The sequence below is a fragment of the Rhodopirellula halodulae genome (genome assembly GCF_020966775.1).
In the GTDB taxonomy this organism is placed as follows: domain Bacteria; phylum Planctomycetota; class Planctomycetia; order Pirellulales; family Pirellulaceae; genus Rhodopirellula; species Rhodopirellula halodulae.
Map to the genome: position 1 here is coordinate 115344 of NZ_JAJKFV010000012.1, position 57671 is coordinate 173014.

Genomic DNA, 57671 nt, shown 5'->3' on the forward strand with positions numbered 1-57671 from the left:
CCTCAGTTGGTTTGCGAGGAGATGTCCAATGTCCTGGTTCGCGACAACATCCTGACGCCTTACCAAGCCCAACAAATTCGTGCCGGTCGCACGAAACTGTCGCTTGGCAACTACGTGATCACGGAGTTCCTGGGCCAAGGCGGTATGGGCCAAGTGTTCGGCGGTGTCCACAAAATCATGGGACGCCGATGCGCGATCAAAGTCTTGCCTTTGCAAAAGTCGGATCCGCTCAGCTTGGAAAGCTTCGCTCGCGAGATCCGGCTGCAATCCAACTTGGACAGTCCTTACCTCGTGCGTGCCTTCGACGCCGGAAAGGATGGCAAGGTGCATTACCTGGTGACGGAGTATGTGCCAGGAACCGATTTGCGACGTCTGATTCGCGAACACGGGCGTCTGTCGATGCAGCAAGCGGCGTCGATCATTGCGCAGGCTGCCGCCGGATTGGCTTACGCCCATGATTCCGGCATCGTCCACCGAGACGTCAAACCCGCCAATATCATGGTGACACCCGATGGTCATGCGAAGGTTTCAGATGTCGGTTTGGCCGCTCTATCATTCGGCCCCGACGACGATCCTCGCGCAGGAATGGTGGTTGGGACTGCAGACTATCTTTCACCCGAGCAAATTCGAACGCCCGATCACGTCGGTCCGCCCACCGACATCTACTCGCTTGGCTGCACACTTTATTACGCGTGTACGGGATCCGTTCCGTTCCCCGGCGGTGATTCCAAATCCAAGTGCCGTCGACATTTGAACGAGATGCCGCTGAAACCAACTCAACATGCACCTGAGCTCAGCGAAGCATTTGTCGACACCATCGCTGACATGATGGAAAAAGAAGTTTCGCGGCGCATCACCACCGCGGCGGAAGTCGTGATGCGGCTCAGCCCCTGGGCCACGATGGACTCCGAAATCACGGACGGCAGTGCGGTACCGGTCGGCGAAGGCATGCGTCCCATCGCGATTCCAGCAGCAGGCATTCCACGCTTGGAAGACTCTAACGCCGAATCCATGTTGGACGACATGAGCTGGGACCAAATCAGCTCGGCGGGTGATGAAGCGGTCAATGTTTCCGAAGAATCGCCTTCGTCGATCACTCCGCCTCCCCCACCCCCTCCGGCGGTTGACTCACACGCGAGTGAACTAGCGGCCATGTCAACGCACGCTGACGAGGACGCGACAAGCATCTCAACGATTGTTTTTGTGTTCAGCATTTTGCTTTTCACGACGATCGGGTTCATCGTTGGTTTCTTCACAGCCAACGGATGGAGTTTGCCGTCCAACCTGCGATGAGACAGACCACAAACGACAAAAGCCGGCGAGGTGCATTTACCTCGCCGGCTTTCGTTAATGGATCTGCTAACAGTGACGGTCGGTTTGGATCAGCGATTCAGCTCGATCCCGAAGGTTCCACCCACGGCCAAGAAGTTTTGGTCGTTCGAACCCAAGATCGGATCTCCATCCGCCTCGTGGCCGGCTCGCCCAAGGCCCTTGGCCAAGTCGAAAATCTGGAACCCACCTCGCACATGAATCATGTTGGTCAATTGGTAGCCCAGTTCAGCCCGAACGTCGTAGCCGATGAAGAACTCGTCCGTGCGATAATGCTCGATTTTGTTCTCGGTGCGGTAGAAGGACGTCACATCGGCTCCGACGTCAAAGCCGTCGTAGAACGTCGAGTCGACCCGTGTGTATCGCATTGCGTGCTGCAAGTTGAGACCGCTGAAGGCACGGAACTCGGCTGAGTATCGGAAGCGGTTGACGAACTTGAAGTAGCGGAATCCAAGCTGAAGCGTGTAGGCCTCGTTCTCAACTTCAGCAAAGTCTTGCGTCAGTTGTTCGAACGAATCGTCGTTGATCCCAAGATCGGTGAAGTATGGATTCTGCGAGAGCACCTGAGGTGGCACAACGTTCTCGCCATCTTCACGAGTGCGTGCATAGCGTCTGGTGATTGCCATGTCATCGAGCGTCACGAAACGGACACCAATCATCGGCTCCAGGATGCCTCCGTAGTGATACGGCTCCATACGCCAAGTCTTGTTGATTTCGTAGCTGTCGTATTCGACGTTGTTGGTGCTTCGACCGACATCATAGAAACGAGTTGAATAGCCGAAGTTGTTGTCGTCCTCCGTCAGGGCGTTCTGACCGAACGGTGGTGCTGGGAATTCCGGTCCGCCATCATCAAATTGCTCATCGTTGAGCCTGTTGATTCGTTCCATTCGGGTGTATTCACCCGCATTCACGTCCAGGTCCGACCAGCCGAACAACCAACCCGTGTCGTCACCCGGCTTCATGTAGCCAAACTCGTAACGGTGACCATCACCGAAATCGAGCTGGTATTCCGAGCTATCGGCACCGATCGTGGTTGGTTCCGACTCGGGACGTTTGCCCCACAAGTGCAACTTGTCGTAGGTTCCGAACCAACCTGTGTGAGCTCGTTTCTTGGGCTTGGCGTCCAGGATGTCCGCATCGTAGATCGGTTCGAACCATTGAAAGTCTGGGTCAAACGCGAAAGGATCCGCCAATGCATGCTCCTGGGCGGACACCGAAGCGCCACCAGCAAAAACCGCCAGGGCTGCCAATAGTTTTGCAGTCAGCTTCCGTACCGACATCGTTGTTCCACCGTCATGCTAGGAGTTGCCGTCACGTTCGATTGAGTTTGGCTCAAACAACGTCACTGCTGATCACTGTTAAGTCCCGCCGCCGCCCCACTTTTTGAGCAAACCGCATTGGGTTGTGCCGGTAGTATCGGTTCGCTCGATCGAAAAGGCTTAGCCAGATTCCAGGAGGAAACCGTAAATCCTTCAAAAACTGATCCACCGAATCTTTCGGTTTGAAGCAAACAAACCTCCTAATCTGTCCATTTTGCCACTAACGGTTATTGCTTTTCAGTCGCAAACCGATCCCTTTCGCGGCGTCATTGCATCGCGCAGTCCCAAAAGGAACTGATCTTGCTGCGGCGACGCGGAGATCGGCACAATCCCCCACATGTCGATGCTCGCTTCCAATCCGTCCTCGCCCGCTGACGTGCCCAATCCGTTTGCAATTGCTTTGCCTGCAAAAACAGGAACCAAGCAACGGTTCCTGCATGCTTTGCAATTTCTCGCGATCGCGGCGTTGATCACAGCGATCTGGATGGCAGCAACTGTTTACGGGAAGCAGTATTTGTTGTCGCGTTTGACCGATGGGTTTGACGCTCTCGACACAACGCAAAAGAACGAACGCCTGTTACAGATCGCGGGCTTCGGCAGCTCAGCCATTCCCCACCTCACCGAATGCCTTCTCGACGAAGACGACGCGGTCTCAGAAGTCGCGTTTGGACTGCTCACACAACTGCAAAATGACTGGACCACTTACGCTCCAGTTAGCTCAGCCGAATCGCACGCGTTTTTCTTGGAGGCGATGCAAGACAACGTTGCTTCAACGCCTCTGGAGCAATGGACCGATCGCCAAATCGCACGCAGCCGTGCCCTGATCCGCCAATCCATGTTGGAGTTTGCCGACACGAAGTCGTTTGGCGTGAGCGAGCTCGGCGAAGAAACGCAGACGCTAATCGCGAGTGTGTCCAAACGTTCCCGTGACCTGTTGAACGATTTGGCCCCAGCACCGCGAACGCTCACCAAGACGGCGGTGGCCAAAGTCGCGGCAACTGCTGCCCCGTCAAAAAGCACTCAAACGGAGTCGATGTGGACCGATTGGCCCCCATCGCGTCCGGTGGAAATCGTGCGATCAGGAACGCGCCAACAACACGAAGCCATCCAGGTTCGTGAGACGGCCACGCGTTTGGAAGCGGACAAAGAAGACGGGAGCCCGGTCTCTCAGCTAGAAACGGCCAACCAATTAGAAACGGTTCCCCAAGGCGTCACGGTGCCTCTCAGCCAGGTCCCGCCCAGCACGCCCTCCGTCCATCGAGTGCCAGGATTACCGCAGATCGCTGAAACTGGCCCCCATCGAGTTGTTCGAGTCAACGCGGAACTGAGCCCTTCGCCATTCCGAGCAATGAATGACGAGACTGTGATTCGTCACCTCGGCAACCCCGATGCGATGCTCGCAAACCAAGCCCGCGTGGAGTTGACGCAACGAGGATTCAGTAACGCCCAGCTTGAATTCGGATCCGCACTGGCCAGCGCGAAGCCGGCAGATCGCATCGAACTGATTGATTCCATGCGGAGATCAGGCGGCTTGAATGCTTGGCCATGGCTGTCGATGTCCTTGGACGACGCCGACCGTCAAGTCCGGCTCCACGTCGTTTCCATTCTCGCTTCTTCACCAACGAAAACGACGCAAAAGCGACTCCAAGAACGCCTCGAAGTCGAAACCGACCCCCAAGTAGCAACCCGAATTCGTCGGGTCCTTCGACTCAGGTAGACTTAGATTGACGCCCGACCGCCTGCTTCGCCTCCCCTGCCGACACAAAAAAACGGCTCTGACCACGCGGGTAGAGCCGTTCGTTTTCGAAGTCAATCGAACAAGTGATTAGAAAGCTTCAGCATCCAGGACATACTCTGGGAACGGCACGTTGCTGGATTTGCCGCGAGGAGTCAGGAGAGCCTGATAGACTCGATAATCAATGCTATCTGGAATGAAGCGTGTTCCGCCATCAGCCATGGCAGCATTCACACCATCGGTGTGCGCCGAAGATGGCCGTGCGATGGCGGCCGCATTGCTTGCGTTCATTTGAAGGTTGAAGATCTCATCCGACACCGTGGCTCCACCACCATTGATTCGGTAGAAGCTTTCGACAGCCAACGGCACGACAGCCGCGCCGGTCCCGTTCTGATTCCAAAACGAAGCCAGCGAAGCCTCAGAATACTTTGGGTCCGCGTAATGCCAAACCATTCCATGAACGTATCGAGCGGTCTCGACGGAGAACACAACATCGGTGTGAGCGGGATCAGCCAAAGTAACGTTGCTAGCATTGATCAACCCGGCACGGCTCCACGGTAATGCCTGAACGCTTTCCGAGAACAGGAGTGTGTTGCCCGCACCATCTTTGAAATCGTCCAAGCGAACCTTCGGTCCTTCGAATTCATGGTTGCCAGCTCCACGTGAGGTCAAACCGGTCACGTTGTATTTGCAATTGAATACGCCGTTGGCACGATCCTGTGACTCGGCAAAAATGTTGCTCCCCGAAGGCGCGTTCAAGAAGTTGGAAGGACCAGTTGAATGACACAAGCCGTTGTTAGCGATGTAGCTGTTGCGAGCAAAATCCCCATCCGACACAGGATTACTTGGGCACTGCATGATCGCAAGATTAGGAGCCGCGAGCGAGTGAAACCCATCGCCTGCAGCACCGCTTGTCGCTTCATGCTCGGCTCCAGATGCATTGCTGTGAAGAATGGGATACCGATCCTCGCTCCAATGCTCGTAGGTAGGTTGTGCGTCAAGCCAAGGCATCAAGGCAACTGCCCACGTACCAATTTTCATGTGAGGTGCCAGCGCGGCGCCTGAGTTCGCAGGGTCTGAAGGATCGCTATAGCTGGTGTGACGACCGTAGCTTTGAACGTAACCTGGTAACTCGCCCTTCGTGTTCTCGTACTGAATCGCGGCCAGGGAAAGGTTCTTGATTTGAGTACTGCACTGGTTGCGTCGCGCCGTTTCACGAGCGGCGTTCACGGCCGGGATGAGCAATCCCATGAGAATGCCGATGATCGTGATGACCACGAGCAGTTCGACGAGGGTGAAACCGGAGGATTTGGTTTTCATAGCGGTGTCCAAGGGCGAAAAGATGAGAGTCGGCGCGATCCGGCAGTCGCCGGTCTGTTCGATCGCTTGCTACACCATTATTCCCAGCTTGCGCGGCATTTGCAACTCTCGCGCCCTTTCAAGGCCCCCAGCGGGGGATTAATGCACCGTCTTGTGCGTGTGAGCGAATCTATGCCGCTCCAAACTCGCTCCCACCTGCCGAATTGGCATCCTCGACGAAAACCGACTGCGTGAAAACCGTCATTTCGAAGCGAAGCAAATGCAAACCGTTCTCAAAACGACACCGAGCGTTTCGAGCGCCGAACTCCCGCTTTCCTCCAATCCAAACCGATGGAACCCCGCGAATTTAGCGAGGTTTCACAAAATCCAAACGAGCGAACGAGGTGGACAGTTTCGAGCGTTCAGATCAAGCGATTCGCTGAGGCAACAACCGCAGAGGCCGACTGCCTGAGAAGGCACACAGCAGCTGCCTGCACAACGAGCGGAGTCAAACTGCCCGCCATCAATACTCGCCCGACTCCCGAGCCGCGGCGAGTTCCTTTTCCAAGATCTCGTCGATAGGCTTGCGAGGAAAGACTTGATCTGCCAAGGCTTCTCGATCACCGATCAGCTTCGCACGTTGAACGACACTCCGAACGTCCTCGGCTGACAACGGCTGCTTCAGCACTCTTCCCAGCGGATGCGCCGGGTCCTCCTTGGTCGCAGGCAACAAGACATCGTTCACGTCGATCACGGTGGCTTGACCAAGCTCAATCGCTCGACGCAATCGAGACAACTGCTTCTCGGCCTCTAAATGCTCATCTTCGCCGAAGGAATCGCCCGCAAACGACTCGATCGCATCCAACTCGCCGTACTGTGGCATTGGCAGACGGACGAGCCGCTGCATGACCGCAGACGCGAGTTCCTGCGGGTAGTCGTCGGCACGCATCTGCTTGATGGTCTCTTCCAACTGCTCAACGACGGACTTCTTCTCATCGGGCGGAAGCAAACTTTGCTCGATGACAGGAACGTAACCCTCCAACGTGCGCACCGCGACCTCGGTACGCTTTTGAAACAGCACCCAAGTCGTCACGCCGCAGAAGATGAACGAAACGATGCCCATCAGCAACGTGCACGCAACCACGATTGGCATGCAGCCCGGCTCTTGGTGCTCAGCGTCACCGCCGGCCGCCTCGCCTTGCGATTCGGCACCGGCCTCAGCCGCAGCGGACTCCGCTTCATCAGCCGGCGACGGCTGCTCTCTATCCGAGTCCGCGCTCACAGGTTGAATTCAATCTTCAAGATTTTGAACTTCAACTTGCCCGCGGGCACTTCGACTTCCGCGACCTCACCCACCTTCTTGCCAATCAAGCCTTGGCCGAAGGGGCTGGTCACCAAAATCTTGCCGGCGTCATAGTCTTCGTCACCCGCGCCAACCAACGTGAACTGCTCTTCGTCACCGTAAGCAACATCTTCGACCGTGACGGTGCAACCAAAGACGACTTCATCCTTTGGCAGCGACGACACGTCGATGATGGACGCGCGAGCGATCTTGTCGCGAAGCTCGTTGATCTTGGCCATCAACATGCCCTGGTTCTCACGCTGGGCGTGATACTCAGCGTTCTCTTTCAAGTCGCCTTCTTCGCGTGCCTCCGCGATCTTTTGCACAATCACAGGCATCTCTTCGTTTTCCATGCGACTGATCTCGGCCTTGATCTTGTTGTAGCCCTCACGGGTCATTGGCACCGATTCGACCATTTTCGCGATCCTACCTAGGGTTGGCTGAAGACATAAAAAAAGAAACCTTCCCCGAGGGAAAGGTTCGTTGGCAAACCGCAATTGTCGGATAGTCGGCCACAAAAGTCCAGTCCCAAGAGGGGCGGACACTGCAACCGATTTGCAATTGCATGCACCGGACGGAGCGATCGGATCAATCCAAACCGACCGAGACGAACGAAATCAATCCGCCGCCGAATCCGACCGTCGCGAAGTCACGTTGGGATCATCCACGTACTCAACGGGCGTGTCGCCTGGATTGCCCTCGTGAGGCAAACCGATTTCCTCGTTCATCCACCGGCCCAAGTCGATCAACTGGCAACGCTTGGAACAAAACGGCATCGCAGGCGTCTCATCGGAGAGGAAACGGCGGTTGCAAGTTGGACAAGTGATCTGGGTTGGCGGTTCCATTTTCTCAAGCCTCGCTGTCCGGATTTAACCTCTCTTCTCGAGAGGGGTGTTACAATCGTCCCCAGGCGACTCACGGATGCTCCCGTCTCAATCGATTGACCGGAATCAAATCGCAATCCAGACGACGTCGCCTCGACGCTCAAACAAACTGGCTTTCCAACGCTTTGCCGTCAAGTTCGCATGATGCCAAACACGACCTGCCAATTCGCCACTCGACGTGCTTTGCTCGCGACTTCGTTCGCCCTGGCGATCGCGTTTGGCAATCGCGCGTTGCTAGCTGACGAAGGTGATGCAGACGCGTCATCAAGCAACCAGCCCGCCCCAACGCGGTACTCACCCGCTGTCGAAGCCAAGGCCGAAGCGATACTCAAAGAAGCTGGACTGCGACGCAGCGGAAAAACATTGATCGCGGATGCCGCAGCCGAACTGGCCCGCGAAATGTCAGGCTTGAGCAAGCAGCGTCGTGAACTGGTGCTTCAGCAAAAGGAGTACGCCACCGCCCAGTCTCAGATCGACCAAATGGAGGAACAACTCCGGTTGGCAGAGACCAAAGACGGTGAACTGAATCTGCAACTGGCCCGCGTGGCTGGCACCGATGTCCTGACCAACAACCGCATCGTCGCTTTGATCAACGCGAATCGAACGCGGATGAAACAATTGCGTTCTCAGCGAACCCAAGCAGAAGAAACGACGGCGGACCTGCAGGCCAAACTGAACTCAAAAGAAGCGGAGTACGCCGAAACCGTGTTCCAACTTCGCAAGTCGCTGGACAACCTCCGTGAAGAAGTCGCTCTATCGACCAAGGACGAGAAAGTCCAAATCGCGATTCGCGTGATGAACGCAAATCACGGCGTCCCGATGTCAATCTCGCCCGATGACATTTTGCAAACTATCGAGCTCCGCCTAGCAAAGATCGAACAAGAAGTTTTCTCCGAGTCGATCCCGCTGGAGAAAGAACGGAGCGGTTCGATGCACGTGACCGTCAGCGTGAATAACCAAACGGTGCGCATGATGGTCGACAGCGGAGCCACCCTGGTCACGCTGCCAGCGTCGGTCGCGAGAGAGCTGGATATCTCGATCCCAGCCGATGCGAAACGGCTGCGATTGGTGCTCGCGAATGGTGACGAGCTGTCGGCTCAACGCGTGACGCTGGAATCCGTCCGAGTGGGGCAGTTTGAAGCGAAAGATGTCGAGTGCGCGATCCTCGAACCAATCGAAGCCAAAGTCGAACCTCTTCTGGGCATGAGCTACCTGGGCGAGTTCAAGTTCGAGATCGACGCGGTTCAAAAGACGTTGCGAATGCTGCGAGTTGAGACCTCGCAGTGAACCGCTGACGTTGCGAACAAGACAGTCGCCAGCGTCTTCGACTGGCGCCACAGGCTAGCTTCACGGCCTCGCAAGAGCACGCGAGCCAACGCCCCGGCGATCAAAACGTTTCCGGATAGACCACCAATTCGACTCGGCGATTGGCAGCTCGCCCCGCGGGAGTCGTGTTGTCTTGGCGAGGATTGTTCGAACCTTGCGCGACCGTGAACAGTTGCTGGGCGGGCATGCCGCTTCGCCGCGTCAACCAATCCAGCACCGCCGCGGCTTGTGCCGATGTCAACTGGTGAGCACTGCCAGCCGCGCCGCCGTACATCGGAGCGTTGTCCGTGTACCCTTCGATACCGATTCGCTGTCGCGGAAACACCGATCGCAATTGAGCCGCCGCTGGGTCCAATACACTGCCCGCCGCAGGTTGCAACTGAGCCGTCCCCGGTGCAAACAATTGGTCACTCGGCAAGACAACGCGAAGCACCTCGCCGTCTTGTTCGACTTTCAATCCGCCCAAATTCAAACGACCGGCCAACTGGTTCAAGTTAGTGTTCGCGCGAATCGTTGCACCGCCTCGCATTTGAGCCGATGCCTGAAAGCTTCTTGCCTGGTTCTGTGCGTCTTGTGCGGCAATCCGCGCCGCATCGTATTGCTGTGTCGTGTCGGACAACTGTTTGCGAACAAGATTCAACTCGTCGCGATAAACCTGGGCCTGTTGTTCGCTTTGTGCAAGCTGAGTCGTCAACTGTCGATTGTTGTCGTCGAGCAATTGCACACGCCGATTCAGCTCAGCCACCTGAGCTTGAATGCCGTTGACCGCAGCGGTGTTGGACGGAGGCTGCCAAACCGTGGTCCCGCCGCCAGCCAGGTATGGATTTTGTGAGCACCCCAACCCGACGCAGGCCCACCCGAAGGCGACCGCGAAAAAGGCGAGTTCGATGCGTTGACGGAAAGCGTTCATGTGCGCGACGGTACGAAACGGATCCAGACGATCACAACACCGACTTTCACAAACTTCGAGAAAATTCGCAGAATGGCTCAAGCGAGCCGCAGCCGCGATCTCAACCGCGCATCAGAAACTCGATCACTCGGTCGGTTTCCGACAAATCATCCAGCATCAACGTCGGTTCGGCGTGCCCGAGCTGCTCCTTGGTGAACCCGCCCGTGCAAACAGCCAACGTCTGAGCACCAATCGCTCGGCCGCAAAGCACATCGGCGGGAGTGTCCCCGATCACGATGGTCTGCTGATGCAAACTGCCATGTCGCCGAGACACCATCGTCGCGGCACGCCGGGCCATGTCGTCGCGGTGAACGTCCATGTCTCCTCCGACGATCCAACGCACCCACTGTCGAAGCCGGAAAAACTCTAGTTTCTGAGTTGCCGTTTCAGGGAAATTGCCGGTCATGACAGCAACGTCCAATTCTGAAAAAGCCTGCAACGACTGAAGCAAGACTTCGACTCCGGGCATCACCGTGCCACCCGTTCGACGCAGCTCGGCCCCGAACAGCCCGCCATAGCGACGCCGCAAACGCCCGCAATTGGCTTCGGAAGGCGACACCTTGTTTCGCTGCAACAATTCCACCATCAGACTCCGGTCCGTACGACCAGAAAATGAAATGTCGGTGTCGGGATCGGCAACGGAAAATTCCTCCGCAATCGCCTGCTTCAATGCTCGATTCCCGCCACCGGCGGTCGTCAAAAGCGTCCCGTCGATGTCAAATAGCAACACTCGCACGAAACCACTCGCCTCTTCCGTCTCGTTGTCCATTCAAGTTGTCGCATGAGTGTCCCAAACGCTGATCCTTCCTGCCAGTCCAATGCGTCGGCCGAATCCAATTCGCCGGCGGCAAAATCCAGTGGCACCGGCGTGGACAAAAGCGGCGACCGCGTGCGTGAAATGTTTCGACAAATCGCGCCTCGTTACGACGCGATGAACCATCTGCTTTCGCTGAACGTCGACAAATGGTGGCGACGCAAAGCGGTTCAAACCCTGAACATGGATGGCGATGCTCCGATCTTGGATCTTTGCTGCGGCACCGGCGATTTGGCCATCGCGATCGCGGACGCGGCTGGCCCAGACATCCAAGTCATCGGCAGCGATTTTTGTCACGCGATGTTGGAGATTGCTCGCGGCAAAGAAGACAAACGCACGCGTGATGCCTCGGGCGGGTCCGGTCGCCACACGATTCCGTTTCTGGAAGCGGACTCGATGGCGTTGCCATTCGACAACGATTCGTTCCAGTGCGTCACGGTCGCATTTGGTTTGCGAAACATCGCGGACACAGACCAGGGGCTGTCGGAAATGACGCGAGTCTGCCAACCCGGCGGCCAAGTCATGGTGCTCGAATTCTCGCAACCGACGTTGCCGGTACTGAAACAGGCATACAACTTTTACTTCCGCCATGTTTTGCCACGCATCGGCCAGTGGATGGCTCGCAACGACAAATCGGCTTACGAATACCTTCCTGAATCCGTCGGCCAATTTCCCTGTGGCGAGGCCTTGGCCGAACGCATGCGAGGTGTGGGACTCGAAAACGTGACCTTCCGACCGCTGACCCTGGGCGTGGCAACGATTTACCTGGGCGAAAAACCAGGCGAAAAGTCGTCGGCTCAACCATCCTCGGCGTCGAGTGAACAAGAAGCGTTGGTGACCGCATGAACTCGGGTTCCGAACGTCGCCGACGCGTGGTCCTGGCGATCACCGGAGCCAGCGGGGCACCGATCGCGGTCCGGTTGCTGCAAGTCATGCGGTTGGATCCCAACGTCGAAGTGCATCTGACGATCAGCCAAAGTGGTGCTGCGGTGCTGCATCAAGAAATGGGACTGCAACTCAACCTGCGGACTCCCGACTTGAACGCTTTGCTGAACTGCGTGGCCGAATGGTCGCAGGTTCCGGCACCGGAGATGTCGCCTTGCCCCGATGGAGGCGACGACCGATTGCGGTATCACCAACACGATGACTTCATGACGCCAATCGCCAGCGGTTCGTTCTTGACCGATGCGATGGTGGTTTGTCCGTGCAGCGGCAGCACGCTGTCGGGCATCGCTCGCTCCGCCGCTTCGAACCTGGTTCAACGCGCCGCCGAGGTTCACTTGAAAGAACAACGCAAACTCGTTCTGGTACCTCGCGAAACACCGATGAGCGTGCTGCAGATCGAGAACATGCATCGACTGGCGACCGCCGGCGCGGTGATGCTGCCCGCCATGCCGGGTTGGTACCACGACGTGCAACGAATCGAGGACCTGGTCGACTTCGTTGTGGCTCGGATCTTGGATCAAATCGGATTGGACAACGGGTTGATCCAACGATGGAAGGACGGGTGACCAGACGCATCATGGCAAGACTCAACGACTGGCTCGGCCTGATCCGATTTTCGCACACCATTTTCGCATTGCCCTTTGCGATCCTGGCGGCGTTCCTAGCCTGGACGACGCCACTTCCCACAGCCATTCAATCGTCACCCGCGGTGGATGGCGAAGCGACCGCGGCGGCGATCTACCCGCAAGTCCGCTTGCAGGACATCGCCGGAATTCTGTTGTGCATGGTCCTCGCTCGAAGCGCCGCGATGGCATTCAATCGTTGGGTCGATCGGCGAATCGATGCCGCCAACCCTCGCACCGCCAATCGACACATTCCCGCCGGCGTGCTGTCCGCGCCCAAGGTTCTCGTGTTCACCATCGCCTGCGGAGTTGGGTTCGTCGCCGCGACGTTGCTCTTCTTGCCAAACCGATTGCCACTTTTCGCGTCAGTTCCTGTCCTGCTGTTTCTGTGCGGTTATTCGCTGGCGAAACGGTTCACGCAATCAGCCCACCTCTGGCTCGGCGTCGCGCTTAGCCTTTCGCCGTTGTGCGTGTGGGCGGCCATTCGCGGCGAAGTCGTGCTGCAGAACATTGGCGATTTCTGGGTTCCCGCATGGCTCGCCGTGGCGGTCGCTTTGTGGGTCGCCGGATTCGACATCATCTACGCCTGCCAAGACGCGAAATTCGACGAGGCGGAAGGACTGCACAGCGTCCCGTCAAAGCAAGGGATTTCCGGTGCCCTGCGGGTTGCAGCGCTGGCCCATGTTGCGATGATCATGGCCTTGGTTGTCCTGGCGTGGACTGGCGGATCGTCAGGTCTCGGAGCCCTTTTCGCGGTGGGTGTCGGATTGACCGCCGCGTTGGTCGTTTATCAGCATCGCCTGGTCTCGCCCAACGATTTGTCTCGCGTCAATCTGGCGTTTTTTCATACCAATGCGATCGTCAGCGTGATTCTGATGACGGCGGGCGTGATCGACTGCTTCGTTTGACGGTTTGAAAGTCAGGCAGCTCCCGCTATTTCTCGTTTCCCCCTTCGAATCAACACCATGCAAGCCAACGAACGAGACGCACGTTTTCGCGAAATTCGAGATAAGGTCGAATCCGAGGTGCGACTCTCGATGGAAGACGGCCTGTTTCTCTACGAACCGGAAGTCTCGATCCAACAAATTGGCGAACTGGCCAACTTCGTTCGCGAACGCAAAAACGGAAACGTCGGCTACTACAACATCAACACGCACCTGAATCCGACCAATGTGTGCGTCTATCGATGTCGTTTCTGCGCTTTCCGAAAGGATTTGCGAGACGAAAATGGCTACGCGATGACCGACGAACAGATCCTGCACCGCGGCGCCGAAGCCACCGCCAACGGCTGCACGGAAATGCACATCGTCGGCGGTTTGCACCACCAACGAAAATACGAGTGGTACCGCGATATCATCTCGTTGCTAAAAGAGAACTACCCGAAGATTCACCTGAAAGCGTGGACCGCGGTTGAGATCGATTGGTTCCGTTTCCAAACCAAAAAATCGTTTGAGTGGGTGTTGGACGACATGCGTTCCGCAGGACTCGGCAGCATGCCCGGAGGCGGAGCCGAGATCTTTCACCCCGAAGTTCGCGACCAACTTTGTGAGCACAAAGCCAACACGCCGGCATGGCTGGAGATCCATCGGACGGCCCACCAAATCGGTTTGAAGACCAACTGCACGATGCTCTACGGCCACGTTGAGAAGGCTTACCACCGCATCGATCACCTGATGCGTCTGCGTGAACTTCAAGACAAAACGAATGGCTTCCAAGTCTTCATTCCGCTCGCGTTTCACCCGGACAACACGAAGTTATCCGACTTGAAGAAGCCGTCGGGCTTGATGGACCTCCGTACGATGGCGGTCAGTCGATTGATGCTGGACAACATCCAGCACATCAAGGCCTACTGGATCATGCTGGGTATCGAGACGGCTCAAACGGCGTTGGCCTACGGAGCCAATGACATTGATGGCACGGTTCGACACGAATTGATCTACCACGATGCGGGCGCTCAAACGCCCGAGTTCATGTCGGTCGAGCAGATCCAGGATCTGATTCGCGAAGCCGGCAGAGAACCCATCGAACGCGACACGACTTACAACCGAGTGATTCGCGACGAAAACGATTTCAGGAATTGGCATTCCGGCGAAAGCGTCGACGCCAAAACGGAACTGGCCAGCGCGTAGTCACTGGCCAACGCCTAGTCGATCACGATGCAATGCGTCGGCCAAGAGTGGCCAACCTACGGAGCGCGACCCCACAGCAGAACAGTTGTCCCCAACTGTTCCATGTGTGCGGGTCGCTCCTTAAACAATCTCGAAGCGAATGTTGGAGCGGCCGATAGAGAGACTGCCAGCCGGAACTCCGCTGCGCTGCGGTCCGCCCTACGCCAGGAAAAGAACCTTGCGAATGTCGCGGATCACTCCGTGGTCCAGCGTCCGGCATCCAAGACCAGCCCTCAACTATTGGTCCAGAAACGTCAACGGTTCCGCCCGACGCTCCCAAAACCACCTGGGCCCTAAGCCCCAGAAGCCTGAAGTTGGCCGCTGATAGCGGATTCCAAACCGAACTTCATCAACGTCTCTTGCAAGATCGCTTTCTCGGAGTCGTTCAACGGCACCATTGGCAATCGCATTTCGCCGGTGTCGCGACCGACCATTTGCATCGCGGCTTTCACGGGAATCGGGTTGGTCGCCAATCCCAACATTTTGCTGCACAACGAGTACAGACGATGGTGCAACGTTGCGGCTTTGGTGTAATCACCACCCGCCGCCGTTTGCACCATTTCCAACATCGCGGATGGCACCAAGTTGGCGGCCACGGAAATCACACCTTCGGCACCGACGCTCATCATCGGCAAAGTCAGCGAGTCATCGCCGGACAAAACCGTCAAGTCGGTGGCTCCCAAGATCGCGGAGCATTGATCCAACGATCCAGTGGCTTCCTTCACCATCGTGATGCCCGGCAGTTCCGCCAAACGCACGATCGTTTCGACTTCGATGTTCTTCGCCGATCGCCCGGGAATGTTGTAGACACAAACAGGGATGTCCACGGCTTCCGCGACCGCGCGGAAGTGTTGATACATGCCCTCTTGAGTCGGCTTGTTGTAGTAAGGAGCGACTTGCAACGTGGCGTCGGCACCTTCATCGGCAGCACGACGGGTCAAACGCAGGGCTTCGGCAGTGCTATTGCTGCCGGTCCCAGCCATCACCTTCACACGTCCCGCGACGTGCTGGATGGTGAACGAGATCACTCGTTCGTGTTCGTCGTGAGTCAACGTGGGTGATTCGCCGGTGGTTCCGCAAGGAACAATGCAGGTCACGCCGGCATCGATTTGAAAATCGATCTGTTCGGCCAAACGTTTCTCGTCGACTTGTCCATCGCGAAAGGGGGTCACAATGGCGGTGGACAAACCAGCGAAATCGCTGCCTTTTCTGAGAGACATCAAGCACGTCCGGAACAAAAGTCAAAAAACAGAGTCATCTTCACGAGCGAACAGTTTAACGATTTCTCGAAACATTTCACGGGCCAAAATGCTTCCCGTTCACACGAACTGAAGCTCACATCCGCAGACCTGCAAACAGGGCCCTGTAAACAATGTCCACCGAACAGCAACCAACGGATAGCGTCCAGCGAACAACTCTCGCGTGTGTCACGACAGGACGAAAATGCACGCCCCAAAGTTCGCGTGGAACGAACGCGCATAAAAAAAAAGACGCGGTGTGGAATTCGCGAATCGATCGCCAATTCCACACCGCGTCCAAAACATCACTGGCCGGGCCATTCATCGCCCGAGCCCATCCGACTCAATTCCCCGTGAGGCTCGAGGACTCCACTCGAACCTGAATCAACGAGTCTCGGCTCAAACCAAGTTCTTGCGAACGGCCCAAACAGCAGCCTGAGTCCGGTCCGAAACGCCGAGCTTACGCAGAATGTGCTGCACGTGCTCTTTGACGGTTTCGTAGCTGATGCCGAGCATCTTCGCGATTTCTTTGTTGGTCAAACCGAGGGCCATTTGACGAAGCACTTCGCTTTCGCGTTGCGTCAGCGGCACGTCAATGTCTTGGTTCATACGAGGCGTCGCCAAGGCACCAGTCACTCGACGCAGTTCTTCGCGAGTCCAAGATTGCTGGCCGTCGAATGCCAAGTTCAAGGCTTCGATCAAACGCTCGACAGGAGCCGTTTTCAGGATGTAGCCACACGCACCCAGCGCCACAGCGCGAGCGACGTAAGTGGGGTTGTCGTAACCCGAGAACAACAGGATCGGCAGATCAGGGTGATCCAACTTGATCCGGCCGAGGGTGTTCAGACCATCACCACCTTCCATGCGGATATCCAGCAACACAGCATCCAAAGGCGTGTTGCTCACGATTTCCAAAGCATCGGCGGCTTTGTCGGCTTGCGCGACGACTTCGATGCCCGTCCCCTCGAGGGCAGCTAAAGTCCCCAACCGGGAGACTTCGTGATCGTCAACGATCAAAAGGCGTTTCGACATCAATTTTTCCGTTCTGATTGAATGAGGTTTGAGTGGGAGCCAAGTTGGGGCTGCTTAGCAGTCAAAGGTGTGAAAACGGGTTGTAACGCAATCAACCAAACCGGAGAACCGGATAGTTGACATGTGACGCATTTATCCAACGGCATCGCACTGCACGACCCTTTGCATACAAATCTTAGCTTATTAATACCTTAAGGCCAGGGACGATCCAGCCACCAGGGCGATGTCAAACATGCACCAGGCGGCCATCAAACGGCCCAAACCTTGCGAAATGCAAGCAAAACGGGGATTTTCGCGTTTCTTTTGAGGAGAGGGGCAGTTCAACTCAAATCAAAAACGCTCAATTTTCTCCCCCATCAGCGTGGACACTGTTCTCTCTAGCAGGGTGTTTTTAAACGTCGTATGTCACACAATCGAATAGCTAACAATCTTAAAACTTGTCTCCAGAATTTTTAAAAAACAATTGCCGCCTTCAATGAAAGTGCAATTGCGTTCAGTTTGAAACGTCCGCCACGGACGGGAGACAAACCCCGCCATCCGTCCGGAACAACGCTGGTTGAATTACGCCTGCGGGGGGAAATCGGATCGCTTCCAGTTGCGAATTGATAGCATTCACGCAGGTACAGTACTACCGGACGTACCGAACACTCTGCCAGCACATCCCTTCAAATGATCAGCCAGTCTGCAGCCGGGATCAGATTCGTTCTCTTTCCATGGAGCACTCCCCGCGGTTTCATTGAGTCAATTCCTTTCGGCGGGCAACCTCACTGTCACAAAATTTCAGTCACGTGGGTTCAGTCACCTCATTTCATTGGTTGGCCTCATTTCACCGGGTGGATTGAGCTCACCAAATGAACGTGCCAGCGAAACACCGGGTGGGACTCAGGCTGTCGTCAATTCCTCGCCGCGCTCCTGCTCAAGCCTGAACGGCAACACCGCCAACCAGACCAACGCAATTCCTTCGCGACGGGCGGGGGTCGTGAGACCGAAGCAATGTCGGTAAACTCCGCCGGTTTGGAGCGTACCGGACATCGGAGAATTGGATTGATGGCGAAAGGATTGTTCACCCAGGGCATGTGCGTGCTACTGCGCCGTCCGCTCGAGATGGACGAGATCCAATCCCGCCTGAAGCAGTTCCAGTTGGTTGGACGTCAGGAATCGCTTGACGACGAAGATTCCCCGGAAACGCTGATCTACGATTTCCGCCCGGACGTCGGTGGCCACCTCTTGGTGACGCCATCTTCCATCCCTTGGCCTGACGACATGGGGGACCCGGATGAGTCGCCCGAAAGATTCGTTGCATGGTCGCTGGGGCAGTTTGGGCCGCTTGCCTTTCCTGGATGCCTGACGCGAGCCTGCGAACAAACCCGTCATTGGGATGACATGCCGGATGTGCCCTCCGAGCACACTTGTCACATTCGGTTGCTGATCAGCTACGTGCTGGGAACCGAAGAAGACGCCGAGGAGGACGACGACGACCTGCCGCTCGTTCCGGACGACTACGAGGCCATCGACGAGCTGCACTTTTTGACCAAGGCCGTCGCCGCGTTGCTCGAATCACCCGACGCGATTTGTTATTTCAATCCCGGCGGTGAAGTTCTTTGCGATGAAAACGTGCTGCGGGTGGGACTGAATCACGCCTGGAATCTAGAACTTCCGCCCCTGGACATGTGGACCAACGTTCGCGTTTTCGTGGACGAGAACAAATACGCCATCATGGACACCGTGGGCAACGGCCAGTTCGACCTTCCGGACATGGAAGCCGTATTCCGGTTGTCCGATTACAGCGCCGAAGACGTCGAACGATTCCTTCGTCACGCTTCGCTTTATTTGTTGGCGGGTGACGAAGAAGTCACCACCGGCGATACCGCCGACGGCCCCGGCGGGCAAACGTGGCTGGCCATGGAATGCGATCAATCGCTGTCGGACCCGCCTCGACCAACGATCCGCTGGATTCCCGAAGACGGACAAAATTTACCCGAGCATCTTTTGGATCCCGGAACCATCGACGACGAAATGGGTCTGGACGATGAAATGGGGCTCGACGACAGCGTGGATGAAGGCTTCCTCGACGACCATGAATTTGGTTCACAAGAATTTGGTTCAAAGGGCTTCGACCCCAACGGAACCGACTACTTGGACCCCGGCCCATTCGACACTGAATCGCCGGAGGATGACGACGATTGATGCCGTCGGCCCAGCGAAAATCAGATGGACGTTCTGCGAAAACCAATCGCCGCAAACATGCATCGGGCTGGCACAAATCCCCTGATCCAGTCATCTTTGCCGCAAGAGTCCCCACACCCTCGTTTGTCCATTCCGCTTCGTCTCAACGCGAATCCTATTGAACCGCAGTAGCTGACCATGTCACACACGATTGTCATCTTTGGTGCCAGTGGCGACTTGACGAGCCGCAAATTGATCCCGGCTCTGTATCGTCTTTTCTCACGAGGCCGTTTGCCCGAGTCGACTCGCATTGTCGGTGTGTCGCGCAGTCCCTACGAGCACGAAGAGTGGCGAAAGTCGTTGCGTGAGACGACATCGAAGTTCGTCGGCAAATCATTCGACTCCGAATCTTGGGACGCGTTTGCTCCCAACATCTACTACCAACCCGGCGACATCAAAGACGCCGATTCGTTCAATGCCTTGGCGACTTTCCTCGAAGAAATCGAAGAGGGTCAGACGACAGGACGAGTGTATTACTTGTCGACCATGCCGCAGTTGTACGAAGAAGCCATCCAGCAAATGGGTGCTGCGGGATTGGCCGATGACTCCAACGGTTCACGCCGCGTGATCATCGAAAAGCCCTTCGGCACAGATTTGAAAACCGCTCAAAAACTGAACCAATCCATCCACGAGGTTTTCCGCGAAGACCAGATCTATCGCATCGATCACTACCTCGGCAAAGAAACCGTGCAGAACATCTTTGCTCTGCGGTTTGCCAACAGCATCTTTGAACCGCTTTGGAATCGCAATTACATCGACCACGTTCAAATCACCGTGGCTGAAGAAGTCGTGATCGGCCGCCGCGCGGGCTACTACGACAACAGCGGCATCCTGCGGGACATGTTCCAGAATCATATCCTGCAATTGATGATGATCACGGCAATGGAACCGCCGGTGAAATTCGACGCGGCACTCGTGCGTGACGAAAAGGTGAAAGTCCTTCACAGCGTCCGCAGAATGACCGGAGGTGACTTCGCCGCCCAAACCGTCCGCGGCCAATACGCGGGCTACTTGCAAGAAGAAGGCGTGCCACCGGGAAGCCAAACCGAAACATTCGCGGCGTTGAAACTTTATTGTGACAACTGGCGTTGGCAGGGAGTCCCATTCTTCCTTCGCAGTGGCAAAGGCATGTCCTGCCGCACCACGCAAATTGTCATTCAATTCAAGAATGTGCCTCACCAACTCTTCGGCGGCAGCAATTCCAAGAAGAAGCTTGGCAACCGTTTGGTCATCCAAGTCCAACCGGCCGAAGGCATCCAACTGCACTTCGAAACCAAAGTCGCCGACGCGGGCATGAAGACTCGCACCAACCACTTGGACTTCAACTTCCAAGACAACAACTGCGGTGAGGAAACACCCGACGCCTATCAGCGTTTGTTGCTGGATGCGGTGCAGGGCGACGCGAGCTTGTTTGCTCGCGGGGACGAAGTCGAATTGGCCTGGAGCATCATCGATCCCATCATCGAAGCCTGGCGTAGCCCCGCCGCACCTCCGCTGCATTCCTACCCGACTGGCTTGTGGGGCCCCGAGCAATGTTCACAGTGGATGTTCGACCAAAACCGCGAATGGTTCGACGTTTGCCCAGTGATCTAGGCGTCGAAAAATCGGCGACACGTCGATTCACGCTGAGTCGGCAGCACCGGTTTAATTCCAGTCGCCCCCGAAAGCGGAAACGCTGAGTATCCTGTGGGGCATGTCGTACCCGAACGCTTCCACGACCGATTCCGCCAACACGCAAGCCGCCCAGGCTGGAGGTTTGGAATCCGCGAACGCCGGGAAAAACGCGAATTCGGCGGCGAAGCCCACCGCCGCTGAGCAAACCGTGCGTCAGCTCGCCGAGCAGTCTCGCGACGAGGCGGAATTTCTTCATCGCCTGGCGACGCATCTGGCGGAGATCCACTCGGCCGCCTTGGTCGCGGTCCAAGACAACTCGTTCCCACAACCGCGCATGTTGGTTCGCAATGAAACCATCGCGGCGAACCTGGATCGCGACTGGCTGCGGCAACAACTCAGCGAGGTCTCCCCCAGCGCCACGTCGTTTGTGTTTGAAACACCAAACGGGCAAACCGATGCGAGAGCGACCGCGTTGGGAGTGGAACTGTTGCCGGCGCCGCAATCGGCGAAGTTGATGCTTCTGCACGATCACGAGCTCGCTCCGACGGCACTGCTGCCCGCAATGAAACAGTTGGGCGAATTCGCGAAAGCGTCTCGTGAACGATTCGCAACGCCAACGCAAGTGGATTCCGAATCAACCGAGTCATCACGGGCAATTGCCACGCTTGCCGGGGAACCTCCGGCGCACGAACTGGTCAACCTCGATCAAGCGTTCCGAAACGTCCGTGCGGTGATGCGAGGTTTCCATCAGGACCTCGACCCGACGTCGACCGCCTACCGCATCGCGGCTGATCTGCCGCGATTGTTGGCATGCGATCGGGCAGCGGTCTTGCTACCCAAAACTTCTTCTCGGCGACCAAAGTTTCAAGTTCGTGCGATCAGCGGATCGTCCGTGATTGATCGACGGTCCCCTTTGATTCGCAGCATGAATCAATTGGCCGACGCGGTGGCGGTCATCAAGCGTCCGTTGATCCTGCCGGCACAAGCAACGTCGCCAAACGATGAGCAAGCAATCGATCCCGCCGCGCTGTCGCCGCAATTGATCGAACCGCTCGAAGGTTATCTGGATGAATCCGGTGTGCATTCGGTAGCGATGATTCCATTGTTTGAACCATCTCAATCAGACGATCCGTATGCCACGGAACTCGGGCAAGACTTGTCGCTGGATGCTCCGTCAGATGACGAACTGAGGAGTCACGCCAACAACCATCCTCCCATTGCGATATTGATGCTGGAAACGTTTTCGGGTGATCCGGCCACCGAAATCTCTCCCGCGATTCGCGAGGTTGCCGATGAATCCGCATTGGCGCTCAGTAATGCTCTCAACCACGCCAGCGTCTTTGCATTACCTCTTCGCCGCCCGCTAGCAGCCGCCTCACGAAGAGCGTTTCGCAATTGGGCGGTGGCGATCAGCCTGTTGGTCATGGCGGGGTTGAGTGCTGGTTGGTTGATCCAAGTCGATCACCACGTCGTCGCGACTGGCGAGGCTCGTCCCGCCGTTCGCCGAGCAATTTTCGCGGGAATTGACGGCATCGTGGATGAGCTGTTGGTGTCCGATGGGGATCACGTCCAAGCCGGCGAGATGCTGGTGCGTTTGGACAATGCCGAACTGACACGTGAAGCCGAAGCCATCTCCGGTGAGCTGGCGACCGCCACCCAACAACTCAGTTCCATCCGAGCTTTGTTGCTGTCAGGGGACAATGGCGATCGAGAAAGCGCTCAAAACATTCTCGAACAACAATCGCTCGAAAACCAAATCGAATCACTGAACAAACGATTGGATTTGAATCAACAGATGCAGTCGATGCTTTCCATTCGTGCCCCGTTTGACGGGCAAGTCGTCGGTTGGCGATTGAACGAAAGGCTGAGCGACCGTCCGGTGTCCCGCGGCGACCGTTTGCTGTCGATGGTACAGCCCGACGGCCCATGGGAATTGGAACTGAAACTGGAGGAATTTCGTTCGAGAGAGGTTCTGCAGCGATATTCCAATGGCGATCCCCTGCCCATTCGATTCGCGATTGAGACTCGGCCGACGGAAACGTTCGAAGCGGAAGTCACATCGGTCGGTTCGGTCGCCCGCCGGCGTGCTGATGGACGAAGCGTGCTGGACGTCGTCGCGAAAATCAATGAAGTTCCCGAAGATGGCTTTCGTGGAGATGCGGAAGTCACCGCAAAAATCGTTTGTGGCAAGAAACGCTATCTCGCCAGTGCCTTGGACGACGTCGTGGATTGGGTTCACCGCAACGTGCTGTTTCGATTTCGCTGATGGGTGCCCAACAAGATTCATCGACCCGGCGTCCTTTGGATGTGCGGCACAAGATTGGACTGAAAGCCGTCCGTGTCTCGCATCGTCATGCAGGTTGGGTGGTCGTTCATGATCCGGTTGCTTCCAAGTATCACCGGCTTCGCGAAGACGAGTACTTCTTGTTGACGCTGCTGGACGGTGATTGCAGCTTGGACGATTTGCGGGATCACTATCAAACACGCTATCCCAATCGGCGTGTTCGACCGGGCCAGCTCAATGCATTGCTGTTTCGTTTTCACGAAAGCGGGCTGACGATCAGTCATTCCGCTGGCCAGGGAACATCGCTGCTTCGCCGAGCCGACCAGGATCGCCGACAGAAGATTTGGTCGACGCTGAGCCAATGGTTGTTCCTGCGTTTTCCCGGTGTGGATCCAGCCCCGGTGATGCGGTGGCTGATGCCGATCGCTCGACCATGGTTGAGTTGGCCGGGGATCATCACGCTCACGGCGTTCGTTGCGTCCGCTGCTTTGTTGATGTTGATTCATCGAGACCGCTATTTCGCGGAACTGCCATCCGCTGGGCAATGGATGACGATGCAAAGTGCGTTGATTTTGGCTGCCGTCGTTGCTTTGACGAAGATCGCACACGAACTGGGCCACGCATTGGTATCCGAACGTTTCGGTGCCAAGTGTCGATCCATCGGCCCGATGTTGTTGGTCTTCACACCAGCGTTGTACTGCGACACCAGCGGATCGTGGCTGATCGCCGACCGTTGGAAACGGGCCTGCATTGCCTTGGCCGGAATCGGCACGGAAGTCATCATCGCATCCGTTGCAGCGTGGGTTTGGTTGATGACGCCTGTGGGATTGGTGCACACGATCGCGTCGCATGTCATGGTCGTCTGCGGCATCAGCACGGTGGTGTTCAATGCGAATCCGCTGCTTCGATACGACGGGTACTACCTGCTGTCGGACTGGACGGACATGCCCAACTTGTCACAACGAGCCAAACGTGCGTGGGGACGAATGTTGTCGTCCGTATTCTTGGGCCTCCCAGCCAACCGCAACCAGGGTGAACCAGCCGATCAGTCCGGTTGGTTGCTTGTTTATGCTGCCGCCTCGCTCGCTTATCGATGGGTGTTGATGTTCACCATCATCGGCTTCATTTGGGTTTGGCTGCGTCCGTATGGTTTGGAAATCATCGGTCAGTGCATGGCCATTTTCGCGATTGCTTCCATGGCTTTGGGAACGATCGTGCCACTCAAACAATTTGGGACCAATCCTATGAACCGACGGAAAGCTCGTTGGTCGCGAATTTTGATTTGGGCGGCGATTCTGATCGCGGTTGGATTCGCGGGAACGATCCCGCTGCCTCGTTCAGTCACAACGGCCATCCGATTCAGCCCTCTCAACGAAACAAGGGTGCACCTGACATCGGGCGGCGTCCTGACTCGAGTGGTTGTGCAGCCCGGAGACAAAGTTCTCAAAGGAGACTTGCTTGCCGAACTGACCAACCCGGATGTCCAACGCGAATGCCTTGATGCCGCCAGTGCATTGCGTGATCAAGAAACACGGCTAGAAGGATTGCGGTCTTCGCAAACCTTGGTGCCCGAAGCCAGCCACCAACTTCCGGCTGCCGAAGCATTGCGCGACGAACTGGCCAGTCGCTTGAAGGCGGCCCAGCGTCGTCGTGACTCGTTGGCCGTGACCGCCCCCTGTGACGGCACCGTCATGGTCGCGCAGAGCAATCCCACGGGTGACAACTCGGGTCCACGCGGAATGGATTCGTTGGACGCCGATGCGAATCCGCTCGGGCTGCGACCAGAATCCAACCCTGCGATCGATCGAACCGCTGTCCGGTTGGCGTCGTGGTCTGGCGACCCGACCTCGCCCGAGAACATCGGTTGCACCTTGGAAGCCGGAACTGAATTGCTGGCGATCATTCCGAGCGAACTTTCATCGTCCAATTCGGACTCCCCCGAGACGTCCGACATCCCTTGGCGAGCCGAAGCCGTTGTCACGGCGGTTCAACGTCGAAGGATGCAACCGGGCCAAACCGTCACCCTCATTCGCGACAATGCCCCGACGGAAGTCTTGCTTGGAAAGATCGCCGACATCGCGGAAGAAACGTACGACTCCCGAGTCGACACACCTCGCCGAGACCACCGGCAAGCCGACTCAGCCGTGCGTACTCCTCAAACAAGTTACCTGGTCAACATTTCACTGGTCGACTCGCCCACGAATGATGACCTGACGCTGCTGGGTGGGTCTGGAAAAGCCAAAATTCGCGTCGAACCGGCTTCTTTGTGGCAAAGAATCTACGAAGTCCTTTCAAGTTTATTCCGCTTCCGCTGAACCTCGTATCTTCCTACCTTTCCTAGACTTTCGTCGCAGGACGGGTACAATTAACATCCCACCTGCATGATGACACGCGAAGTCCATCGACTTCGATTTTGGCAGAACATTTGCTTCTCAAGCCGCGTCATCACCCTCCTACGTCGTCACCCACCTAACCTGAACGTTTCGTTCTTCCAGGAGAGACCCCTTGAATATTCGCCCTTTGATTACCGGCGCCGCCGCGACTTTGGCCATGACCGCTTCGGTGGCAATGGCTGAGACCGGAACGCTGAAAATGCGTTTTGTTTACGACGCCCCCACCGTTCCCAAGTTGGACCTGATCGATCCGAACAAGGATGTCGACTTCTGCGGAAAACATGACATTCCAAATGAGAAGTTAATCGTCGACGCCGATTCGAAGGGCATCAAAAACGTTCTGGTTTACGTTTACACCGGCCGCGGTGGCACCAAGCTGGACGATGTTCCCGCCAAGAACGAAACGCTCACGTTGGCGAACAGAGATTGCCGTTTCGAGCCACACTACGTGATCGCACAAACCGGCGACACGCTGAAAATCACGAACCCCGATCCCGTCGGTCACAACGCGAACCTCAACTTCTTCGCCAACAAGGCGGAGAACTTGATGATTCCCGCGCAAGCCGAAAAAGAAGTCGCGTTGGAAAAGCCTGAGCCAGCCGCGATCCCAGTCGAGTGCAACATCCACCCTTGGATGCGTGCCTACGTGGTCGTTCTGGAGCACCCCTATGCAGCCGTTAGCAGCGAAGACGGAACGCTGGTCATCGAAGGCTTGCCCACCGGCGATGTCACTTTCCGCGTCTCGCACGAAGCCGGCAAGATCGACGAAGTCAAAATCGATGGCAAGAAAGAATCTTGGCGTCGCAGCCGATTCGAGCTGGACATCAAACCAGGCATGAACGACCTGGGTGACATCATGGTCGCCGGCGACGCCCTTTCCGCCGACTGATCAAACAGTCCAATCAAACCTCAATAAACTCGGCGTCGCCCCCGGCAACGCCGAGTTTTTTTGTGCAACGAGAGGATCGCTGAAGCTGATCGCCCCGCCATTCGGGTGGAGATTTAACGACTGTACCTACAAGACGGCTCGATGCCAGAGATTGCTCGCAAGCGGTGCTGAATTGACACACTTCTTTCATGTGTTCATTCGATGAACGAAACCATGGTGAAAGGACATTCAGAACTCACCTGAATTGCATCCCACTTGGGTTCCCAGTCGAAGGATCGTGAAATGCCCTCCAAGAAGATCACGCTCGTCCAGTCATGCTTCGTCGCAATCTTCATTGCAACGCCCCATCACCAATTGCTTGCTAACGACTCCAGCTTCTACGTCGGCGGTCTGCTACTTGAACGCGTGAACCAGAGCGATCCACTGCTCGCAAATGCAGTTGCCGACTCCACCCGTCAAATTACCGGTGATGATCTTCAACACGAATTGGAGGGTGGTTTTGAACTCACGATCACCAAGGCTGTCAGTCAGCACGTTGATTCTGAGATTCGCTATTTCGGATGGTTTGAAGATTCAGCGACTGCGACCTTGAGTACTACGCCTGCGGAGCTAATTCGACTGAACACTGCGGTGCCTATCAATGCCACCGCCGGAAGCCGTGTGGTTGCCGAATTTAGTTCTTCACTCCACAACTTCGAAGCGAATTGCCGACGGCAGGTCAACGAGGATTTCCAGCTCTTGTTCGGTTTGCGTTACCTTCATCTCGATGAAGGACTGACGGTCGGATCGCCGGATTCTGCTTCCGAAACGACTATCGCGATTGACAGCCGAAACGATCTCTTCGGTACGCAAATCGGTTTGCATTCAAGCTTGATCACTTGGAACCGGTTGTCGGTCGGACTTCAGGCAAATGCGGGGATCATGCTGAACCATGCCGACCAGAACTCCACTGCCACCACCACCATTTCAACTCTCCGATCCATCGACGATGACGTTGATGTAGCGTTTCTCGGAGAACTCAAGTTGCAAGCAGGTTACAAGCTCAACAACTCCATCGAGATCTTCACCGGCTATCATGCCCTCTGGCTGTCGGATGTTGTTCTCGCTGATAGCCAACTTGCCAATACAAACTTTTTCGCTCGCAATGGACTGAACAACTCTAGTGACGTCCTTTTCCATGGCTTGAGCACTGGAATTCAGTTTCGATACTAGAACAGTCGGCCATCGTCTTTAGCGAGCGTCTGCAAAAGATCGTCATCTTCGTCTTCATCCTCTTGAGGTGAAGTTGCAATTTGTTGCGAATCTCGCTCAAGACGATTGATCACCCGGAGAGCATCCAACGCGGTAACACGCCCGTCACCATTGACGTCATGGACGTTGCCTGTTGACTCGACGTACTCACCCTCGGGCCCGTCATTGGATTGAATGTTGTTGATAACCAGCAACGCATCGAGAGCCGTGACCGCTGAGTCACCGTTGACATCTTCTGCCAAGCGACCTCGCACCAGATTGCTCACAGGACTAGCCGGTGCCATCCCGAAAGCCTGAAAAAACAACGGTCCAGCCAGTTGTTCGGCGGTCAGTTCGATAACCACGGTGGCGTTGCCGTTTTCGCCCGCCACGCCGATCACTGGGACGGCGGCGTTATCGATGTCCACCGTGACGTCATAGTCTTCGAACGTGGTGCTGCCTTCGCTGGTGCCCATCGTGAACGCCGAAAACGCGCCGGGTTCTTCGCCGGTCAGGATCAGCGTGTTCTGTCCAACGACCAATGGCTGGACAATCAAGCGGCCTTCGACCGGTGCAACATCGTCGTTGACGATTTTGATGATTCCCGTCGCGTCGTCAATTTCGATGCCCCGTGGACGGAACAATCGCACGACGATCCGTTCATCGTCTTCGACATCGGTGTCACCAAAAATGTCGACGGTGAACGTTTTGGTCAACTCGCCGCCGGCGGCAAACGTGATCTCTTCACGCGTGTATTCAAAATCTTCCCCGGCGGTCGCCGAGTTATCGATCGTTCTTGCCAGCACCGATGCGTCGTCGAGATTGTGGCTGCGCGTGATGGTCAATTGAGCTTGACGCACACCCGAGTCCGATTCGATTACGCGTGTGTTGTTGATCGTCAACAGCGCCGGCTGGGCATCATCGTTGACAATCCTGATGATCCCGGTGGCGTCTGCAATCTCGGCACCTCTGGAGCGGAAGAGTCGGACCACGATCCGTTCGTCGTTTTCAACATCGGTGTCACCGAAGATGTCGACGGTGAACGTCTTGGTCAACTCGCCGCCGGCGGCAAACGTGATCTCGTCACGCGTGTATTCAAAATCTTCACCGGCGGTCGCCGTTTTATCGATCGTTCGTGCCAGCAACGAGACATCGTTTTGGTTGTCGCTGCGCGTGATCGTCAGTTGTGCTTGACGCACGCCGGAATCCGATTCGATGACGCGTGTGTTGTTGATCGTCAGTTGTGTCGCCTGGACCGGTTCCACATCGATCTCGTATTGCGCCAGCGCGGTGGTGTCGGCCGTGTTTTGGGTCCGTACATCGACGAGGAACGAACCACTGAACGAACCGGGCAACATCATGACGATATCGTTGGTCGGTGGTTCGACGAATTGCCAGGTCACACCGTTGTCGGTGGTTTCCCCTTCGCTCAGTTGGGTTCCGGCAGGGAGCCCCGACAGTTCAACAAAGTCCAGCTCACCATTTGACTCGTCGAACGTAAACGGCAACACAGCCGGTTGGCCCTGAACAATATTCTGGGTGAGTCCTGTTTGCGCGCTGATGGCGAAGTTTGCAACTCCGGTCGCATTGATGCCGTCAACCTGAGCGAATTTTGAAATGGCGGTTGAACTTGAGTTCTGAGTGGCATTCGCTTCGGCGATCGTTCCATCGTCCGCGGTTGCGCTGGCGGCCGACGCCGTGTCGGAAACACTTTCTGCAGTGCTCTGCCCAGTCGCCGTTGATCCGGCGACCGATCCAGCATTCGCTGTAGCGGTTGCGGAGGAATCATCCACTGCGTTGGCGGAGGCAACCGAATCCTGTTGGGCGTCAGCAGAGACGACCGACCCGTTGTCTGCGCTCACGTCGGAGGTGCTGCCTTTGTCTGCAGACGCGACCGCTGTAGATTGACGGTCAGCGGTGGCGGACGAGGAGGAAGTGTCATTGGCAACCGCTGTCGCGGAACCTTCTCGATCGGCGGTCGCTGTGGCGTCGGAGGTTTGAGTTGCCTCCGTTGTCGCGTCCGAATCGTTAGTTGCGACTGAATTTGCTATTCCGGTGTCGACAGCATTGGCGGTTGCTTCGGAGGAACCCGTGGCGAATGCGGATGCAGCGGATTGAATGTCGGCATCGCTGGTGGAGGTCGATTGGCCGTCCGCTGTTGCGGAACTGGACGAAAAGTTGTCGGCGGTTGATTCAGCCGTACTTGCGGTCGTGGCATTTGCCGTTGCGACGGACCCGGTCGTTGCGATTGCTGACGTGGTTGAGTCATTCTCGGCGGACGAAGATGCGACCGAGCCACCGTCCGACTCTGCCGTGGCGTTCGAGACATCAACCGCGTCCGTCGATGCGGTTGATGAATTGTCGGAAGTCGAGTTCGCGATACCTCCATCTTGAGCTACTGCAACTGACGTGGATTGACGGTCAGCATCGGCGGACGCGGAGGAATTGGAATCGGCAACCGCTGTTGCCGAACCTTCTCGATCGGCGGTCGCGGTGGCGTCGGAGGTTTGAGTTGCCTCCGTTGTCGCGTCCGAATCGTTATTTGCGACTGAGTTGGCGAGACCTTCGTTATCCGCGTTTGCGTTTGCTTCGGAGGAGCCGGTGGCGAGAGCGGTCGCTACGGAGAGAGCGTTAGCGGTTGCGATCGAGTTCGAGTCAACTTCGCCACTTGCGTTGGCGGTTGAAGTGTTCTTAGAGGTAGAGGTCGCGGTGCTTCCGCTCGACGCGATGGAAGTTGCAACCGAGCCGTTTTCAGTCAGTGAGGTTGCTTCTGAATCGTCTGATGCGGTTGCGGAGGACGAGGAACCGCCGTCTGCTGTTGACTCCGCACTCGAAACGTTTGCAGCGTCGGCACTTGCGAGCGACGAGTCGCTTGCGTTCGCGGTTGCGTCCGAGGTTTGTGTCGCGGTGGCATTTGCGATCGAATCATTGGACGCGGTCGATTCGGAATTTCCGGTTTGGACGGCTGTCGCAGCGGCTTCCGAAGATTCAACCGCAGAGGCATTCGCGGATGACAGTTCATCCCCTTCCGCAGTCGAGCTCGAATCCAAATCAGCGGTTGCATTGCTTAGCGATCCATTGTCGCCAATCGCATTCGCCGTGCTTCGGTTGGTAGCCTCAGACGTCGCAATTGACCCATTGGCAGCCAACGCGGTTGCCTGGGAACTATCGGATGCGGTCGATGATGCGGCCGATCCGCCATCGGCGGACGCTTCCGCATTGGAGACTCGCTGGGCATCAGCCGCGGAGACGGACGAGTTATCGGCCGTCGAGTTCGCAATACCTCCATCTTGAGCTACTGCAACCGACGAGGACTGGCGGTCGGCGACGGATTCGGCGATGGAATTGATGTCAGCGGAGGCCGTCGCAGACGCTCCGCGATCGGCAGATGCCGTCGCTGAGGAGGCGTCTCCGGAGAATGCGGTCGAATCCGCACCGTTGAAGGCTGTTGCCGTTGCATTGGAATCGTCGAGGGTGGCCGCATCAGCGATGCCTCCCGTCTCAGCACGGGCTTCTGCTGCACTTTGCTCTGCGGATGTTGCCGAGGCTTGCCCGATGTCGGATGCGTCGGCACTCGCGGCTGAATTGACGAGCGCCGTCGCGGTTGCATTGGAAGTGTTACTGGCAACCGCATCGGCGACACCCATCTCATCCGCATTGGACTCCGCAGCACTTCCTTCGGTGGCCGACGCGGTGGCCTGCGAATCAGTCGATGCGTTTGCGGTTGCCGCTGAACCATCGATCGCGGTAGCGTTTGAGATTGAATTCGAAAGAGTGTTCGAGTTGGCGGCGGAGTTGTCCTCCGAGATTGCCGTCGACTCTGAATCGACGTCCGCCGTCGCGACGCTGACGGAAGAATTGCTGGCTTGCGCGTAGGTTACTGAGTTGTTGTCGGCGGTCGCCGTCGAGGAGCTGTCGGCATCGGCAATCGCGATCGCGGACGAGTTGTTTTCGGCAAGAGAACTCGCGTCGGACTCGTTGCCCGCTGCCGTCGTGGCGGACGAATCATTCCTCGCGACCGACGTCGCCATGGCATTGGTTCCAAACGAGCTGGCCAACGCGTCGGAGAAGTTGCGTGCCGAGGCACTTGACGATGCGCCGACGCCTTGGGCAAACGCACCGGCGATCAACAACGTGTCGTCTTGTCGCAAGTCGTCAAATGCGGTGACCGGATCGGCCGCATTGTTGACGGTCAGCAACGTGTCCGAGACGTCCTGCACACCGCCGGTGGTGATCACCAGTTGCGATTGTGTCCCGTCGTCGGCCGCGGAAACGGCGACTTCACTGGCTGTCGTGATTGGACCAGGAAACGTCAGCACGATATTGTCGGCCAGCTTGCCCGATCCGCTGACCAAGAACGTCAACACGCCGTCGTCGCTGGTATTGCCATCGCTAACGGTGAACTCGATCTCCACATCGACGCCTTGGCCCGGACCGACCGTGTCAAAGACCGCCGCGTTGGTGTCAAAGAACAGGACTCCGTCATCCGCATTGGTGATCTCGTACCGAAATCCAACATCCATTTGCGAGAACCCGCTGACGCCATCAATCGAGGCCATGCCGAAGGTCAGCGAAGCGGTGGTCAGGTCGTCGTCGACGTCGGTGCCGAATTCGTCGACCAGATCGGCAATCCGGACTTCGACGTCCGTGTCGACCGCGATCCGGCCGGATTCAAAGGTCTCTGCGACCGGAGTGGCTCCGGCCAATACCCGACGCGATTCCAGCGTTTCGATACCAAAAAATCGACGACGAACTGTTCTCCGAGGTTGCTTGCGTTGCAAGGAAGCAGACAGTCTTCGGCGGATCACATTCTTCACGGCTGGCCTCAATCTCAAAGCGGTTTCTCGACACTCAACGCCCCCCTGCAGAACCAGAGACGTCGGCACGACCGACATAGAGTAATTAACCGTCACAACCAGGGAAGTCCGTCCCCCCTGCCTAACGCAAAATAATAGCGTCCAGCAACTTCGACCGGCCAAGATGAGGGACGGATATGTGCCACCGTCAAAACATCGAATTGGCAGCCTGAAGCCGGTTACGCGATCGCTCAAGAAACATGGCTGTCGCCTAAATTCACGCAACTATGTTCCGCGGCGGTTGCCGTACCAGCGGATGTGCATGCGGTCGCAGTAGTGATAGCCGCGGGATTCAGCGATGGATAGCAGCCATGGCTTCGCGGCGTCGAGTTCCTGCACGGAAACGCCTTGCGGCATCAACCAAACTTGCTCGGGCGAGACTCGCAACTGCGAAATCACTTCGTCAATCTCGGTCATTTCATCGGCCGAGTCGACCACGAACTTCACTTGCGTGGCTTCAGCGGATTGAATCAACGTTCGCATGGTCTGGATTGGAAGCCGCCGTTGCTCATGAAGCTTCGCCCAACGAGGATGCTCGTTCTCATCCGGCGTGCTGGCTCGCAGCTTGGGGCTCAGTGACAACAGATCACAACGCACGCCGGGATCAACGGTCCCAGCGGTCTCGATGGTCACATGATTGCCCGCTTCGCGAAGGCGATCGACCAACTGCACAATGCCACTGGCAACCAAAGGTTCGCCGCCAGTCAACACGACATGAGACGTGTCCGCATCCGATACCAATTGAAGCAGTTCATCGATCGTTTGCCGCGTGCCCTCTGGGTTCCAAGACGCGTACGGGGTGTCACAGAACCAGCATCGCAAATTACAACCGCTGGTTCGGAGAAACACGCTGGACTGGCCGGTGAGCGAGCCTTCCCCTTGCCGACTGACAAACGTTTCAGAAATCAAAAACGTGGACGCATCAGCGTCCGCACTGCCGGGGGTTTTCGCCAGCTTTTCAGCGGGTAAAACATCGACTGGACGATCGGCAGATTTCAAACGACACCGCGTTTCTAAGAAGTGAACCAAACCACGTGAGCGACTCAGCCTCTTTCCGAGACACCCTCGAAGTTTTTGAAAACCCCGCCCCCTCTCGCAATTTCACCATCGAGCATCATTGCCCGGAATTCACGTCGGTCTGCCCGAAAACGGGGCAACCGGACTACGGAACCATCGTGTTCACGTACGTGCCTGACCAGGTGTGCGTGGAGCTGAAAAGCTTGAAGATGTACCTGCAGAAGTTTCGCAACGAAGGGATCTTCTACGAGCAAGTCACCAACCGGATTTTGGACGACTTTGTCGCTGTCGTCCAGCCTCGCAAGGTCACCGTGGAAAGCAAATGGACGCCTCGCGGTGGTTTGAACAGCAACATCATCGTCAGCTATCCCGACGAAGGCTGATCCACCGTCATCTTTCACGTCGACACCTCGCCCGCCCTTCCTTCCTGAGTCCCCAACGCCATGTCCTCTGTCATTCTTTCCGGTTTCGCTGACGAGTCCGCTTTCTCGAAAAAGGCCAACGAACAATTCGCGGCTCTCGCTGCCATCGGGTTGAAGCACTACTCGGTGCGTTTCGTCGATGTCGGCAACGGCATCAAAAACGTGATGAAGCTGGATGAAGCTGAGATCCAAACTCTGCGTGATCTTCACCAAGAATATGGCATGTCGGTCAGCAGCATTGGATCTCCCATCGGAAAGGTGAAGTTGTTGGATGTCGAAGACGGCACTTCGAACAACTTCGTCCCTTTCGAACAGTATTTGGCCGAGGACGTTCAAATCGCTTGCGATCGAGCCGAAGCGTTTGACTGCAAATTACTACGCGGATTCTCGTTCTACCATCCAAAAGGCACGGCACCGGAAGACCACATCGACCAGGTCGCTGATCAACTCGGCCAAATTGCGGAAGCCTGCGACAAGCGAGGCCTGACGTTTGGTTTGGAAGTCGAAGCGAACCTGGTGGGGCAAACCGGCGAACTGCTCGCAACGATCGCGGAGAAAGTCAATCACCCCGCGTTGGTCACGATCTTCGACGGAGCCAACATGGTGATGCAGGGTTTGACGACCGATCAGGTCTATGCCCAGTACGAAGCGATGAAACCTTCGCTCGGTTGGTTGCACATCAAGGATTACAAAGACCCATCGCTCAACGGCCGGATTGAGCACGTGGACGAGGAATCCGCCAGCCACTTCGTTCCCGCCGATCAAGGCGACAGTGCTCACGAGCGAATCTTTGAAGACTTGAAATCGTTCCTGCCAACGTTGGCTGATCGCATGTCACGCCGCGGCGTCGAGGGAATCTACTTGGACCTCGAGCCTCACGTTCGTGGTGGAGGCCAGTTCGGCGGTTTCAGTGGTCCCGACGGATTCGGCATCGCCGCTCGTGGACTTTGCCGAGTGCTGGACAAAGTCGGGATCGACTACCACCTGCGAACCTTCGAAGACTTGCAAGCCGCCAAGGCCCAACAAGCCTGAGCCAAGCGTGGGCGACCGACCCTTCGTCGCCCAAAGCAGAGTCCCACTTTACGTAGGATGGGCACTCTTGCCCGTCTTTCCTAAACGCGACACGCCAAACGTCGGCCAAGAGTGGCCAACCTACAACCGCATTGGGCACAACGAGCGTCAATCGAACACTCGCGTCCACGTAGGATGGGCACTCTTGCCCGTCCCCACGACAAACCGCCTGACTCACGTGTCGGCCAAGAGTGGCCGACTTACGTGAGGAACGCTGCTTAACCTTCGCTCAAGATTCCAAACGAAGGATCGTTGTGCCCAATGGCGGCAACGTCACTTCGATGCTGTCCGGCCGAGCGTGATGTTCGATGCCGGTCGTTTCGCATCCGGGATAGTTCCCAACGTTGGATCCGCCGTAGGCTTCACCGTCGCTGTTGAAGATCTCTTTCCAGAATCCCTTGGAAGGAACACCCACTCGGTAGTTCGCTCGTGGAACCGGCGTGAAGTTGTTGCAGACCAAGATCGGTGGATCACCCTCGGCACCTTTGCGAAGGTAAACCAGCACGCTGTCTTCCGCGTTCTGAGCATCCACCCACTCAAAGCCATCTCCGGTGAAATCGTTCCAGTGCAACGATGGATTTTCGATCACGGTCTTGTTCAGATCGGCAACCAATTGCTGGACGCCTCGATGGGTGTCGAAGTCCAACAATTCCCACTGAGGACCGTCATCATGGTTCCACTCGGTCCACTGAGCGATCTCGCCACCCATGAACAACAACTTCTTTCCGGGGTGCGTCCACATGTAGCTGTACAGCAATCGCAAGTTCGCGAATTTTTGCCACATGTCGCCCGGCATCTGGCTGATCAACGATCCTTTGCCGTGCACCACTTCATCGTGTGAAAGTGGCAGCGTGAAGTTCTCGGTGAACGCGTAGATCAGGCTGAACGTCAGTTCGTTCTGATGAAACTTGCGGTGGATTGGCTCGTTCCGCATGTAACGCAGCGTGTCGTTCATCCACCCCATGTTCCACTTGTAGGTGAAGCCCAAGCCACCGTCGTAAGTCGGTCGCGAGACACCGGGCCACGCGGTGGATTCTTCGGCCGCCGTGACAACGCCGGGATAGTTCTCGTGGACGGCAACATTGAATTCCCGCAGGAAGTCGATGGCTTCCAAGTTCTCTCGGCCGCCATAGCGGTTTGGAATCCACTGCCCGTCTTCTCGGCTGTAGTCGAGGTACAACATGGACGCCACAGCATCCACGCGAAGACCATCGATGTGGTATTTGTCCAACCAGAACAACGCATTGGAGATCAGGAAGTTCTTCACTTCGTTGCGACCGAAGTTGAAGATCATCGTTCCCCAATCGGGATGCTCGCCCTGCCGCGGATCCGCGTGCTCGTAGAGAGCCGATCCATCGAACTGACGCAGACCGTGGTCGTCTTTCGGAAAGTGAGCCGGCACCCAGTCGATCAACACACCGATGCCGTTTTGGTGCATGTGGTCGACGAAGAACATGAAGTCTTCTGGTGAACCATGGCGACTGGTGGGCGCGAAATAGCCGACGCTTTGATAACCCCACGAACCCGTGAAGGGGTGCTCACTGATTGGCATCAGCTCCACGTGCGTGAAGTTCATTCGGTGGCAGTAATCCACCAAACGTTTTGCCAGATCACGGTAGTCCAACCATCCATGCGTCCGGCCCGGGCCTTTTTGCCAACTGCCCAGGTGCACTTCGTAGACGTTCATCGGCGAGTGCATCGGATCCGCTTCCGATCGACGCTGCAACCATTCCGAATCGTTCCACGAGTAATCGTTGATGTCGGTGATGATGTTGGCGGTCAGCGGTGGCAACTCAGCCGCGAAAGCGAGCGGGTCGCACTTGTCCATCCAATGCCCGTGCTCGGTTTGGATCCGGAACTTGTACTTTTGACCGACCTTGGCACCCGGCAGGAACAGTTCCCAAATGCCGGATGAATCGAGCGGCTGAGCAACGTGACTCCGGCCATCCCAACCGTTGAAATCGCCAACGACTTGCACCGAACGAGCGTTGGGCGCCCAAACGGAGAAGTTGACCCCGTGAACGCCATCGACTTCACGGAGCTGTGCTCCCAAGCGATCATAAAGCTGAAGGTGGCGGCCTTCGCCGATCAGGTATCGATCCAGATCCGTGAAGATGCTAGGCGCGGAGTACGGAGATGTCGTTTCGGTTTTCTTGCCGGTCTTGTCGATCATTTGCAGTCGGGACGTGGAAGGCTGGTGAATGGGCTCATCGCAGATCGCTTCGAAAAATCCGCCGGGATGCAGCCGTCGCATGGGACGCCGCAAACCGCTTGCCGAATCGATCAGCCACACGGATTCCGCATTGGGCTCAAGCACGCGAACCGTCGTGGCTTCTCGTCCCTGATAGTTGACAGGGTGGCGGCCCAACAAACTACCCGGGTTCTCCATACTGCCATCAACGAGTGACTGAATAGTCGATAATGAGAGCTGCGAATTCATGGCTGGACTGCAATGGAAAGATTGTAAAAAAGGTCGAAATGAAAGGAAGTCGTCCGAAATCAGGACGTTTTGATGGGGTTGGATCGCTGCAATCCGCCGGCCGAAATTGCGGAACTCAGCAACCAGTCTCGTAGCCGATCATTGGCCGTCGGAACCGCGCGATCCGATTTGCGTGCCGGCGGGCCCGCGTGCGGCTGGTCGATTCGCGACCACGCGTCGGCTGGCTTGACCGATGGCCGATCAATGCGGTCACTCGCTTGTTCCACTGCCGCCGCAGGAATTGCTCCGTCGGGTGTGACTTGCTCAGGTTTGCGGCTGACCAACCGCGAGGTCACCAAACAGGCTTGTACCTCGTGGATTCCCAGCGCGTGGTCGACGCGTCGCCACAAGTCCGCATGTTGGACTTCCACACGACGGCCAAAGTGGTCCCAAACGAAATCGCTGCGGCGCCAACGCGGCAACGAATCCGTCAGCGAACGAATCAGATAGCGATTGTGACTGAGCAACGTGATCGTCGAAGGACCGTCCATTGCTTCCAGTCCGCGAACGGCGGCCAGCAATGACAGGCGATTCAGATCACCGAACTCTTGGTCGTCAGCTTCCATCACCGGTCGACCATCGGACGTTTCAATCACGAATTGCCAACGACCATCGGTGAGCGACGTGCTGTGTGCGGAAACCACCAGAAGAAACGTCGAGCGTGGCGGAGGTGTTGCCGGATTGAAATCCGGATCACCGAGTTCCGACGCCATCGAAGCGAACTCTTCGAGCGATTGCAAAGGATCCATCATGGTTTGGGTTGCCATAGTTAACGTCATGCGTTCAATGCGTTGGAGCGATCGGTCTGGCGGCGGCCCTCCAGTTCTCGCCCGGATCCTTGGACGAAAAGGGCCGCCGCATCGCTGTTCACGCATCGATTGCTGGGGAGGGGAAAGCAATGAGACGCGATCCATCGGTGCCAGTCGTACAGGGGACGTTGTTGGTCAATTGACCCGGGGCAGCTCACTCAGCCTGCCAAATTCAATGCGACCGCCTGTCGACAAGAGTTGCTTTCGTCCTGACGAGGCTCGCCGGCAGAGCTTTCCTGCTCAAAAAGCTTTGCGCGAATTACCACGTGAACGCGCAATCGTTGAAGGCTGAACAACCCGCAAACTGACCCCGAGGCAAGCCGTTCGCGCGAGCATTGAAACGCAAGGGTTGTGGCTCATTGGCCTACGTCGCGAGCGAAACGAAGCGGTAGGTTCGGTTCCACCGAACGTCACCCTCAACGCTCCAATCAACCTTCCACCGCCATTCCTCGTGCTCGCTCAAACGTGCCCCGAGGCACCATGCGACTACCCTTTTTCGGGCTGCAACAAATCCAACAACGCTCGGGCCACCAAATGCGGTTCTTCGACCGCATCGAGATCGCTTGGCAACGCATCGACCAAACATCCCGCGTCACCCCCGGTGACGACCAAGGTTGCCGCACCACCGTACAAACGCACCAGACGTTCAACCGCGCCCGCCACGGAAGCGAGCACGCCCAAACGCATCGCAGCGACGGTGTCTCGCCCCGGACCTTCCGGCATTTCGCGACAGCGATGCGACGCCCAATCCAACTTTGGCAGTGCATCTGTACCGGCAGCCAACGCAGCCGTCTGCATTTCCAAACCAGGCAAGATCGCTCCGCCGCAGAAGACGCCTTCGTCAGACACAAAGTCCACCGTCACCGTGGTTCCCGCATCAACAATGATCAACGGCGACGCGTGCCGACGAAACGCGGCCTCCGCCCCCAACAAGCGGTCGATGCCAACGCGATCGGGATAAACCACATCGATCTGCAATTGAATGTCTTCGTAGGTGACGAAGCGAACTCGCACACAATCAAAAAAGGCTTCATCCAAAGCCGCGACCAAAGGCTCCGCGGATCCTCGGTTCACACTTGCGATTCGGATGTCGTAGCAAACCGAGTCGCAATCTTGCGAACGACAAGACGCCACCTTCTCCGCGAGATCTTTCAAATGCTCGATGCACTTCGTGATCCATTCCGGATCGCGAAGCGAAATGGAACGCAGGAGAGGCCCTTTCGTCGTCGTTTTTTCACCACCGGCTGAAACGTCAACCGCGGATTGCGTAACGACCTTGATCGCCGTGTTGCCAACGTCGATTCCAACGCGAACCATCACGACGTCGCATGTCGAATCGTTGAATTCCGCTTGGGTATTGTGTGGCGAAGTGTCCTCAGGCATCGGTGAATTCATGACCTCAAGACGAACGTTCGCGTCGCTCACCAGGAACGACCTTTCCGGTGTCCGACAACGTGCTCGCTCCCTGGACGTCCTGAGGCTGGACTTCGTTGGACAACCCTTCCGTGGCGGCGGCTTTATGAGGCGGCACACGTCGATTCTTTTTCGGTGTCACCGGTGCGTCGTCTTGGCGTATAGGGGTCGGAGTGATCCCAGCCTCCAACATTTCTTCGCGTCGACGCGTCACGCGCTCCATGATCTCATTGACCAAGCCTTGCAGCCCGATGTCCGCGGCGGCGCTGATCGCACGCAATTCCCGGGAATGATTCGCGGGGTGCTCATCAAAGTACGCTTGAAGGGATTGCTGCACGGAGTTGTCAGAATCCAATTCACACTTCGTCAGCACCACCAACTCGTCACGATCCGCCAGCGTCTCGTCGTAATGCTGAAGCTCATCTCGAATCGCCGCGTAATTCTCAATCGGATCCGATCCATCCATCGGAGTCGGTTCGATCAAGTGCACCAACAACCCCGCTCGTTCCACGTGTCGCAAAAACTCGTGGCCAAGCCCGATGCCTTCGCTGGCACCTTCGATCAAGCCGGGGATGTCCGCTAACATAAACGAACGCTCGGTGTCGACGTCCACGATTCCCAAGTTGGGGTACTTGGTGGTGAACGGATAATCCGCGATTTCCGGGCGAGCGCTGCTGATTCGTGAAAGCAGCGTGCTCTTGCCAGCGTTGGGCTTCCCGATCAACCCAACGTCGGCAATCGATTTCAGCTCCATGATCACATGTCGCGTCTCACCGGGTTGGCCCAGCTCTCTTTCACGAGGCGCCTGGTTCTGCGCGGTCTTGAAACGAGCGTTCCCGTGTCCGCCGCGTCCACCACGACAAATCGTGAATTGATCGCCGACCTGTGTCAGGTCTTTAATCACAAATCCGTCTTCCACATCAATGATGCTGGTTCCACAGGGCACATAAAGGTGCAAATCGCGGCCGTTTTTGCCGTGCCGCAATGCCCCCATCCCGAAACCGCCCTTGTCAGCTCGAAAGAACTTTCGCGTGGCGAATTGGGCCAAGGAGTTCACGCCCAGTCGGGCTTCCAAAATGATGCTGCCACCGCGACCGCCATCTCCACCGTCGGGGCCGCCTTTGGGCACATACTTTTCCCGCCGAAAGCTCATGCAGCCATCGCCACCCTTGCCAGCCTGGAACTCAACTTCAACGCGATCGAAAAACATTTCTGTAGCTTCTAGCAACGAGCTGCTAGCGAAAAGCCAGCAGCCACATAATGAAAAACGGACGGGGTGATTGTATCACCTCGTCCGATGAATTCGCGGGGGAAAAGCTAGTCGCTAACCGCTAGTAGCTTTTTGCTGTCGCCAAAGGCGACCTACAGCATCTTCCCGAGTTTGCTGCACAAGTCAGCGGTACGGCAGGAGTAGCCCCATTCGTTGTCGTACCACGACACGACTTTGACCATCTTGCCTTTGTCGCCCAAGACCTGAGTGAAGTCGGCGGCGAAGATGCTGCTGTGAGGATCGTGAACGATGTCGCTGCTGACGATTGGGTCGACAGCGTAGAACAAGATGCCTTTCAGAGGACCTTCCGCGGCGGTTTGGATCGCCAGGTTAACGTCTTCTTTGGTGACTTCTTTGCTCAAGTTGGCGGTCAAGTCGACCACGCTACCGGTTGGCACGGGAACTCGCATCGCGATGCCGGTCAACTTGCCTTGCAATTCAGGAATCACCAAACCAACGGCCTTCGCAGCACCGGTGCTGGTTGGAATGATGTTCTGAGCCGCACCACGACTGCGATAAAGGTCAGCGTGAGGTTGGTCTTGGACCTTTTGGTCGTTCGTGTAAGCGTGAACGGTGGTCATCAAACCCGATTCGATGCCGAACGAGTCGTTCAGAACTTTCGCGACGGGAGCCAAGCAGTTGGTCGTGCAAGAAGCGTTGCTGACGCAGTTCAAGTCGGCCGACAATTTGTCGTCGTTGACACCCAAAACACAGGTCAGGTCAGCACCGTCTTTTGCAGGTGCGGACAAGACAACTTTCTTGGCACCAGCTGCCAGGTGGCTGTCGTAACCTGGCTTTTCGCCATTGGCACGTGCGGTGAAGAAGCCGGTCGATTCGATGGCGATGTCGACGTTGTGCTCTTTCCAAGGCAAGTTGCGTGGGTCACGCTCAGCCAAGGCGGCGATTTTCTTGCCGTTGACGGTCAACGAGGTGTCGTCATATTCGACGGTCCCGTCGAAACGACCGTGGATACTGTCGTACTTCAACAACATTGCCAACGTGCGGTTGTCGGTCAAATCGTTGATGGCGACCACTTCGAACTCGTCGCTTCGCTCCATCAGGTTGCGAAAAGTCAAACGTCCGATTCGGCCGAAGCCGTTGATTGCTACTTTAATAGCCACTGGTTTCGTATTCCTGTCTGGTGGAACAAAGATGGAGAGAAGCGGCGGGCAATACTGTCGCCCAGTCCGCTGCGGGGCGCGGATTATAGGATCGAAAATCCATTTTGAAACAGCCCCCGAGACACACCTCCGACCGCAAAACCGACACGATGTCCAATTCTCGGCCCCACTCATCCGATTCAACGGCCGAATCGGCATCGCTCAATCGAGGCGAATCATCGGCACGAATTGAACAAACCCAATGGCGGCGCCCCGCTGGGGTTTCAGCCGGAATTTGGCGATACGTCCACCAAGGGTCCATCGCCCACCACTACGACGACTTTGTGGCCAACACACCACTTTGCGAGTTGGACCAGAAGATCCTTCGCGAGGTGTTCGAATCCATCGACTCAACATCGACCGGTGACAGCCAGTCTTTCTCGGGCGGGGACGAGTCCAGCGAAAAAGTTTTTTCAACGAACGACGATTGGATCCTCGATTTGGGCTGCGGCACAGGCCGCGCGGCATCGGAATTGGCATCCATGGGTCGAAACGTGCTGGCGATCGATCTCTCCCAAGCGATGCTGGGTTACGTTCGCGAGCGTGCGGCAGTGGCAGCCGAGCAAAACACCTCAACTACCGCCGGCAAAATAGTGCCGCTGCGAGCCAACTTGGTTGAACTCGATTGCTTGGCTGACAACAGCGCCGCGGGAGCGGTGTGTTTGTTCAGCACGCTCGGCATGATTCAAGGAAGAGAGAATCGCCGAGCGGTTCTTCGTCACGCGTCTCGGATTGTCCGACCGGGAGGCAAACTGCTGCTACACGTGCACAACCGCTACGCGTCCTTGGCCCAAGCCGGCGGCAAGATGTTGTTGCTCAAGAGTTGGCTGAGATCACTCGTCAGCCGCGACCACGAATTCGGCGACGCCACCTACCCCTACCGAGGCCTCCCCGACATGTTCCTGCACCGCTATTCGCGAAGGGAGCTCAGGAGCGATCTGGAAAACACAGGATGGACTATCAAGGAATTCCGATTACTGAGCCTCGATGGATCGACATCCATACAAATTCCGAATCGCCTCCGATTTGTGGGTGGCTTTCTGTTGAGTTCGATAAATGAGGAAGTTAGCCAATCATTGATTAGGTGATTCAATTCTTGGGTGCGAAAAAACGACGACGCGCTCGACGCGTTCCCAACACCCCAGCGCCGAACGCGCAAAATGCCAAGGATGTCGGCTCGGGCACGGCGACGACCTGAACATTGTCGAACTGAAAGGCGTTTCCGGCAGTACGAACCCAACTTACTGACGTGACCGCATCAAAATCAGGATTAAACGCGAAAGTCTCAAGCTCATTTGAACTCGGAACTGATCCTACCGCGGCAATTGTAACTGTTTGGTTGGCTACCTCGGTAAGTCCATTGAAGCCTCTGAATTGAACAGAAAAGCCGCCGAGTTGATTTACATTTAATCTTGCTAAATCGATCGAATTAAACGCAAACTCAAACCCACTGGAATTGGCAATCGTTACAGTCGCGCTAGGGATGTTCGCGTAGAACGCGGTACTTCCGGTATAGCTGTCGTCTCCTAGCAAGAGGCTGCGGAACGCATCAGTGCTTACGTCCAATTCAAAACCGTCCTCGAAATAAGGTGGAGACTCAATGGGTGCCGGAGCTGAACTCGAATCTACTGAGTCAAAATCAATCACTACCGCGGCGTTCGAGCTCGTCGCGAGAAGTAACTGGACGCCTAGCCCCAGAAGGACAATAAGTCGGCACATTGCGTTTCCAAGTAATCAGAGGTTCTCTTTATTCGCCAGATGAAGTACCTAACCACCCGCGACCTCGATGGATGTTACTCCGAACTTGGGGGGGGATGTTGTCGTTAGAGACCAAAATGACCTTTATTTCTAATTTTTACAGGAGCCGCGTTTTAGTCGCTGGTTCGGTTCACTCCTCCCGGAACCGATACCCCACTCCTCGCACTGTTTCCACCAGATCAGCGTGTTCGCTCATCTTTTTGCGGAGGGCTCGGACGTGGACGTCGATCGTTCGCTCCAGGACCATGGTGTCTTCGCCGAGGGCCGCGTCGACTAGTTCGCTGCGGTCGAAGGCTCGTCCTGGCTGACGAATCAACGTGTCTAGCAAGCGAAATTCGCTCTTGGTCAGTTTGACCGCTTCGCCTTCGATAGTGGCCACAAACCGGCGGCGATCCACGGTCACGCCGCAACGAGAAATCGCGTCCGCGTCATCCAAGCTCGGTTCGCGACGTCGCAGTAACGCTTTGATTCGCTGCAGCAACACCTTGTAGCTCTCGACCGGCTTGACCACATAGTCATCCGCTCCGACCGCGAAACCGACGACTTGGTCGGACTCTTCGCCCAAAGCACTCAGCATCAAAATCAGCGTGTCTTTTGTCGTCGCGTCAGATCGCAACTGCTTGCAGACTTCCACGCCGCTCAGGATTGGCAGGTCCACATCCAGGACCACCACGTCCGGCAGGTACAGTTTGGCCTGGTTCAACGCTTCGCGGCCATCGGCAGCTCGGTACACCTCGTAACCAGCTCGTTTCAGCTGGTATTCCAACGTTTCGACCAACGGCCGGTAATCTTCAACGATGAGAACTTTGGTTTTTGACATTCGTCCGCATGCTGCGTGGGGAGAGGAGATTCATATCTTCCGGACGGTGTGTAGTTTCGTTGAAGATGTGAAATTTCGCACCACCCACAAACCGCCGATTCGTTGAAGGTTTGATGAAGTTCTGGTCCGCAATCGACCATTGAAAGCGATCGAAATCCATCGATTCAGGACTCGCGAATCCGCTTTCTTGCCAGCCCATGGCAGCTTCCCATCACTTCGAATTCTATCCGACACAGAGCCCGGCGGCTCATCCGAGCTGAAAAAATCGCCTCGCGTTCGCGGTGGTCGCTTCTGCCAATTGTCGCGTCGGCACGTTGCGAACGTCGGCCAAACACTTCAGCACATGCTCCACACGAGCCGGCTCGTTGGGTCGTTTTCCCCTCAGTGGTTCAGGCGACAAATACGGCGAATCGGTTTCGATCAGCAACCGGTCCTCGGGAACGCGTTTGGCTACCTCCCGCAGATCATCGCTTTTCTTGAAAGTGACCATCCCCGCGAAGCTGATCATCAACCCCATTTCTAAACACCGCTCAGCCAGTTCCCAGTCTCCCGTGAACGAATGCATCACCGCCGCGGGCAGATGTTCCTGTCGAGCCAACTGGTCGACGATCAATTCACCACTTTCACGCATGTGGATCACCATCGGCAACTTGCTTCGCACCGCCAAATCAATGTGCTGATCAAACGCGGTTTGTTGCTGATCGATCGGCGTGTCATCCCAATAACAATCCAGTCCCGTTTCGCCGATTCCTCGAACACCGGGTGAATTCACCAATTTTTCGATCTCAGCAAAGTCCTCCGGTGATGATTCCGCCACCGTGTTCGGCTGGATCCCAATAACGGCATGCAGATAGTCGGGATACTCCGACGCTAGCTCGACGGCTCGGCGACTGGTCGCCAAATCGATCCCGATGACGCCGATGCCAACCACGCCCGCGTCTCTCGAACGTGCCACCACCTCCGCCACGTTGTCTTGGAAGTCTTTCGAATTGAGGTGAGCATGAGTGTCAAACAAAGGAAGCATGAACGTGCCAGATCAAATGAGAACAAGAGTGCGTCACCATTTTGTCCGCTTTGGTGTCTCTGGCCAGCACCCAACCATTCGTCGCGAGCAACGTGCGAGAGAAACTGCAACGATTGCGAAAACAAAATCGCTTCCAACCATCACGCCACCCAACTCCCAACAAACTGCCGTGAAAGCGAACATGCAAACTCAGAATTCGCGTTGTCAGCTGATACATTGGGGGCACGCTGACCACTAGCCAATTGAACTGAATCGAATTTGCAATCGATGATCGCGTCAGTCGTCTCCTGCCCACCGTTCCCGATCCGCATCGACAGGTCCCCGCCCAAGATGGATGCCAATCTGCTCTGCTTCCCAAGCACTCGACATGGATTTCATTGGACGCCTGCTTTCCAACGCTTGGAGGTTGTCCGGTGCGTGACTTGGCTCGCGTTTTCGATTCTAGCCACCGGAGCCCAAGCACAATCGGACCCATTGGGCGAAGACGAGGAATCGGCGGCGCGGCGACCGAACATCGTTTGGATCATGTCGGAAGACAACTCCAAGCACTATCTCAAGCACTTCGACGATTCGGGCGTCGAAGCTCCCGCGATTGAGGCGATGGCCAAACATGGCGTGACGTTCGACCGAGCGTTCAGCAACGCTCCCGTTTGCTCCACCGCCCGCACAACCTTGATCACCGGTTGCTACGGACCTCGCATCGGAACGCAGTTCCACCGGCGAACTCAACCCGCCACCCTGCCGATCAACGTCGAGATGTTTCCGGCGTGGTTGCGTGCCGCGGGGTACTACACGACCAACAACGCAAAAGAAGACTACAACGCGAAACCTCGTTTGCAGCCCTGGGACGATTCTTCACGCAAAGCAAGTTGGCGCAATCGGCCGACGCCGGACACTCCGTTCTTTCACGTGGTCACCTTCGCCGACTCGCATGAAGGCCGCTTGCACTTCCCTTTGGAAAAGCTCGAGAAGCCGACCGACTTCGACCAAGCCACCGTTGAGCTACAGCCCTACTTCCCAGACACCAAACTGTTTCGTTACACGGCGGCGTTCTACCGCGACCGGATGAGCATCATCGACAACAAAGTCGCTGGCGTGATCTCGCAACTTGAGCAAGACGGACAACTTGAGAACACCTTTGTCTTCTACTTTGGCGACCACGGCGGTGTGCTGCCTCGCGGCAAAGGTTACATCTACGAATCTGGTCTGCATGTGCCATTGGTGATTCGTGTCCCCGACAATTATCGCGATTTGGTCGACCGCGAACTCGGCAGTCGAACGCAAGGCTTCGTCTCGTTCATCGATTTTGCACCAACCGTTCTGAACCTGGCCGGACTCGATCCGCAATCCGCCGGCCCAATCGACGGACAAGCGTTCCTGGGCCCCAACGTGACGGCGGCCGAAGTGGATTCACGCAACACGACGTTTGGTTACGCGGACCGAATGGATGAAAAGTACGACTTGGTTCGCTCCGTTCGTATCGGCGACTGGAAATTGATCCGCGCATTTGAATCGTTTCAACCTGACGCGATGTGGGCCGACTATCGCTATGAAATGCTCGCCTACCAACAGTGGAAAGATCGCTACGAAACCGGGAAGCTGAACGAGGTCCAGTCGCAATTCTTCGAGCCTCGCCAGCCAGAATTGTTGTTCAACTTGGCCGACGATCCACATGAGGTGAACAACCTCGCTGACGACCCGCAACACGGCGATGAACTGATCCGCCTGCGTCAAGAATTGACGACTCATCTGAAAGCCACCAACGATCTGGGCTTCCTTACCGAATCACGCATGTTGGATGTCTTGGATGCCCCCGTCGAGAACGGAAAAGCATTGTCAGACGAAATCGCGACCTACATCAACACCGCCAACATTGCGATCGAACCGTGGGAAGAAGCCAGCAAAGAATTGTTGGCAACCATCAACAGCGGCGATCTGCTTCAGCGTTACTGGGCTCTTGCCGCCGCAAGCTCCATCGCCGCGGCAGATCCAGCCGCCAAAGGTGACATGGCCGCCGACGCGACGTTTGCCAAACTGGTCCGCCGCCGTATGTTGGATGTGGAACCGCTGGTTGCAGCGCGAGCCGCCCAACTCAGTGCGATTCTTGACCTGGATGATCCCCGCCCCGTCTTTCAAAGAGCGTTGAAACAAACGCAATCGCCAACGGAAGCGTTGCAGATCTTCAACATGGTCCGCCAAGTCACCGAGATGAACGAAGCAACGTATCCGATGAACAGCAAACTGTTCTCGTTGCCGTTCGTTCCAGATTCGAAAGGCTTGATCCAACAACACCTGGACCACCTCGACCGGCCTTGAAGCTCAACGGATCAGCGAGCGTCGCCCGTTAACTCACGAAGCCTGCCACCTCACGAAGCCGGCCGGGAACGCGTCAATCGGCGTTCCCGCAAGCCCGCACCTCGTCATCGCGAACGACGAGTCGCTTGCCTTTGCCGAGCCACGTTGCGTTGATTCGTCAACGCGGCTGGTTCGCCATAGACTCGTTGGTGGAACAACGCCAACGATCGCAGTGCGTGTCCTTTCGGACCAATGGACCAATCGTTGTTGCGGCCCTTCAGCATCGCGTTCAATAAAAACGTGACCGAACGCAACACCTCCGGTTCCAACAATTTCTCATCGGGCAAATGAGTCAACAAGAACTCGACCATGTGCCCGGTGGTTTGGACTTTACGATCCAAGTCGCCGTTGTCTTGACGGGATTCGAACCAATCCGTGCTCATCGAACCATCGCGGTTCTGCAAACGCAGCGTGTAATCCACGAAGTCATCCAGGAACTTCTCGGCGCGCAACCATTGCCCTTCCACCGGACGGCCTTCCATCCGACGTTTACGAAGTGCATGAGCAAACCCCATCAAGCGGTGAGTCCCCCCGCATGCAGAACCGACGACGGGCTGGTCCAACTCCGCCGCGATCAAACGCTCGAAGTCCCAACGTTCACCGTCGGCTGCTTTCCAAGTTGTCTCGGTGTCCAAGTAGTGTGACAAACCGATCAGGCTGAACGTTAGTTCTTCGCCTTCCTTGCAGGCCGCGGCCTCCGCTTTCACCAAATCCGCGACGCTGAATTTCTGGCCGTCGGCGTACAGCGGATAATCGCTTGGCACGCCAGCCATCGCCAGCACGGCCAACCATTGAGCTTGGTGACCCTGAAGTCCAACGCCTTCCTTCGCCTTGATCTTGCCACGGTCCACTTCCATCAAACGCTGACCACGGCAAACGTTGTTGCCGGCCATCCAAGCGATGGTGCTGTAGTCACGACCACGTGCGATCAATCGCGTGTCCGGTCCGTAAACCATCACCGCGTGCATCATGCCCCAATTGCTGCGTCCATCGGCCTTTTCTCGTCGAGCGTAGTAGTACTGCAAACACTGCGTGATCGGTTGCTTCATCCGCATCACACCGGTGCTCAAGTTCGGTGCCGCACCTTGCCCGTCGTGAGTCTTTGGCCGCCCGGTGGCATCTAACTGAGCCAAACGCAAACGCTGCTCTTCCGCGGGGTCGACTTCTTTCTCGGACTCCGTTTCGCCAGCATACAATTCTTGCAGGTCGTTGTCGTTCAGTCCGCGACCTCGAATGTCTTTGAGCTGAACCGAACCCGATGGAGCGTCTTTCAACGGAGTCAGTCGGTTTTGATCGAGCGACTTCAGTGGCACTCGCGAAACCTGGTCGGGATCGACCTTCTCTGATCGCGTGACGCTGTCCGACGATTCAGATCGACTTGGCGAAGCGGCTTCCAACTCCATGCCAGCTTCACGGCGCTGCATCTGCGACCGATCGAAGCTCTCCTCGCGACGCAATTGCTCCGCGATGCTTTCGTTCAGCAATGCATCTGAATTTGCTTTCTTTGCGACCGCCTTTGGCTGCTCAGCCTCACCGCCGTCGGACTTCGTTTCCAGTCGAGTCTTCGGTGCTTCCAACGACAAACCGCCCTGAACGCCGCTCCCGATCGCATTGCCGCTGTCGGATTTGGCATCTTTCAACGACGGAAGCTCTTCGACGTCGCTTGGGGGCTTCATGTCAGGAAGCGAATCCGTCGCCGATTTCAAAGGCGTCAGCTCGGCGGAAGGAGTCGTCTTCTTTGGGCGATTGGTCACGCTGGGTGCGGGCTGCGTTGGTGCAGCCGGCTTCTGCGCCGTCAACGCATTCAATTTTTCGGTCAATGCGTCCAGCTTGCTGGAAAGATCATCCACCTTCTGAGGCAAGTCTTGGAACTCCTCATTCATCGCTGGAGCTCGTAGACTTTCCATCGGTCCATCCGGCAACGCGGGTAGATCGCTGAAATCAGACATGGGCGTTGGCGAATTCGCTCTCGGAGCAAAACCGTCTTGAGCCGTCGGCGTCGAACGAGGAGCCGTCAACGAGGGTGTCACTTCGGTCGTCGAAGGCTGACCTTGAAAAGACCGACGAGGCAACGCTCCGCTACCGATCGGTTCCATCGTGGTCGACGGTTCGGGATCGCGAAGCGGCGAGACTCGATCCACCTGCTGACGTGCAATCCATGGGCCCGTCGAGGGCGTTCCGGTTCCAACGGCAGGAGTCGATGGTCTCACTGACAAACCGCTGCCAACGCGATCCGATACCGAACGCATCGGTACCTGTTGAAATTCCGGCGGCAATTCCATGTTGTCGATGGAATCTGAATCGCGTTCTGCGATGTGACGTGGAGCTTCGACGTCATCCGCCGGCGGTTTCGCCTCCGGTCCACGAAGAACCATCGATGGTTCGGCGCTGGTGAACAGCGGACCTTCCGGGGCCCAGGATTTACGAACGCCGTTCAGTCTCGCGTTCTCACGAGTCACGAAGTTGGGTGTTTTGACAATTTCCTCGGTGCTCTTGGCTTCCGCGTTCCCCAAGAACACAGGAGCTTCCAAGGCGGGAGCGGCCTGTTGCGGCGGCAACAACTGTATCGCGGAACCCATCGGCCCCGCACCCGGGTGAGCGGGCTGAACCGGTGACCGGAACTGCAGGTGCGACCGCGTCGAATCAGCGTTTTCGCGAATCACGATGGCTGGCCCGGCCACGCGAGGTTCGATCGCATCGTTTGCGTTGCCGTCTTCGCTGGGTGTTTCAAACGCGGGCGCGGACAAGGTCGGCGAGGCGAACGCAGGTCCATCCGCGAGCACCGCTCGTGAAGAAAGGCAGGCAGATGTTGAAAGGCTGGTGGCGATCAACAATGCGGCCAAGCGTTGGCGTTTTTCTGACACAGTCAATTTTCTTCCGCAGTCGGTGACATCACGTTGGTTTCGTGTCCCCCGAGCTTGTCGGACCGGTCATCCGGTCTGTGCGGGCGCGAAGGGACTTAACGTGTGTATCGGTTATCCGGAATGAAATGTTGACCGGAAGTTTTCGCGGAAAGCTCGTCAGGCTTCGTCGATCGACTTGGGCTTCTTCCTGCTCGCCAAAATCAGCAAACCGCCCATCGTCAGCGAAATTCCAATCACCAACAGTCGCGTGACCGGCTCTGCGAATAGGATCACTCCGGCCAGGCTGGCCATCGCCACTTGCGACGCATTGATCAAGTGAACCGCCACGACGGGCAAAACCTTCAACGCCGTCGAAATCGCGACGAACGCCGTGAAATTGAACACGCCAGCAAAGATCATCGATTGCCACATCTGCGGCGAAACGTCGGTCAACGGCCCCCATCCCGTCCGAACCGCGACGATGGCCCCCAAAGCAATCGTCCCCGAAACGCCGCTGATCCACATCGCCATGGATGCCAACATCCCGCGTTTCATCGTGAAACGCATCGATGTGCTGAAGACCGCGTAAGCCATACCAGACGCCATTGCACAGATTGCTCCGACCAACGGTGAGTGCAGCCAATCGCCCTCGGCGACCGATCGTTCCGTGACTTGCCCAGCCACCTCGCGCCGCGATTGAGCCAACACGACCACAGCCACCATCAGCATCCCGATTGAGACCAACATTTGTGGCCGGACTTTCTCGTGCAGCAACACTCGGCCCAGGAAGGCACTGCCGATCAACAACGATCCCAACGCGATCGGCACCGAGGCCGCCAAACCGATGCTGCCCAACGCGATTTGAAAGGCTCCGTTCCCGATCACTTGGCCGATCAAGCTGACCACGATGAACGCTGGAATCCACTGGTGACTGGTCGCAATCGGGCGTCCCGACGCTTTCACCAACGCCAAATACGGCGTCAAAATCACCACCGTGGGACTGGCTTTGAACATCGAAACGATGAACGGGTCCACGGAAACCGCATTGCGAAGCGAGATGTTCGCCATGGTGTAGAACACGGCGGACGCGATCCCAGCCAGGATGCCTAAACCGATCCCCGGCGAAATCATCGCGTGGCCCATTCGCAACCATCGCGACGGTGGTACGGCGGTCGCGGAAGTCTGCACCGCAGCGATTCGGCTCTCGACGGAATCGCTGCTCATGTGTTGCTTTTCTCGTGGGTCAATCGATAACAAAACGTCAACTTCTTTCCGCGTTTCCCGCAACCCTCCATCGAAGGCAACCGCATGGCTCGCCAAACACACGACCGCGAAGATCTGCTGGCCGAAGGCGTCAATTTGCCGGAGCGTGCTCGTTTGCGTCACCTTCCGACCGACCGAGAATGGCTGATTGGTTGGCGAAAGGACGGTGGACCCGCGATTTACGACGGACCAGACCGTGTTTTTCAGTTCAACGCAAAGAACGAACTGCGGAGAGTCTACCTGGACGGCGAAAAATTCGCAGCGCAAGACAAATCGCTCTGCCGAATGGTTCGCCCAACCGCGTCTCAGCAGTGCCAATCCACCGACAGGGCCCAATCCACCGAACGAGTCCGGATGCAATGGCAGCCGCTCTCGCCCGCCGGAGCCGAACGAATCGCGGAGGAATGGGCGACCACGCGGGATTCATTTCTCAGCTCCCTCGAATCCGCAGCCGCGGAACGGCTCGCTCGTTCGAACGGCGACTCGTCTCGCAAAGACTCGGTTTACGACTGGCAATCCGTCGGATGCGACTCCGAAACGTTGCTTAAGCGCACACAAACTTGGCTGAAATCTATCAGCAACAATCCCGCGATCGCCGCCCAGCCCAACGCTTAGAGCGAACCATTCTTCCCATCTTTTCCAAATCCACACACTTGGACGCTTGAAATGGTGTAGGCTTGAAAGAATAATGCCACCCCGTGACAGATAGCCGCCACAGTGACAGATTTCTTTCACCCGGCAATCTCGAATTCGCGTTGGCATCAATCCCCACACCTTGTTCAGCAGCCCAGTGACCACCGACGAACGTCGTGATCGATTGCGTGATTTGGTCAAAGACCGCGGATTCGCGGCTTTGGGCGAATTGGCTGAACAATTGTCCGTCAGCGAATCGACGATTCGTCGCGACCTGGAGATGCTAGAAGAGGCCGGATTGGCCCGCCGAACCCACGGCGGCGTCTACTGGACCGGCGAATCCGACACGATCGGTGTCTTCCAATCGCGAAACGACGATTTCTGGGCCGCGAAACAGGCCATCGGACGGGCCGCCGCGGAACTGGTCTCCGACCACGACACGATTCTGCTGGATGGTGGTAGCACCGTCTACGAATTGGCACGATTGATCGTGCACCGTCCGCTGCAGGTGGTCACGAATTCCTTGCCAGTCGCTCACTTGTTGTCCACCAGCGATTCCATCGACCTGGTCATGATCGGAGGCTGCGTTCGCGGACGCACTTCCGTAACGATCGGGCCGCTCGCCGATTCGCAGCTCGCAACGATCAACGTCACCACGTCGTTTCTTTCCGTGGCGGGCGTTTCTCCGCGAGGCTTCTTCAACAGCGACATGATGCTGGTGGAAAGCGAGAAAGCCATGTTGGCTTCCGCCGAACGCAGCATCGTTTTGGCCGACCACAGCAAGTTCGGAAAAACCAGCCTGAGCCGAATTTGCGAGTTAGATGAAATAGACACGGTGGTCACCGATGACGGGCTCGATTCCGACGCAAAAGCGTGGCTGGAATCGTCCGGTGTGCAACTACGCTTGGCTTCGACTTCGTCACCACCCGGCACACCCAAAGCCGCCCCCACCCCGAACTCCTCCCCCACTCACTCCTTGAACAACGCGAATCTCACATGAGCTTGGCCGTCGATCGTTCTCAAATCGAAGCTCTCGTCCGCAACGCGATTCGACAATCCGGTGGCGTTTCACCATCGTCGATTGCGTCGTCCGTCGCTTCGGCTCAACAGCCTCTTGGTTGGGTCGATGGCAAACCGAATTTGCGCGTCAGCATTTCCGCACGCCATTGTCACCTAACCGATGAACACGTCGAGATTCTTTTTGGTCGCGGCAGCGTTCTAGAACCCGACAAAGACCTCTACCAAGACGGATTTTACGCGGCCAAGCAAACCGTGATGGTCGTCGGTCCTCGCAAACGTATGCTGCCGAGCGTCCGAGTGCTTGGTCCCACGCGTGGTGCTAGCCAAGTCGAACTCGCTCTCACCGATTCGATCTCATTGGGCATCGACGCGCCCGTTCGTCACAGCGGCAAAATCGACGGCACGCCCGGTTGCGTTTTGGTCGGCCCGGCCGGCAGCGTTCAACTCGAACAAGGTGTCATCCGCGCCGCTCGTCATGTGCACATGAACTTCGCCGACGCGGATTACTACGGTGTCCAAGACGGCGACATGATGCAGCTTTCGGTTCGCAGCCCAGACTGCAGCGTTTCGTTCGAAGACGTTCTGGTTCGTGCCGACGAAGCCGCCAAGTTGGAAGTCCACATCGACACCGACGAAGGCAACGCCTGCAACCTGGACGCGGCAACCGAAGTCGAACTGAAGAAGTCCGGCTGTGCGTGCCAACACTGACGGATGGTTTTGGTTTCGAGATTTGAAGAGACAAAGCCTCGGCCGGTGGAACCGACCCTACGCAGTTCAGAATTGGCCGGTGGAACCGGCCCTACAGGGTTCGGTATGACCGAATGCAACATACGACATTTCCCGATCAAACTCACGTAGGTCCGGTTCCACCGGACACCTCCCACCAAATCACTTACCCATTCACGTTTCCCCTTTCCTTTTTAGGTATCTCAAAAGATGGCCAAGATCAGTGAAGCCCTCGGCATGATCGAAACCAAAGGTTTCGTTTCGGCAGTTGAGGCAACCGACGCAATGATGAAAGCCGCCAACGTTCAGTTCCTCGGTTGGGACAAAATCGGTGCCGGCTTGGCAACCGTGTTCGTCACCGGTGACGTGGCTGCTGTCAAAGCCGCCACCGACGCGGGTGCAGCAGCGGCTGGACGCGTGGGCGAAGTCGTCAGCGTTCAAGTCATTCCTCGCCCTCACGGCGACCTGGAAAAAATGCTGAAGCTGCCAAGCTCGTCCAAGAAGTAAGCACCTCGGTTTGACACGATTATTGTCCCCCCAAACACACAACCACTGATAGAGAAACTGAAATGAACGATGCCATTGGTTTGATTGAAACGAAGGGCTTGTTGCCTTTGGTCGAAGCCACCGACGCGATGGCCAAAGCCGCCAACGTCGAAGTCCTCAAACGAGTCGACTTGGGCGGCGGATTGGTCACCACCGTCGTCAGCGGTGACGTCGGTAGCGTTCGCGCCGCTGTCGAAGCCGGTGCCGCCGCAGCCGCTCAGGTTGGCGAACTGGTCAGCAGCCACGTGATCGCTCGTCCCGCCGAAGGCTTGATGGCCGCTTACTTCAATTGATCGTCGGGCTGATCGCTTGCGGCAGCGTGCGTTGATCCGATTCGTCTGATCAACACTTGGTTGCACTGGAGCGATCTCCCAACGTGAAACCTCTTTCACAAGGACCGTGATTCGATGTTGATCCTCGTAGCCAATTTGGGTTCGACCAGCTTCAAGTACAAACTGCTGGACATGTCCGGCGACTACGAAGTCTCGAACGCTTCCGCCGATTCTCGTGTGCTCGCCCGTGGAGCCGTCGACCGAATCGGTGAACCGATGAGCCAATGCGAGGTGACGATCACACGTTCGCATCAAGGGGAAACGTTTCAAGAAGAAACGAAGATGCCCGTGCCTGATCACGGCGTCGCGGTCCAAGCCTGCTTGGATCAACTGACACATCCCGAAAACGGATGTTTGAAAGAGGCCAATGAAGTTTCCGCGATCGGTTTCAAAGCCGTTCACGGAGGACGCAAAAGCGGCACGTTTGTCGTCGATGACGACGTGCTGGATGCGATGGACGAAATGAGTGCCGCCGCCCCGGCGCACAACCCGCCGTACATCGCCGCGATGAAATTGTTACGCCAACGTTTTCCGGAGCTTCCTTTGGTTGCCGCGTTTGAAACCGAATTCCACGACTCGATCTCGCCGGAGCGTCGCACCTATGCGATCCCCGCGGATTGGACGCGTGAAATGCGGATTCAAAAATGGGGCTTCCATGGTTCCAGCCACCGCTACATCGCCGAACGCACCGCGGAAATTCTGGGACGTGACGATGCGAAAATCATCTCCTGTCACCTCGGTGGCAGCAGTTCACTGACCGCGATTGATTCTGGCAAGAGCGTCATGACCACCATGGGCATGACACCTCAAACCGGCGTCCCGCAGAACAACCGCGTGGGCGATTTCGACGCTTTCGCGATTCCGTTGATCATGCAGCGCACCGGTCAATCGCTCGACGAAGTGTTGCAAACGCTCGCCAGCCAAGGCGGACTGAAAGGCCTCTCCGGCGGCATGGCGGATTTACGAGACATCGAAGGCGCAGCAGCCGACGGCAACGCCGATGCGAAGCTCGCTTTGGGTGTCTACATCGAAGAGATAAGACGTCACCTCGGCGGCATGATGGTCGCTTTGGGTCGCTTGGACGCCATCGTCTTCACCGGAGGGATTGGCGAAAACAGCGATGTCATTCGAGCGGGCGTTTGTGCCGGCTTGGAAGGCTTCGGAATCGAAATCGACACCGCCAAGAACGACGACAAACGCGGGGAAGGAAGCCTGCACACGGACGCGAGCAAGACACAAATCCTGATCGTGCCCACCAACGAAGAATGGATCGTAGCCAAGCGAAGTCTCCAAGCCCTCGCCCAAACCCCGTAGGTCAGGTCCCACCTGACAACCACCAGTAGGTCAGGTCCCACCTGACAACACCCGTAGGTCAGGCCCCGCCTGACGGCCGCCAAATTCAACCTGGCAATTCCACACACCACACCTCGCCCACAAACAACTCCATGTTCCTAGCCCGCGTGACTGGATCGGTCGTATGCACCCAAAAGGTGGCATCCATGACCGGTCATAAATTGCTGATTGTCGAGCCATACCGGCTTGATGAGAAAACGCGTGCAAAGCTTTCCTCAACAGGTCGCACGTTCATCGCGGTCGACACGTTGGGTGCTGGCGAAGGCGAACTGGTGTTGGTGTGCCAAGGCAGCAGCGCCCGGCTGACGCCTGAAACCAAAACGTTGCCCATCGACGCCGTCGTCATCGGCCTCGTCGATTCCGTTCACGTCGACGCCAAAGAAGTCAAAGTCAAACCTTAACAACACCCATCCACCCCAATCCTAGCGGCAGGGCGCAAGCCCTCCGGTGCGTGGTCCTCCGACCCGAACACAGTCCCTCAACCTACCTGCAAGTGCCGCGATTCCTCCGGCACGCCGACTCAACCGCCGACCACCTCTCATCTCACCACCCATTTCAATCATGCAACTCGACGAAAACACCATCCGCAGCGTTGTCGCTCAAGTGCTCGCCGAAGTAGGCCCCATGCCTCCCGGTGCCGCACAAGCCGAGAAGGCACACCACGGATCGCACGGGATCTTCGGCAATGCATCCGACGCGGTTGCCGCGGCGCGTCGCGCGTTTGAACAACTTCGCGAACGTCCGATGGAGGACCGCAAACGCATCATCGACATCATTCGCAAAATCAGCATCGAGAACTGCGAAGAACTCGGGTTGATGGAGATGCGAGAAACCGGCATCGGCCGTCCGGAACACAAGATCG

The 57671-nt window shown here is 56.7% G+C and carries 46 protein-coding genes (2 of these 46 cut by a window edge); 25 read left to right on the forward strand and 21 right to left on the reverse strand.

Annotated features, from left to right (window positions below):
* Window positions 1-1293, forward strand: the 3' portion of a protein-coding gene (locus tag LOC70_RS11500; RefSeq protein WP_230253720.1) for a serine/threonine protein kinase. The gene continues 132 nt to the left of window position 1, outside the view; 1293 of the gene's 1425 nt are visible here — the last part of the coding sequence; its start codon lies off the left edge, out of view; the stop codon is at window positions 1291-1293.
* 89 nt (window positions 1294-1382) lie between these two features.
* Here the strand turns inward: LOC70_RS11500 and LOC70_RS11505 are convergent, their stop codons facing one another.
* Window positions 1383-2609 carry a hypothetical protein gene (locus LOC70_RS11505; RefSeq protein ID WP_230253721.1) on the reverse strand — a complete coding sequence of 409 codons (1227 nt, stop codon included), beginning with the start codon at window positions 2607-2609 and terminating at the stop codon, window positions 1383-1385.
* Between the two features lie 376 nt (window positions 2610-2985).
* On the opposite strand from LOC70_RS11505, the gene LOC70_RS11510 reads away from it, so the two are divergent.
* Window positions 2986-4365: a hypothetical protein gene (locus tag LOC70_RS11510; RefSeq protein WP_230253722.1), complete on the forward strand. Its 1380-nt coding sequence runs from the start codon at window positions 2986-2988 to the stop codon at window positions 4363-4365.
* Window positions 4366-4473: 108 nt separating this feature from the next.
* On the opposite strand, the gene LOC70_RS11515 is transcribed toward LOC70_RS11510, so the two are convergent.
* The 4 genes from LOC70_RS11515 to LOC70_RS11530 all read right to left on the reverse strand — a co-directional run bounded on the left by LOC70_RS11515 (window position 4474) and on the right by LOC70_RS11530 (window position 7869).
* Window positions 4474-5703 carry a DUF1559 family PulG-like putative transporter gene (locus tag LOC70_RS11515; protein WP_390889032.1) on the reverse strand — a complete coding sequence of 410 codons (1230 nt, stop codon included), beginning with the start codon at window positions 5701-5703 and terminating at the stop codon, window positions 4474-4476.
* 502 nt (window positions 5704-6205) lie between these two features.
* Window positions 6206-6964: a hypothetical protein gene (locus LOC70_RS11520; RefSeq protein ID WP_230253724.1), complete on the reverse strand. Its 759-nt coding sequence runs from the start codon at window positions 6962-6964 to the stop codon at window positions 6206-6208.
* Window positions 6961-7440 carry a transcription elongation factor GreA gene (greA, locus tag LOC70_RS11525; RefSeq protein ID WP_230253725.1) on the reverse strand — a complete coding sequence of 160 codons (480 nt, stop codon included), beginning with the start codon at window positions 7438-7440 and terminating at the stop codon, window positions 6961-6963. Before greA ends, LOC70_RS11520 begins: the two co-directional genes overlap by 4 nt.
* Before the next feature lie 201 nt (window positions 7441-7641).
* The gene (locus tag LOC70_RS11530) at window positions 7642-7869 is read right to left on the reverse strand and encodes a DNA gyrase inhibitor YacG (protein ID WP_230253726.1); all 228 of its coding nucleotides are present in this window, start codon (window positions 7867-7869) and stop codon (window positions 7642-7644) included.
* 180 nt (window positions 7870-8049) lie between these two features.
* Here LOC70_RS11530 and LOC70_RS11535 point away from each other — a divergent pair, with 180 nt between their 5' ends.
* Window positions 8050-9195 (forward strand): retropepsin-like aspartic protease family protein, encoded by a 1146-nt coding sequence (locus tag LOC70_RS11535; protein WP_230253727.1) that lies wholly within the window; start codon window positions 8050-8052, stop codon window positions 9193-9195.
* Between the two features lie 100 nt (window positions 9196-9295).
* Here the strand turns inward: LOC70_RS11535 and LOC70_RS11540 are convergent, their stop codons facing one another.
* Window positions 9296-10144, reverse strand: a complete 849-nt coding sequence (locus LOC70_RS11540; RefSeq protein WP_230253728.1) for an OmpA/MotB family protein — start codon at window positions 10142-10144, stop codon at window positions 9296-9298.
* A gap of 100 nt (window positions 10145-10244) precedes the next feature.
* On the reverse strand, window positions 10245-10952 hold the full coding sequence (locus tag LOC70_RS11545) for an HAD family hydrolase (protein ID WP_230253729.1): 708 nt from the start codon (window positions 10950-10952) through the stop codon (window positions 10245-10247).
* 12 nt (window positions 10953-10964) lie between these two features.
* Between LOC70_RS11545 and ubiE the strand changes: the two genes are divergently transcribed.
* From ubiE to mqnE, 4 genes are read left to right on the forward strand one after another with little or no spacing between them, the layout of a single operon-like run.
* Window positions 10965-11843 (forward strand): bifunctional demethylmenaquinone methyltransferase/2-methoxy-6-polyprenyl-1,4-benzoquinol methylase UbiE, encoded by an 879-nt coding sequence (gene ubiE, locus LOC70_RS11550; protein WP_230253730.1) that lies wholly within the window; start codon window positions 10965-10967, stop codon window positions 11841-11843.
* Window positions 11840-12508, forward strand: a complete 669-nt coding sequence (locus LOC70_RS11555) for a UbiX family flavin prenyltransferase (RefSeq protein WP_230253731.1) — start codon at window positions 11840-11842, stop codon at window positions 12506-12508. Before ubiE ends, LOC70_RS11555 begins: the two co-directional genes overlap by 4 nt.
* A gap of 11 nt (window positions 12509-12519) precedes the next feature.
* Window positions 12520-13473 (forward strand): 4-hydroxybenzoate octaprenyltransferase, encoded by a 954-nt coding sequence (locus tag LOC70_RS11560; RefSeq protein ID WP_230253732.1) that lies wholly within the window; start codon window positions 12520-12522, stop codon window positions 13471-13473.
* A gap of 57 nt (window positions 13474-13530) precedes the next feature.
* The gene (mqnE, locus tag LOC70_RS11565) at window positions 13531-14694 is read left to right on the forward strand and encodes an aminofutalosine synthase MqnE (protein WP_230253733.1); all 1164 of its coding nucleotides are present in this window, start codon (window positions 13531-13533) and stop codon (window positions 14692-14694) included.
* Between the two features lie 332 nt (window positions 14695-15026).
* Here mqnE and dapA read toward each other — a convergent pair whose 3' ends face one another.
* Window positions 15027-15953: a 4-hydroxy-tetrahydrodipicolinate synthase gene (dapA, locus tag LOC70_RS11570; RefSeq protein ID WP_230253734.1), complete on the reverse strand. Its 927-nt coding sequence runs from the start codon at window positions 15951-15953 to the stop codon at window positions 15027-15029.
* Window positions 15954-16370: 417 nt separating this feature from the next.
* Window positions 16371-17003 carry a response regulator gene (locus tag LOC70_RS11575; RefSeq protein ID WP_230253735.1) on the reverse strand — a complete coding sequence of 211 codons (633 nt, stop codon included), beginning with the start codon at window positions 17001-17003 and terminating at the stop codon, window positions 16371-16373.
* 1047 nt (window positions 17004-18050) lie between these two features.
* Here LOC70_RS11575 and LOC70_RS11580 point away from each other — a divergent pair.
* The 6 genes from LOC70_RS11580 to LOC70_RS11605 all read left to right on the forward strand — a co-directional run bounded on the left by LOC70_RS11580 (window position 18051) and on the right by LOC70_RS11605 (window position 27621).
* Window positions 18051-19190, forward strand: a complete 1140-nt coding sequence (locus LOC70_RS11580) for a DUF4261 domain-containing protein (RefSeq protein ID WP_315857249.1) — start codon at window positions 18051-18053, stop codon at window positions 19188-19190.
* Between the two features lie 177 nt (window positions 19191-19367).
* A complete protein-coding gene (gene zwf, locus LOC70_RS11585; protein WP_230253737.1) occupies window positions 19368-20822 on the forward strand; it encodes a glucose-6-phosphate dehydrogenase in 1455 nt (484 codons plus the stop codon).
* A 100-nt stretch (window positions 20823-20922) separates the two neighbouring features.
* Entirely contained in the window at window positions 20923-23109 is a 2187-nt protein-coding gene (locus tag LOC70_RS11590; RefSeq protein WP_230253738.1) for an efflux RND transporter periplasmic adaptor subunit, read from the forward strand.
* Entirely contained in the window at window positions 23109-25442 is a 2334-nt protein-coding gene (locus LOC70_RS11595) for a site-2 protease family protein (protein ID WP_230253739.1), read from the forward strand. Before LOC70_RS11590 ends, LOC70_RS11595 begins: the two co-directional genes overlap by 1 nt.
* Window positions 25443-25632: 190 nt before the next feature.
* Window positions 25633-26409: a methylamine utilization protein gene (locus LOC70_RS11600; protein ID WP_230253740.1), complete on the forward strand. Its 777-nt coding sequence runs from the start codon at window positions 25633-25635 to the stop codon at window positions 26407-26409.
* A gap of 282 nt (window positions 26410-26691) precedes the next feature.
* A complete protein-coding gene (locus tag LOC70_RS11605) occupies window positions 26692-27621 on the forward strand; it encodes a BBP7 family outer membrane beta-barrel protein (RefSeq protein WP_230253741.1) in 930 nt (309 codons plus the stop codon).
* Here the strand turns inward: LOC70_RS11605 and LOC70_RS24490 are convergent.
* Both LOC70_RS24490 and LOC70_RS11615 read right to left on the reverse strand, forming a co-directional pair.
* Window positions 27618-32456: a Calx-beta domain-containing protein gene (locus LOC70_RS24490; RefSeq protein ID WP_230253742.1), complete on the reverse strand. Its 4839-nt coding sequence runs from the start codon at window positions 32454-32456 to the stop codon at window positions 27618-27620. The two genes, LOC70_RS11605 and LOC70_RS24490, sit on opposite strands and share 4 nt — an antisense overlap.
* Before the next feature lie 264 nt (window positions 32457-32720).
* Window positions 32721-33494 (reverse strand): 7-carboxy-7-deazaguanine synthase QueE, encoded by a 774-nt coding sequence (locus tag LOC70_RS11615; RefSeq protein ID WP_230253743.1) that lies wholly within the window; start codon window positions 33492-33494, stop codon window positions 32721-32723.
* Between the two features lie 35 nt (window positions 33495-33529).
* Here LOC70_RS11615 and queF point away from each other — a divergent pair, with 35 nt between their 5' ends.
* Together queF and LOC70_RS11625 are read left to right on the forward strand one after the other, a co-directional pair.
* Entirely contained in the window at window positions 33530-33895 is a 366-nt protein-coding gene (queF, locus tag LOC70_RS11620; protein WP_230253744.1) for a preQ(1) synthase, read from the forward strand.
* A gap of 60 nt (window positions 33896-33955) precedes the next feature.
* Complete coding sequence (locus LOC70_RS11625) at window positions 33956-34966, forward strand: sugar phosphate isomerase/epimerase family protein (RefSeq protein WP_230253745.1); 1011 nt, start codon at window positions 33956-33958, stop codon at window positions 34964-34966.
* 268 nt (window positions 34967-35234) lie between these two features.
* On the opposite strand, the gene glgB is transcribed toward LOC70_RS11625, so the two are convergent.
* The 5 genes from glgB to gap form a co-directional block, all read right to left on the reverse strand.
* Window positions 35235-37445: a 1,4-alpha-glucan branching protein GlgB gene (gene glgB, locus LOC70_RS11630; RefSeq protein WP_230253746.1), complete on the reverse strand. Its 2211-nt coding sequence runs from the start codon at window positions 37443-37445 to the stop codon at window positions 35235-35237.
* Window positions 37446-37504: 59 nt separating this feature from the next.
* Window positions 37505-38236, reverse strand: coding sequence for a ribonuclease HI (locus LOC70_RS11635; RefSeq protein WP_306796769.1), 732 nt, complete (start codon window positions 38234-38236; stop codon window positions 37505-37507).
* Between the two features lie 543 nt (window positions 38237-38779).
* Window positions 38780-39676, reverse strand: a complete 897-nt coding sequence (locus tag LOC70_RS11640) for a type III pantothenate kinase (protein ID WP_230253748.1) — start codon at window positions 39674-39676, stop codon at window positions 38780-38782.
* Between the two features lie 16 nt (window positions 39677-39692).
* Window positions 39693-40916 (reverse strand): GTPase ObgE, encoded by a 1224-nt coding sequence (gene obgE / locus LOC70_RS11645; protein ID WP_230253749.1) that lies wholly within the window; start codon window positions 40914-40916, stop codon window positions 39693-39695.
* A gap of 152 nt (window positions 40917-41068) precedes the next feature.
* Window positions 41069-42097: a type I glyceraldehyde-3-phosphate dehydrogenase gene (gene gap / locus LOC70_RS11650; protein ID WP_230253750.1), complete on the reverse strand. Its 1029-nt coding sequence runs from the start codon at window positions 42095-42097 to the stop codon at window positions 41069-41071.
* A gap of 149 nt (window positions 42098-42246) precedes the next feature.
* Here gap and LOC70_RS11655 point away from each other — a divergent pair, with 149 nt between their 5' ends.
* Window positions 42247-43224, forward strand: a complete 978-nt coding sequence (locus LOC70_RS11655; protein WP_230253751.1) for a class I SAM-dependent methyltransferase — start codon at window positions 42247-42249, stop codon at window positions 43222-43224.
* A gap of 1 nt (window position 43225) precedes the next feature.
* On the opposite strand, the gene LOC70_RS11660 is transcribed toward LOC70_RS11655, so the two are convergent.
* The 3 genes from LOC70_RS11660 to LOC70_RS11670 form a co-directional block, all read right to left on the reverse strand.
* On the reverse strand, window positions 43226-43783 hold the full coding sequence (locus LOC70_RS11660) for a PEP-CTERM sorting domain-containing protein (protein ID WP_230253752.1): 558 nt from the start codon (window positions 43781-43783) through the stop codon (window positions 43226-43228).
* 241 nt (window positions 43784-44024) lie between these two features.
* Window positions 44025-44714 carry a response regulator transcription factor gene (locus LOC70_RS11665; protein WP_230253753.1) on the reverse strand — a complete coding sequence of 230 codons (690 nt, stop codon included), beginning with the start codon at window positions 44712-44714 and terminating at the stop codon, window positions 44025-44027.
* A gap of 247 nt (window positions 44715-44961) precedes the next feature.
* Window positions 44962-45738 (reverse strand): TatD family hydrolase, encoded by a 777-nt coding sequence (locus LOC70_RS11670; RefSeq protein ID WP_230253754.1) that lies wholly within the window; start codon window positions 45736-45738, stop codon window positions 44962-44964.
* Window positions 45739-46155: 417 nt separating this feature from the next.
* Here LOC70_RS11670 and LOC70_RS11675 point away from each other — a divergent pair, with 417 nt between their 5' ends.
* On the forward strand, window positions 46156-48054 hold the full coding sequence (locus tag LOC70_RS11675; protein ID WP_230253755.1) for a sulfatase family protein: 1899 nt from the start codon (window positions 46156-46158) through the stop codon (window positions 48052-48054).
* A 104-nt stretch (window positions 48055-48158) separates the two neighbouring features.
* On the opposite strand, the gene LOC70_RS11680 is transcribed toward LOC70_RS11675, so the two are convergent.
* Together LOC70_RS11680 and LOC70_RS11685 are read right to left on the reverse strand one after the other, a co-directional pair.
* Window positions 48159-50957, reverse strand: a complete 2799-nt coding sequence (locus tag LOC70_RS11680; protein ID WP_230253756.1) for a GTPase-activating protein — start codon at window positions 50955-50957, stop codon at window positions 48159-48161.
* A gap of 156 nt (window positions 50958-51113) precedes the next feature.
* Window positions 51114-52160 carry a DMT family transporter gene (locus tag LOC70_RS11685; protein WP_230253757.1) on the reverse strand — a complete coding sequence of 349 codons (1047 nt, stop codon included), beginning with the start codon at window positions 52158-52160 and terminating at the stop codon, window positions 51114-51116.
* 84 nt (window positions 52161-52244) lie between these two features.
* Between LOC70_RS11685 and LOC70_RS11690 the strand changes: the two genes are divergently transcribed.
* From LOC70_RS11690 to LOC70_RS11725, 8 genes are all read left to right on the forward strand, one after another.
* Window positions 52245-52814: a hypothetical protein gene (locus LOC70_RS11690; protein WP_230253758.1), complete on the forward strand. Its 570-nt coding sequence runs from the start codon at window positions 52245-52247 to the stop codon at window positions 52812-52814.
* A 175-nt stretch (window positions 52815-52989) separates the two neighbouring features.
* Complete coding sequence (locus tag LOC70_RS11695) at window positions 52990-53832, forward strand: DeoR/GlpR family DNA-binding transcription regulator (protein ID WP_230253800.1); 843 nt, start codon at window positions 52990-52992, stop codon at window positions 53830-53832.
* Window positions 53829-54560 carry a phosphate propanoyltransferase gene (gene pduL / locus LOC70_RS11700; RefSeq protein WP_230253759.1) on the forward strand — a complete coding sequence of 244 codons (732 nt, stop codon included), beginning with the start codon at window positions 53829-53831 and terminating at the stop codon, window positions 54558-54560. Before LOC70_RS11695 ends, pduL begins: the two co-directional genes overlap by 4 nt.
* Window positions 54561-54788: 228 nt before the next feature.
* On the forward strand, window positions 54789-55085 hold the full coding sequence (locus LOC70_RS11705) for a BMC domain-containing protein (RefSeq protein ID WP_230253760.1): 297 nt from the start codon (window positions 54789-54791) through the stop codon (window positions 55083-55085).
* Window positions 55086-55147: 62 nt separating this feature from the next.
* Window positions 55148-55417 (forward strand): BMC domain-containing protein, encoded by a 270-nt coding sequence (locus LOC70_RS11710; RefSeq protein WP_230253761.1) that lies wholly within the window; start codon window positions 55148-55150, stop codon window positions 55415-55417.
* A gap of 114 nt (window positions 55418-55531) precedes the next feature.
* On the forward strand, window positions 55532-56770 hold the full coding sequence (locus LOC70_RS11715) for an acetate/propionate family kinase (RefSeq protein ID WP_230253762.1): 1239 nt from the start codon (window positions 55532-55534) through the stop codon (window positions 56768-56770).
* Between the two features lie 131 nt (window positions 56771-56901).
* Window positions 56902-57210, forward strand: a complete 309-nt coding sequence (locus LOC70_RS11720; RefSeq protein WP_230253763.1) for a EutN/CcmL family microcompartment protein — start codon at window positions 56902-56904, stop codon at window positions 57208-57210.
* Window positions 57211-57370: 160 nt separating this feature from the next.
* Window positions 57371-57671, forward strand: partial view of an aldehyde dehydrogenase family protein gene (locus LOC70_RS11725; RefSeq protein ID WP_230253764.1) — the beginning only. The gene runs 1127 nt beyond the window's last position; only the first 301 of its 1428 coding nucleotides appear in the window; it begins with the start codon at window positions 57371-57373; its stop codon lies off the right edge, out of view.

Coding starts and splice junctions, on each gene's coding strand:
- LOC70_RS11505 (WP_230253721.1), bottom strand. CDS start 2,609: ATGTCGGTACGGAAGCTGACTGCAAAACTATTGGCAGCCCTGGCGGTT.
- LOC70_RS11510 (WP_230253722.1), top strand. CDS start 2,986: ATGTCGATGCTCGCTTCCAATCCGTCCTCGCCCGCTGACGTGCCCAAT.
- LOC70_RS11515 (WP_390889032.1), bottom strand. CDS start 5,703: ATGAAAACCAAATCCTCCGGTTTCACCCTCGTCGAACTGCTCGTGGTC.
- greA (WP_230253725.1), bottom strand. CDS start 7,440: ATGGTCGAATCGGTGCCAATGACCCGTGAGGGCTACAACAAGATCAAG.
- LOC70_RS11530 (WP_230253726.1), bottom strand. CDS start 7,869: ATGGAACCGCCAACCCAGATCACTTGTCCAACTTGCAACCGCCGTTTC.
- LOC70_RS11535 (WP_230253727.1), top strand. CDS start 8,050: ATGATGCCAAACACGACCTGCCAATTCGCCACTCGACGTGCTTTGCTC.
- LOC70_RS11540 (WP_230253728.1), bottom strand. CDS start 10,144: ATGAACGCTTTCCGTCAACGCATCGAACTCGCCTTTTTCGCGGTCGCC.
- LOC70_RS11545 (WP_230253729.1), bottom strand. CDS start 10,952: ATGGACAACGAGACGGAAGAGGCGAGTGGTTTCGTGCGAGTGTTGCTA.
- ubiE (WP_230253730.1), top strand. CDS start 10,965: ATGAGTGTCCCAAACGCTGATCCTTCCTGCCAGTCCAATGCGTCGGCC.
- LOC70_RS11555 (WP_230253731.1), top strand. CDS start 11,840: ATGAACTCGGGTTCCGAACGTCGCCGACGCGTGGTCCTGGCGATCACC.
- LOC70_RS11560 (WP_230253732.1), top strand. CDS start 12,520: ATGGCAAGACTCAACGACTGGCTCGGCCTGATCCGATTTTCGCACACC.
- mqnE (WP_230253733.1), top strand. CDS start 13,531: ATGCAAGCCAACGAACGAGACGCACGTTTTCGCGAAATTCGAGATAAG.
- dapA (WP_230253734.1), bottom strand. CDS start 15,953: ATGTCTCTCAGAAAAGGCAGCGATTTCGCTGGTTTGTCCACCGCCATT.
- LOC70_RS11575 (WP_230253735.1), bottom strand. CDS start 17,003: ATGTCGAAACGCCTTTTGATCGTTGACGATCACGAAGTCTCCCGGTTG.
- LOC70_RS11580 (WP_315857249.1), top strand. CDS start 18,051: ATGGCGAAAGGATTGTTCACCCAGGGCATGTGCGTGCTACTGCGCCGT.
- zwf (WP_230253737.1), top strand. CDS start 19,368: ATGTCACACACGATTGTCATCTTTGGTGCCAGTGGCGACTTGACGAGC.
- LOC70_RS11590 (WP_230253738.1), top strand. CDS start 20,923: ATGTCGTACCCGAACGCTTCCACGACCGATTCCGCCAACACGCAAGCC.
- LOC70_RS11595 (WP_230253739.1), top strand. CDS start 23,109: ATGGGTGCCCAACAAGATTCATCGACCCGGCGTCCTTTGGATGTGCGG.
- LOC70_RS11605 (WP_230253741.1), top strand. CDS start 26,692: ATGCCCTCCAAGAAGATCACGCTCGTCCAGTCATGCTTCGTCGCAATC.
- LOC70_RS11625 (WP_230253745.1), top strand. CDS start 33,956: ATGTCCTCTGTCATTCTTTCCGGTTTCGCTGACGAGTCCGCTTTCTCG.
- glgB (WP_230253746.1), bottom strand. CDS start 37,445: ATGAATTCGCAGCTCTCATTATCGACTATTCAGTCACTCGTTGATGGC.
- LOC70_RS11635 (WP_306796769.1), bottom strand. CDS start 38,236: ATGATGGATCCTTTGCAATCGCTCGAAGAGTTCGCTTCGATGGCGTCG.
- LOC70_RS11640 (WP_230253748.1), bottom strand. CDS start 39,676: ATGCCTGAGGACACTTCGCCACACAATACCCAAGCGGAATTCAACGAT.
- obgE (WP_230253749.1), bottom strand. CDS start 40,916: ATGTTTTTCGATCGCGTTGAAGTTGAGTTCCAGGCTGGCAAGGGTGGC.
- LOC70_RS11655 (WP_230253751.1), top strand. CDS start 42,247: ATGTCCAATTCTCGGCCCCACTCATCCGATTCAACGGCCGAATCGGCA.
- LOC70_RS11665 (WP_230253753.1), bottom strand. CDS start 44,714: ATGTCAAAAACCAAAGTTCTCATCGTTGAAGATTACCGGCCGTTGGTC.
- LOC70_RS11670 (WP_230253754.1), bottom strand. CDS start 45,738: ATGCTTCCTTTGTTTGACACTCATGCTCACCTCAATTCGAAAGACTTC.
- LOC70_RS11685 (WP_230253757.1), bottom strand. CDS start 52,160: ATGAGCAGCGATTCCGTCGAGAGCCGAATCGCTGCGGTGCAGACTTCC.
- LOC70_RS11690 (WP_230253758.1), top strand. CDS start 52,245: ATGGCTCGCCAAACACACGACCGCGAAGATCTGCTGGCCGAAGGCGTC.
- pduL (WP_230253759.1), top strand. CDS start 53,829: ATGAGCTTGGCCGTCGATCGTTCTCAAATCGAAGCTCTCGTCCGCAAC.
- LOC70_RS11705 (WP_230253760.1), top strand. CDS start 54,789: ATGGCCAAGATCAGTGAAGCCCTCGGCATGATCGAAACCAAAGGTTTC.
- LOC70_RS11710 (WP_230253761.1), top strand. CDS start 55,148: ATGAACGATGCCATTGGTTTGATTGAAACGAAGGGCTTGTTGCCTTTG.
- LOC70_RS11715 (WP_230253762.1), top strand. CDS start 55,532: ATGTTGATCCTCGTAGCCAATTTGGGTTCGACCAGCTTCAAGTACAAA.
- LOC70_RS11720 (WP_230253763.1), top strand. CDS start 56,902: ATGTTCCTAGCCCGCGTGACTGGATCGGTCGTATGCACCCAAAAGGTG.